Annotated in this window: 42 protein-coding genes, 1 tRNA gene and 1 pseudogene (1 of these 44 running past the window's edge); 10 read left to right on the top strand and 34 right to left on the bottom strand. The window is 60.9% G+C overall.

Features of this window, described 5'->3' with window-relative positions:
* Nucleotides 1-1,069, bottom strand: a pseudogene (locus tag ACW9JC_RS00220) (LuxR C-terminal-related transcriptional regulator) (its annotated part extends 38 nt beyond the left edge of the window); the annotation flags it as partial.
* Between the two features lie 27 nt (nt 1,070-1,096).
* Nucleotides 1,097-2,212 (bottom strand): CaiB/BaiF CoA transferase family protein, encoded by a 1,116-nt coding sequence (locus ACW9JC_RS00215; RefSeq protein ID WP_457452809.1) that lies wholly within the window; start codon nt 2,210-2,212, stop codon nt 1,097-1,099.
* A gap of 193 nt (nt 2,213-2,405) precedes the next feature.
* Between ACW9JC_RS00215 and ACW9JC_RS00210 the strand changes: the two genes are divergently transcribed.
* Complete coding sequence (locus tag ACW9JC_RS00210; protein ID WP_457452807.1) at nt 2,406-4,121, top strand: hypothetical protein; 1,716 nt, start codon at nt 2,406-2,408, stop codon at nt 4,119-4,121.
* 372 nt (nt 4,122-4,493) lie between these two features.
* Nucleotides 4,494-5,234 carry an NYN domain-containing protein gene (locus ACW9JC_RS00205; RefSeq protein WP_338580882.1) on the top strand — a complete coding sequence of 247 codons (741 nt, stop codon included), beginning with the start codon at nt 4,494-4,496 and terminating at the stop codon, nt 5,232-5,234.
* A 185-nt stretch (nt 5,235-5,419) separates the two neighbouring features.
* Here the strand turns inward: ACW9JC_RS00205 and ACW9JC_RS00200 are convergent, their stop codons facing one another.
* The 9 genes from ACW9JC_RS00200 to ACW9JC_RS00160 form a co-directional block, all read right to left on the bottom strand.
* Nucleotides 5,420-6,607 (bottom strand): lipid-transfer protein, encoded by a 1,188-nt coding sequence (locus ACW9JC_RS00200; protein ID WP_457452805.1) that lies wholly within the window; start codon nt 6,605-6,607, stop codon nt 5,420-5,422.
* Between the two features lie 82 nt (nt 6,608-6,689).
* Nucleotides 6,690-8,057 (bottom strand): DUF1329 domain-containing protein, encoded by a 1,368-nt coding sequence (locus ACW9JC_RS00195; RefSeq protein ID WP_457452804.1) that lies wholly within the window; start codon nt 8,055-8,057, stop codon nt 6,690-6,692.
* A gap of 25 nt (nt 8,058-8,082) precedes the next feature.
* The gene (locus tag ACW9JC_RS00190) at nt 8,083-9,903 is read right to left on the bottom strand and encodes a DUF1302 domain-containing protein (protein ID WP_457452803.1); all 1,821 of its coding nucleotides are present in this window, start codon (nt 9,901-9,903) and stop codon (nt 8,083-8,085) included.
* A 109-nt stretch (nt 9,904-10,012) separates the two neighbouring features.
* The gene (locus ACW9JC_RS00185) at nt 10,013-11,575 is read right to left on the bottom strand and encodes a long-chain-fatty-acid--CoA ligase (protein ID WP_457452801.1); all 1,563 of its coding nucleotides are present in this window, start codon (nt 11,573-11,575) and stop codon (nt 10,013-10,015) included.
* A gap of 72 nt (nt 11,576-11,647) precedes the next feature.
* A complete protein-coding gene (locus tag ACW9JC_RS00180; protein ID WP_457452799.1) occupies nt 11,648-12,790 on the bottom strand; it encodes an acyl-CoA dehydrogenase family protein in 1,143 nt (380 codons plus the stop codon).
* A 71-nt stretch (nt 12,791-12,861) separates the two neighbouring features.
* A complete protein-coding gene (locus tag ACW9JC_RS00175; RefSeq protein WP_338580876.1) occupies nt 12,862-13,695 on the bottom strand; it encodes an SDR family NAD(P)-dependent oxidoreductase in 834 nt (277 codons plus the stop codon).
* A 33-nt stretch (nt 13,696-13,728) separates the two neighbouring features.
* Nucleotides 13,729-14,163: a MaoC family dehydratase gene (locus ACW9JC_RS00170; RefSeq protein ID WP_457452797.1), complete on the bottom strand. Its 435-nt coding sequence runs from the start codon at nt 14,161-14,163 to the stop codon at nt 13,729-13,731.
* Nucleotides 14,164-14,173: 10 nt separating this feature from the next.
* The gene (locus ACW9JC_RS00165; RefSeq protein WP_457452795.1) at nt 14,174-14,611 is read right to left on the bottom strand and encodes a MaoC family dehydratase N-terminal domain-containing protein; all 438 of its coding nucleotides are present in this window, start codon (nt 14,609-14,611) and stop codon (nt 14,174-14,176) included.
* A gap of 57 nt (nt 14,612-14,668) precedes the next feature.
* Nucleotides 14,669-15,853, bottom strand: coding sequence for a lipid-transfer protein (locus ACW9JC_RS00160; protein WP_448107875.1), 1,185 nt, complete (start codon nt 15,851-15,853; stop codon nt 14,669-14,671).
* Between the two features lie 605 nt (nt 15,854-16,458).
* Here ACW9JC_RS00160 and ACW9JC_RS00155 point away from each other — a divergent pair.
* Complete coding sequence (locus ACW9JC_RS00155; protein ID WP_457452793.1) at nt 16,459-17,607, top strand: acyl-CoA dehydrogenase family protein; 1,149 nt, start codon at nt 16,459-16,461, stop codon at nt 17,605-17,607.
* Between the two features lie 85 nt (nt 17,608-17,692).
* Nucleotides 17,693-18,484, top strand: a complete 792-nt coding sequence (locus ACW9JC_RS00150) for an enoyl-CoA hydratase/isomerase family protein (RefSeq protein ID WP_457452791.1) — start codon at nt 17,693-17,695, stop codon at nt 18,482-18,484.
* Between the two features lie 12 nt (nt 18,485-18,496).
* Here ACW9JC_RS00150 and ACW9JC_RS00145 read toward each other — a convergent pair whose 3' ends face one another.
* The 5 genes from ACW9JC_RS00145 to ACW9JC_RS00125 all read right to left on the bottom strand — a co-directional run bounded on the left by ACW9JC_RS00145 (nt 18,497) and on the right by ACW9JC_RS00125 (nt 25,315).
* Complete coding sequence (locus tag ACW9JC_RS00145; RefSeq protein ID WP_457452790.1) at nt 18,497-21,250, bottom strand: LuxR C-terminal-related transcriptional regulator; 2,754 nt, start codon at nt 21,248-21,250, stop codon at nt 18,497-18,499.
* A gap of 164 nt (nt 21,251-21,414) precedes the next feature.
* Nucleotides 21,415-21,987, bottom strand: coding sequence for a DUF2889 domain-containing protein (locus ACW9JC_RS00140; RefSeq protein WP_457452788.1), 573 nt, complete (start codon nt 21,985-21,987; stop codon nt 21,415-21,417).
* A gap of 124 nt (nt 21,988-22,111) precedes the next feature.
* Complete coding sequence (locus ACW9JC_RS00135; RefSeq protein ID WP_448107870.1) at nt 22,112-22,942, bottom strand: SDR family NAD(P)-dependent oxidoreductase; 831 nt, start codon at nt 22,940-22,942, stop codon at nt 22,112-22,114.
* 58 nt (nt 22,943-23,000) lie between these two features.
* Nucleotides 23,001-24,188 carry a lipid-transfer protein gene (locus ACW9JC_RS00130; protein ID WP_338580867.1) on the bottom strand — a complete coding sequence of 396 codons (1,188 nt, stop codon included), beginning with the start codon at nt 24,186-24,188 and terminating at the stop codon, nt 23,001-23,003.
* Nucleotides 24,189-24,223: 35 nt separating this feature from the next.
* Complete coding sequence (locus ACW9JC_RS00125; RefSeq protein WP_457452785.1) at nt 24,224-25,315, bottom strand: acyl-CoA dehydrogenase family protein; 1,092 nt, start codon at nt 25,313-25,315, stop codon at nt 24,224-24,226.
* Nucleotides 25,316-25,617: 302 nt separating this feature from the next.
* Here ACW9JC_RS00125 and ACW9JC_RS00120 point away from each other — a divergent pair, with 302 nt between their 5' ends.
* Nucleotides 25,618-28,353: a LuxR C-terminal-related transcriptional regulator gene (locus tag ACW9JC_RS00120; RefSeq protein ID WP_457452783.1), complete on the top strand. Its 2,736-nt coding sequence runs from the start codon at nt 25,618-25,620 to the stop codon at nt 28,351-28,353.
* A 48-nt stretch (nt 28,354-28,401) separates the two neighbouring features.
* Here ACW9JC_RS00120 and ACW9JC_RS00115 read toward each other — a convergent pair whose 3' ends face one another.
* The 7 genes from ACW9JC_RS00115 to ACW9JC_RS00085 all read right to left on the bottom strand — a co-directional run bounded on the left by ACW9JC_RS00115 (nt 28,402) and on the right by ACW9JC_RS00085 (nt 36,736).
* A complete protein-coding gene (locus ACW9JC_RS00115; protein WP_457452781.1) occupies nt 28,402-29,736 on the bottom strand; it encodes an MFS transporter in 1,335 nt (444 codons plus the stop codon).
* 153 nt (nt 29,737-29,889) lie between these two features.
* Entirely contained in the window at nt 29,890-30,819 is a 930-nt protein-coding gene (locus tag ACW9JC_RS00110; protein ID WP_457452780.1) for an electron transfer flavoprotein subunit alpha/FixB family protein, read from the bottom strand.
* Nucleotides 30,819-31,568, bottom strand: coding sequence for an electron transfer flavoprotein subunit beta/FixA family protein (locus ACW9JC_RS00105; protein ID WP_457452779.1), 750 nt, complete (start codon nt 31,566-31,568; stop codon nt 30,819-30,821). The genes ACW9JC_RS00110 and ACW9JC_RS00105 overlap by 1 nt, the downstream gene beginning before the upstream one ends.
* A gap of 157 nt (nt 31,569-31,725) precedes the next feature.
* Entirely contained in the window at nt 31,726-32,868 is a 1,143-nt protein-coding gene (locus ACW9JC_RS00100; protein ID WP_457452778.1) for an acyl-CoA dehydrogenase family protein, read from the bottom strand.
* Between the two features lie 10 nt (nt 32,869-32,878).
* Nucleotides 32,879-34,075: an acyl-CoA dehydrogenase family protein gene (locus tag ACW9JC_RS00095; RefSeq protein WP_457452777.1), complete on the bottom strand. Its 1,197-nt coding sequence runs from the start codon at nt 34,073-34,075 to the stop codon at nt 32,879-32,881.
* Between the two features lie 91 nt (nt 34,076-34,166).
* Nucleotides 34,167-35,252, bottom strand: coding sequence for a Zn-dependent alcohol dehydrogenase (locus ACW9JC_RS00090; RefSeq protein ID WP_457452776.1), 1,086 nt, complete (start codon nt 35,250-35,252; stop codon nt 34,167-34,169).
* 71 nt (nt 35,253-35,323) lie between these two features.
* The gene (locus ACW9JC_RS00085; RefSeq protein ID WP_457452775.1) at nt 35,324-36,736 is read right to left on the bottom strand and encodes a coniferyl aldehyde dehydrogenase; all 1,413 of its coding nucleotides are present in this window, start codon (nt 36,734-36,736) and stop codon (nt 35,324-35,326) included.
* Nucleotides 36,737-36,892: 156 nt separating this feature from the next.
* On the opposite strand from ACW9JC_RS00085, the gene ACW9JC_RS00080 reads away from it, so the two are divergent.
* Nucleotides 36,893-39,583 carry a LuxR C-terminal-related transcriptional regulator gene (locus tag ACW9JC_RS00080; protein WP_457452774.1) on the top strand — a complete coding sequence of 897 codons (2,691 nt, stop codon included), beginning with the start codon at nt 36,893-36,895 and terminating at the stop codon, nt 39,581-39,583.
* 9 nt (nt 39,584-39,592) lie between these two features.
* Here the strand turns inward: ACW9JC_RS00080 and ACW9JC_RS00075 are convergent, their stop codons facing one another.
* Both ACW9JC_RS00075 and ACW9JC_RS00070 read right to left on the bottom strand, forming a co-directional pair.
* On the bottom strand, nt 39,593-40,243 hold the full coding sequence (locus ACW9JC_RS00075) for a TetR/AcrR family transcriptional regulator (RefSeq protein WP_457452773.1): 651 nt from the start codon (nt 40,241-40,243) through the stop codon (nt 39,593-39,595).
* A gap of 10 nt (nt 40,244-40,253) precedes the next feature.
* Nucleotides 40,254-41,039, bottom strand: coding sequence for an enoyl-CoA hydratase/isomerase family protein (locus tag ACW9JC_RS00070; protein ID WP_457452771.1), 786 nt, complete (start codon nt 41,037-41,039; stop codon nt 40,254-40,256).
* Nucleotides 41,040-41,182: 143 nt separating this feature from the next.
* Between ACW9JC_RS00070 and ACW9JC_RS00065 the strand changes: the two genes are divergently transcribed.
* Both ACW9JC_RS00065 and ACW9JC_RS00060 read left to right on the top strand, forming a co-directional pair.
* A complete protein-coding gene (locus tag ACW9JC_RS00065) occupies nt 41,183-42,325 on the top strand; it encodes an acyl-CoA dehydrogenase family protein (protein WP_448107857.1) in 1,143 nt (380 codons plus the stop codon).
* Entirely contained in the window at nt 42,322-43,440 is a 1,119-nt protein-coding gene (locus ACW9JC_RS00060) for an acyl-CoA dehydrogenase family protein (protein ID WP_457452770.1), read from the top strand. The genes ACW9JC_RS00065 and ACW9JC_RS00060 overlap by 4 nt, the downstream gene beginning before the upstream one ends.
* Nucleotides 43,441-43,520: 80 nt before the next feature.
* Here ACW9JC_RS00060 and ACW9JC_RS00055 read toward each other — a convergent pair whose 3' ends face one another.
* Nucleotides 43,521-44,966 carry a mechanosensitive ion channel domain-containing protein gene (locus ACW9JC_RS00055; protein ID WP_448107855.1) on the bottom strand — a complete coding sequence of 482 codons (1,446 nt, stop codon included), beginning with the start codon at nt 44,964-44,966 and terminating at the stop codon, nt 43,521-43,523.
* A gap of 219 nt (nt 44,967-45,185) precedes the next feature.
* On the opposite strand from ACW9JC_RS00055, the gene ACW9JC_RS00050 reads away from it, so the two are divergent.
* The gene (locus ACW9JC_RS00050; protein ID WP_457452769.1) at nt 45,186-45,833 is read left to right on the top strand and encodes an MliC family protein; all 648 of its coding nucleotides are present in this window, start codon (nt 45,186-45,188) and stop codon (nt 45,831-45,833) included.
* Between the two features lie 38 nt (nt 45,834-45,871).
* Here ACW9JC_RS00050 and ACW9JC_RS00045 read toward each other — a convergent pair whose 3' ends face one another.
* The 8 genes from ACW9JC_RS00045 to fdnG form a co-directional block, all read right to left on the bottom strand.
* Entirely contained in the window at nt 45,872-46,951 is a 1,080-nt protein-coding gene (locus tag ACW9JC_RS00045; protein WP_338580849.1) for an AI-2E family transporter, read from the bottom strand.
* Nucleotides 46,952-47,049: 98 nt separating this feature from the next.
* Nucleotides 47,050-47,145: transfer RNA gene (locus ACW9JC_RS00040), tRNA-Sec, on the bottom strand.
* 6 nt (nt 47,146-47,151) lie between these two features.
* Nucleotides 47,152-49,059: a selenocysteine-specific translation elongation factor gene (selB, locus tag ACW9JC_RS00035; RefSeq protein WP_457452767.1), complete on the bottom strand. Its 1,908-nt coding sequence runs from the start codon at nt 49,057-49,059 to the stop codon at nt 47,152-47,154.
* Complete coding sequence (selA, locus tag ACW9JC_RS00030) at nt 49,056-50,486, bottom strand: L-seryl-tRNA(Sec) selenium transferase (RefSeq protein WP_457452765.1); 1,431 nt, start codon at nt 50,484-50,486, stop codon at nt 49,056-49,058. The genes selB and selA overlap by 4 nt, the downstream gene beginning before the upstream one ends.
* A 51-nt stretch (nt 50,487-50,537) precedes the next feature.
* Nucleotides 50,538-51,464: a formate dehydrogenase accessory protein FdhE gene (fdhE, locus tag ACW9JC_RS00025; RefSeq protein WP_457452763.1), complete on the bottom strand. Its 927-nt coding sequence runs from the start codon at nt 51,462-51,464 to the stop codon at nt 50,538-50,540.
* A 3-nt stretch (nt 51,465-51,467) separates the two neighbouring features.
* Nucleotides 51,468-52,130, bottom strand: a complete 663-nt coding sequence (locus ACW9JC_RS00020) for a formate dehydrogenase subunit gamma (RefSeq protein ID WP_457452761.1) — start codon at nt 52,128-52,130, stop codon at nt 51,468-51,470.
* Nucleotides 52,127-53,062: a formate dehydrogenase subunit beta gene (fdxH, locus tag ACW9JC_RS00015; protein ID WP_448107850.1), complete on the bottom strand. Its 936-nt coding sequence runs from the start codon at nt 53,060-53,062 to the stop codon at nt 52,127-52,129. Before fdxH ends, ACW9JC_RS00020 begins: the two co-directional genes overlap by 4 nt.
* Nucleotides 53,063-56,128: a formate dehydrogenase-N subunit alpha gene (gene fdnG, locus ACW9JC_RS00010; RefSeq protein ID WP_457452759.1), complete on the bottom strand. Its 3,066-nt coding sequence runs from the start codon at nt 56,126-56,128 to the stop codon at nt 53,063-53,065.
* 292 nt (nt 56,129-56,420) lie between these two features.
* Here fdnG and ACW9JC_RS00005 point away from each other — a divergent pair, with 292 nt between their 5' ends.
* Nucleotides 56,421-57,575, top strand: coding sequence for a MalY/PatB family protein (locus tag ACW9JC_RS00005; protein WP_457452757.1), 1,155 nt, complete (start codon nt 56,421-56,423; stop codon nt 57,573-57,575).
* Nucleotides 57,576-57,671 lie beyond the last annotated feature (96 nt).

Below are 57,671 nucleotides of genomic sequence, written 5' to 3'. Positions count from 1 at the left end.
TATTGCGCAGGTGCGCTTTGACCGTGTGCCCGGAAAGCCGCAAGGTTTCGGCGATGGCACTTATCTGAAGGCCCAGTGCGACCAGCCTGACAACCTGATGTTCGCGCTCGGTAAGGGCTGCGCCGCCCGTGACCGGAAAACGCTTGAGCAGATCGCCAACAAATCCCGGCACGATTGTCGACTCGCCGCCTCGTAACTGAAGTGTCCAGCGTTGCAACAGCGCGGCAAGGGCGGCGCCCTCTTCGACAAAGGTGCTGCGCCACCCCTCCTCGCTGGCGAATGGCAACACCCCACTCAACTCCGCCATTGCCGCAGCGCGCTGCCCCATGCCATCTAGGGCTAAAGCCAGGAGCAAGCGCAGTTTGAGTTTGCGGCGCAAACGACCGCGCTGTTGTGCTTGCTCAATCGCCGGGTGCAGCGCCCGAGTCGCCTCTTCAAAACGCCCTTGGGCGATGTGCAGGCGTACGCGTGCGACGGTCGGAGTGTCGACATCGTTGGCAAAGTTGAGCGCATTCGCCTGGCCCCAATCAGCGTTTCGGTCCACTTGAGCCAACGCCTGGGCGGCGACATCGATACGACCATGCAACGTCGCGATCCGCGCACGCTCGATCCAGACCGAGCACTGGATGCGTCGGCATGCCCTGTCACGTCCGGTTTGCTCCAGCGCTGCGAGGTGACCATGACAGCGGGAAACTTCACCCTGCGACCAAGCAATACGGGCCAGAAGGATTCGGCTGACGATCAGCGTATCCGCTGAACTGCCGTCAGTGATGTCGCGCAGGTTTTGCTTGAGCAACCGCTGTGCCTGATCCAGCGAACCACTCTCGTACAGCACAAGGGCATGAACCGCTTGTTGCTCGACGCCCACCAGCGCGCCATCCGTGGCGAAACACTCCAGGCGGATACGCGCCGTTGCCAGTGAGCCCTGCGTCAGGTCGATGAGGCTTTCCATGGCCGTCAAGGCAGGGTTGACGCAGTCGTCACCCTGCTGCGCGGCAAGCTCAATGGCCTGCGATAACCAACGCCTTGCGTCGTTGAAACGCCCGAGGGCAAACAGGCTATCGGCCAGGAAAATGGCTTCGGCGATTTCCAGAAACTACGACTGCCAGACGGCGGCGAAGTCGTTGCTATCGAGAGCCGCCAAGACTTGGGCGGTGTGCGCGCCGCGTGTCGGGATCGCCCCCGGCGTCGCGACCTGGCCATCGAAACGCGGCGCCGGGCTGGCTTGCAGCATGCCGTCGCGTTCGAAGTACACGCCTCGTTCCACCATATGCGGATGTTGCGAGGCTTCACGCGGGCTCAGCACCGGAGCAAAGCACACATCGGTGCCTTCGAGCAGATCGCACCAATGCGCGCGCGGCTGGCTGGCAAACGTATCGGCCAGCAGCCCACGCAGCTCTTCCCAACGCTTCACATCCCATTGCTTGGCGAAACGCGGATCGTCCTGCAAACCCAGTTTTTGCAGCAGCAGCGCGTAGAACTGCGGCTCCATCGAGCCCAGTGCCACGTATTGGTCATCGGCGCAGCGATAAGTGGCGTAGAAGTGCGAACCATCGTGGACGCTCTTGCCGCGCTGCTCATTGAGCAGACCACGGCGGGTCAGTGACATCATCAACTGCATCATGTGCGCCGAGCCGTCGACGATGGCGGCATCGACGACGGTGCCCTTGCCGGTTTGCCGTGCGCTGAGGACGCCAGCGAGGATGCCGACAGCCAGGTACAGAGCACCGCCGCCGATATCGCCGATCAGGGTGATCGGCGACGAAGGCGCTTCCCCTGCCGTGCCGCTGTGGTACAGCGCACCCGAGAGTGCGATGTAGTTGTTGTCGTGGCCGGCGGCGCTGGCCATCGGGCCGTTCTGGCCCCAACCGGTCATGCGTCCATAAACCAGTCTTGGATTGCGCGCCTGGCATTCCTGCGGACCGAGGCCAAGTCGCTCCATGACACCGGGGCGCATGCCCTCGATCACGACGTCGGCGCTTTCGATGAGTTTCAAGACCGCTTCGCGCCCTTCAGGGCTTTTCAGGTCGGCCACCACCGAGCGTTTGCCCCGGTTCAGCGGGTTGGCCGGAGCGTTGGCTTCGCCGGTGATCGAGATGGATTCTGCGCGCTCCACGGCGATGACATCTGCGCCCAGATCGGCCAGGTGCATGGCACAGAACGGCCCCGGGCCGATGCCACAGATTTCCACGATTTTGATACCTGACAGCATGTGTTTTTTTCCTTGTTCGTCGTGAGCTGACAAAGGGGCCGCGATCGCCCGCGATGCGCGAAGCATGGCCAGTACGCTAGCAGAGCACCCACCCCGAACATGCCCCCCGGCATGGGGGGCTATAGGTCGAAAAAAGGATCGCTACTCTGGATCTTCCTCCGCAGGCAATAACAACAAAACAAAGGAAGACAATATGTTTGCTCTACGTTCACATTGGGCGCTTCTGGCCACCTGCCTGACTGTCCCGGTATTGGCCACTGCCGGCCAGGGCGCGCCGGTCAACCCTTATCTGGCGCAGTCCTACAACAACCAGACGCACTGGAACGACGGCGCGTCCGACAGCACCGGCATTGCCGTGCCACGCGGTTCCTACAAGATGACGCCGGACGCCTACCGTGTATTGCCCAACGAATCGGGCAGCCTGGTGCAGTACACCGACAAGGTCGGCGATACCGACATGTACTGGTTCTGGGCCGGGTTTTCGCTGCGCAAGGTGAAGGTCGAAGACGACTTCAAATTCACTGAAGTGGCCCGCGTCGACCTGCCGGTGAAATTGCCCAACTACCAGCCGATCACGCCTGAACAACGTCTTCAGCAAGCTGCCGAGACCCGTAAGTTCCTTGAAGCCAAGGACGAGAAAGGCCTGTTGGACTACATGAATGCGCAACCCAACCGCATGCTGACCGGCACCACCGATCAGCTGGTTGGCGGCGCCATCTATTCGCTGTTGACCCGCGATGACGCCTTCATCGGCGCCAGTGCGCGCCGGGTGTTCCGCATTGATCAGAACGACCACAAAGACCCGCAGTCGGGTATGAAACTCACCCAAGAGGTGCAGCTGCCGGAAGAACTGTTCAACAATGAAAAGACCAAGAACGGTATCGGCGTACCGATGGATGCCACCTTCGGCATGGGCATGACGCTCAACGGCTACCTGGTGATCAATACCATGGGCGGCACAGTGGCTACCCTCGATCGCGATACCCTGAAGTTGATCGACAGCTACCGCGTGGAAGGCAGCGACGAACTGTTCCTCAACTCGTTCGCCACCGGACCGGAAGTCAACGGCGGCGCGGTGTACGTCGCTTCCAACCAGAACATGTACCGACTGGTGGTCGACAAACAGGGCAAGATCCACGCCGACGACGCCAGCGGTGCCTGGAAAGCCCCTTACGAGCGCGGGCCGCGCTTCACTTCGATCAAGATCGCCGACGGCACCGGTTCCACCCCAACCTTGATGGGCTACGGCCCCGATGAAGACAAACTGGTGGTGTTCACCGACGGCGCGAAAAAGATGAACCTGGTCGCCATGTGGCGCGACAAGATTCCGGCGGGCTGGAAGCAAAAGCCCGGCACCCTGTCGCCGCGCGTGGCCGACCAGCGTGAAGTCGACATGGGTATGAGCATACCGACCGTGCAGTCGGAACAATCGGTGGCGGTCTATGACGGTCACGCGTTCGTGGTCAACAACATCCCTGCCGTGGAAAAACCTGTGCTGTCCCGGTCCGGCTACTACGTGACCATGCTCAACGGCATGACCCGCCCTGCCCCCAGCGGCGTGGCGATGCTCAAGTGGGACAGCGCCAAGGACCAGTGGAACCCGCTGTGGACCCGTACCGATGTGGGTTCGATCTCGATCGTGCCAATGATCAGCGGTGGTAGCCACATGGCCTTGATCAATGGCTTCTATTCCGACCGATTGGGTGAAGGTTTCCACATCGGCATGGACCTCGACACCGGCAAGACCGTGCTCGAAATCGCGACCGGCAGCGACCCGGTGTTCAACGGCATGTACGCGCCGATGAAGGTCGATAAACAGGGTCGGCTGATGTATGGCATGGCGTTTGGTTTGGTGTTGATGGACACCAACCGCATGCAGAAGGTTGATCAGGTTGCCAAGAGCGAGTAACTCGATGGAGGGATGGTCCTGACGCTCATCACGTCCCTTCATGTAGGAGCGAGCCTGCTCGCTCCTACGGAGTACGCCGGCCCTCATCGAGGGCCGGCGTTTTTTATGGCTTTTGCCTACATCTTTTGCAGAAACTGCCGTCTTGTAGGCAACTCGCCTGGGATCTATTGTCTTTCCACCGCCAGTATCAGCGGCAAGAGGTTTCCGTTAGAGAGCAAACATCCCTGTTCCTGAAACGGAAGCACAAAAAAGGAGCGGTTGACGCTATCGGCAACCTCATCTAGTCTGCCCCCTTCCCGCCCAAGGCAGTACGCCGTCCTAATCATCCAGGACGTGCCGACACCTTGGGCGTTTTGCTATCAGGAAGAAAGCATGTCCACAGCAGTACTGGTTGACGGCGCCTACTTCATCAAGCGCTTTCGAAGGATCGAACCCCAAAACGCATTCAATGCCGAGCGTGCCGCAGACCTTGTTCACCGATGGGCGATGGCCCACTTATCAAGCAAAATTGTCGCTCGCCCCAATGGGCAAAATCAGTCGCTACAACAACGGCATCGCAAAGAGCTTTATCGAATTTTCTTCTACGACTGCCCACCGCTGGAAACCAGGCAGCACAATCCGATCAGCAAGAAAGCCGTGGACTTCTCTAAGTCCAGGGAGGCGATGTTTCGCAAGGACCTCCACGCGCGGCTGCGGAGTAAGCGCAAAGTGGCATTGCGGCTTGGACACCTGTCGAAAGATACGAAATGGACCATCAAGGCGGCAAAAATAGCCGACCTGCTTAAAGGCAAAATCCTGCTCGCAGACCTGACGGAGCAAGACGTCAGCATAGACACGCGACAAAAAGGCGTTGATATGAGAATTGGCGTTGACGTAGCGTCGCTGTCATTCAAAAAACAGGTGGATCAGATCGTGCTGATCGCTGGCGACGCAGACTTTGTACCGGCAGCAAAGTTGGCCCGGCGTGAAGGCATTGATTTTGTGCTAGACCCGATGTGGCAAAGCATCCCTGAAAGCCTGATGGAACACATCGACGGGTTACGTTCGACGTGCCCAAAACCACCATCCCGAGTAAAGGAAGACAAGGCGGAAATCACTGCACGCCTTGTCTGAGGCTTGGGAGCCTGCTCGCGATGGCGGTGTGTCAGCGACGTTAATGTTGATTGACATGACGCCATCGCGAGCAAGCTCGGCTCCTACAGGTTTGTGGTGAACCATAAAAAACCGGGCGCAAGGCCCGGCAAAATAAGGAGCTCGGTTAGGCGGTGCATCCTGTCAGGCATGCCCCGCCGAATGAATCAGGCTCGGCCGTACAGCGTCACCACGCAAGCACCGCCCAGACCCAGGTTGTGTGCCAGCGCCACATTGACGCCTTCCACCTGACGCTTGTCAGCGCTGCCACGCAGTTGATGGGTCAGCTCGTAGCATTGCGCCAAACCGGTCGCGCCCAACGGATGCCCCTTTGACAGCAGGCCACCGGACGGGTTGGTCACCACTTGGCCACCGTAGGTGTTTTTACCGTCGAGGATGAACTGCTCGGCGCCGCCGACATCGCACAGGCCCAGGGATTCGTAGGTCAGCAATTCGTTGTGGGCAAAGCAGTCGTGCATTTCGGCGACGCGGATGTCCAGCGGGTCGACGCCGGCCTTCTCGTACACTTCCCGGGCGGCCCGTTGGGCCATGTCGAAACCGACGATTTCGATCATCGAGCGGGTCTCGAAGCAGACCGGTTTATCCGTGGTCAACGACTGGGCGAGGACCACTACATCGGTGCGCAAGCCGTGCTTCTTGGCGAAAGCTTCGGAGCAGATAATCGCTGCCGCGGCGCCGCAGGTCGGCGGGCACGCCATCAAGCGAGTCATCACCCCGGGCCAGATCAGTTGATCGTTCATCACGTCTTCGGTAGTCACCACTTTGCGGAACAGCGCCAGTGGGTTATTGGCCGCGTGACGGCTGGCCTTGGCGCGGATCGCGGCGAAGGTGCTCATCTGGGTACCGTACTTCTGCATGTGCTCGCGACCGGCGCCGCCGAACATCCGCAGGGCACTCGGGATATCCACGTCGGCGGTCAGTTCGTCGATCACCGACTGGGTCATGTGTGTGGTGGCGCGCGGGCGGTCGTCCCAGTTGCCTTTCAGGGCGCCGGGTTGCATCTGCTCGAAACCGAACGCCAGCGCGCAGTCGACCGCACCGCTTTCCACAGCTTGGCGCGCGAGGAACAGTGCGCTCGAGCCAGTGGCGCAGTTGTTGTTGACGTTGATTACCGGGATGCCGCTCATGCCCACTTCATAAAGGGCCGCCTGACCGCTGGTGGAGTCGCCGTAAACGTAGCCGGCATAGGCTTGCTGAACCAGTTTGTAATCCAGACCCGCATCTTGCAGGGCCAGGCGAATCGCCTCGGAGCCCATTTCGATGTAAGTGCCACTGGTGCCAGGCTTGACGAACGGGATCATGCCGACGCCGGCAACGTAAGGTTTTTGCGACATTGCTGTTCTCCAGATTCAGTTAAAAAACACTACAGAGGCCGTTCGCCCTCGAGCGAGGACGAATGGCAGTGACTCGGATGGCTTAGCGAATACCGGCGTTGCGCAATGCGGCCGGAGTGAAATCGTTCATGGTCGGCTGGTAGGCGTAGTCGGTGCCACGCTTGTTCTCATTGCCCAGGTTCGACACCAGATACCGCCCGGCGATCAGGTCATAGATACCCATGGCCGCGTAGGTGGCGACGCCCTGCTGGTAGTCATTGACCAGGTAACCTTCGCTGACCCGCCACAGCTGGCCGCGACCGTCGTACTGGTCGATTTCCACGGCAGCCCAGGTGTCTTCGTCGATGTACATGTGGCGCTTGGCGTAAATGTGGCGTTGGCCAGGCTTGAGGGTGCCCTCCACTTCCCACACGCGATGCAGTTCATAGCGGGTCAGGTCTTGGTTGATATGGCCCGGTTTGATGATGTCGGCGTACTTCAGCTTCGGCGATTGCAGCAGGTAGTTGTTGTAGGGAACGTAGACTTCCTTCTTGCCGATCAGCTTCCAGTCATAGCGATCCGGTGCGCCGTTGTACATGTCGGCGTTATCGGCGACGCGCATCCCGTCGGCGGCGGTGCCCGGTCCGTCATAGGCCACTTGCGGGGCACGACGCACACGACGTTGGCCCGCATTGTAGGCCCAGGCCATGCGCGGTTCCTTGACCTGATCAAGGGTCTCGTGAATCAACAGCACACTGCCGGCCATGCGTGCCGGCGCGGTCACAGTCTGCTTCGCATAGAACAGAATGTTGGCGCTTTCATCTGGCTTGGCGTCCGACATTTTCCACGGAAACCCGGTCTCGATTTCGATCTGCACCAAGGTGTAATCGCCGTTGACTTGCGGCGTGGCCTGGACCTGGCGATTGATATAGCTGTTGCCGTGGGAGCGAGTCAGGTGATTCCACACCACTTCCAGGCCGTTCTTGGGAATCGGGAACGCGTAGTAGCGCGACTGCTCGAAGTTCTTCAACGAATAGCCGTCATTGGCCGCTTCGGTGGTCACCGCGCTTTTTTTCACCGCGTCGTACACCGCTTGCGGTGCCGAGGCGGTGCGCTGGGTCTTGTACACCGGAATCTTGTAGCTGTCCGGGTAGCGCTGGAACATCGCCAGTTGCCCGGCGGTGAGCTTGTCCTTGTACTGCGCGACGTTGGCGGCCGTGATCACGAACTGTGGTTTTTCGCCTTCGAACGGGTTGCCGAGAAAGTCATTCTGCATCGGCGCGGCACCGGGTTTAAGGCCACCGGTCCAGGCGGGAATGGTGCCGCTGGCATTGCCGGCCTTTTCACCACCAAGGGGCGTCAGCGTGGTGCCCAATTGCGCCGCTTCTTGCGGGGAAACGGCGGCCATCACGCTGGAGGCAATCAGGGTCAGGGTCAATGTGCAGGCTTTGATCAGAGTGCTGGATTTCATTTTTATTTTCTCCGTCTGATGGATGTCAGAAGTTCACGCCGAAGCTGAGGGCGACATAGTCGCGATCAGTGTTGGTATTCCACTTTCCGCCGAAGTAATCGGTGTAACTGAGGCTCGCGGTGTAGGTGTTCATGTAGTCGGCATCCACGCCGAGGCTGATTGCCTTGTTGCCTTCCTCGAAGTTCGGGCCGACGCCATCGACGTCATGGGACCAGGCCACGTTGGGCGACAGGTTGATGCCGGCGAACACGTTGGGGTATTCGAGCTTGCCGCGCAGGCGGTAGCCCCACGAGTCGGTGGTATAGAAGCCGTGGCTGTTGCATTCTTGCTGCGGGTTGCTCGGACGGGTGGCGCCGGGCTGACCGGGAACCGGCGTGTTCTGCCCGACGCAGACTGCCTGATTGACCAGTTGCCCGGCGCCGAACACGGAGTTGCGGCCAAAACGTTCTTCAGTGCCGTCACTGGAGCCCAGGCCGTTGATGCGGTTGTAACCGACCTCGCCCACCAGCGTCAGACGCTCGGCGCCGAGGACCTGATCGAAGAATTGCGTGGCCGTCATCTGCGCCTGCAACACCGGCATGCGCTTGTAGCCGTCGACGGCTGCCCCGGCGACATTGGCGGACTGGCCGCTGACGAACAACGGTGACGCGGCGTTGCCCACGGCGGCCAGGTTGATGTCGGCGCCGTTGAGGTTCAACGGCATGTTCGGCCGAAAACTCAGCTCGCCGCCCAGCGAAGTACCGAGCACGTTGGTGGCGAAACTCAAGCCATACAGGCGCACATCTTCGGGATAGACGACGTTGTAGCTGGCGCTGCGAATCGCGGCCACGGCATTCGCCGTACTGGTCGCACGGGTAAAGTTCAGGCTCGGGTTGCGGCTGTGATAGTTCATTGCATAAACACCGAACTCGGTATCGTTCAGCTCTGCCGCGAACCAACGCAACGCCAGGCCAAACTGGCCGCTGTCACGGGCATCCTTGGTCTTGGTGCGCGGAATGTAGGCATCGTCGAGCAGTCCGGGTGTGCCAGTGTTGTTGGCCACACCGGGCGGCAGGTCAAGGCCCGCCAGTACGGCGCGGTCATTACAGCCTTCGGGCGTCACGTCGTTGCCGAAGAAAGTGCCGCAGTTGTCGATCACCGACGGCGCCCATTCGATCTGATAGAAGGCTTCGGCGGTGATGTTCTCGGACAGGCCCTGCGAGACATACAGCATGTTCACCGGAATCAAGCCTTCCTTGACCTCGGCACCTGGCCGGCGCAGCGCCGCTACGTCGATCGGGTTGATGCTGTTGATCGAGTTGCCGATGAAGGTGCTTTCGCCCCAGCTCACCACCTGCTTGCCCAGGCGTACGTTGCCCTGCAACTCGTCGAGGGTGTAGTTGTGATAGACGAAGCTGTCGAGGAACATCGCCCCGGATGATTTCGCCGCACGCTGGCGGCCATGGTCATCGACGTCGTAGAACGGACGGCTCTCGTCCATCAACTCGAAGTCGTACCAGTATTTGCCGCGCACGAAAGCGCCGCTATCGCCGTACTTCAACTCCAGGTCGTGCACGCCCTTGAAGATCTTCGAGAAGGTTTCGCCCTTCTTGAAATTCAGGCGGTTGTCGTCATTGGTTCGCGACGACGCATTGCCTCGGGTGCCCTGCGAGTTGAAGTTGGAAATGAAGTCCGGGTCGGGGCCGCGAACGGCCCAGCCGGCGCCGACCGACAATGCGGAATCGAAACTGCCTTCGATTTCGCCGATGCTGAAATCCTTGGCAAAAGCCTGTGGGGTTACTGCGGCTGCGACGGCGACTGCCAGCAGATGTGGGTAGCAAGCTCCACGCAATCTCGTAATGCTCATGCGTCCTCCGATGGTTTTGGCGCAAGGAAACCCGACCGATCTCAACGATGCGGCACGGATTCCGTTGTTAAAAAATGGCGCGGCCGAACCGACCGCGCGGCAGTTGGGTTCAGGCGATCGTGCGTTGCTGGTTTTCCCAGAAGGGTTTGCGCAGTTCGGTCTTCAGCACTTTGCCGACGCTGGTCAGCGGCAGTGTTTCGCGGAATTCGACGCTGCGCGGCACCTTGTAGCCGGCGATCAGTTCACGGCAGTGGGCAATGATCTGCTCGTGAGTAGCGCTGGCACCGGGCTTGAGGATGATCACTGCGTGAACGGTCTCGCCCCATTTCTGGCAGGGAATGCCGATCACTGCGCTTTGCGCCACGGCCGGATGGCTGCCGATGGCTGCCTCGACTTCACCGCAGTAAACGTTTTCGCCACCGCTGACCACCATGTCCTTGAGGCGATCACAGATGTAGATGAAGCCGTCATCGTCCATGTAGCCGCCATCACCGGTGTGCATCCAGCCACCGCGTAGAGCCTCGGCGGTAGCTTCCGGCTTCTTCCAGTAACCGAGCATCACGTTGGGGCCGCGCACGATGATTTCGCCCACGGTGCCACGCGGTACTTCATTGTCATTGGCGTCTACGATGCGAATTTCCACGCAGATGGCTGGCATCCCGGCGGAATACATCTTGCCGTTGGCCTGGTACTCGGCGGTGTGATATTCGGCAGGAAGCGTCGCGGCCACCGGGGCCAGTTCGGTCATGCCGTAACCCTGGGAGAAACTGGCGTTGGTGAACACGGCGCGGGCACGATCGAGCAGTGCCGGGGTGATGGTCGAGGCGCCATAACCAATCATGCGCAACGAACTGACGTCGAGCGCCTGCCCGTGGGCTTCGCGCCAGTCCAGCAGCATTTGGATCATGGTCGGGGCCAGCAGGATCTCGTTGACTTTTTCCTGGTCGATGGCCTCCAGCACACCCTGCGGTGTGAAGGTCTGCAAGATCGCGTGGGTGCCACCGGTGATGAACAGCCCGGTGATCGCGGCGAAGTCGGCCAGGTGGAACATCGGCATCGCATGCAGGAACACCGTGCCTAAGCCGAGGCGACCTTGGGACAAGGAATTGAGTGCCGAAAAAGCCACGTTGTTGTGGCTGAGCATCACGCCTTTGGGGTGGCCGGTGGTGCCGCCGGTGTAGAAAATCCCGAGCAGCGAATCACCACCGCGACGCGCGTCTTCCACCGGTTCGCTGATCGCGATCAGCGACTCGTAATTGAGCATGCCGCGTGGGGTTTCGCCGTCGCCGGCATAAATCACCAGACGTACGGTTTTGGCTTCTTCAAGCACCCGGGCGCCGAGTTCCTTATGGTGATCGTCGACGATCAGAATGGTGGTTTCCGAGTCGTCCAGCGAATAGATAATCTCCGCCGCACTCCAGCGGAAATTCACCGGATTGACCACGGCATCGGCCCACGGTACTGCCTGGTAATACTCGAGAAAGCGCGCGCAATTGAACGCCAGCATCGCCACGCGATCACCGCTGGCGACATCCAGGCCCTTGAGTGCGCCGGCCAGGCGAGCAACACGGTCGCCGAACTCGGCATAGGTGATCTCGCGGCCCTGGAAACGGACTGCGATGGCATTGGGACGTTGCTGCAGATGACGGTGCAGCCCTTGAGTGATGTACATGAAAACTCCAAATTGCTTTTTTATTATTCAATCGATTTGGAACTATCGACGCCTCGGACAGCGCTTCGCCGGTTAGAGCGACCGCGCCACGACCTCGCGCTGAATTTCGTTGGAGCCGCCGTAGATGCGTGCAACGCGGGCGTCGGCCCACATCCGTCCGATCGGGTACTCGTTCATGTAGCCGTAGCCGCCAAACAGTTGCAGGCAACGGTCGAGCACTTCGCCCTGGCGTTCGGTCAACCAGAACTTGCCCATCGACGCCAGGGTGGTGTCGAGGGTGCCGTCGATCCAGCGCTGGACGATCAGGTCAATGAAGGTTTTCGCCGCCAGCACGGTTGCTTTCACATCGGCGAGCACGAAGCGGCTGTTCTGGAAATCAATGACCGGTTTGCCGAAGGCCTTGCGGTCCTTGGTGTATTCCACGGTCAGGCGCAGGGCGCGCTCCATCACCGCGACGGCACCGACGCCAATCTGCGCCCGCTCGTACGGCAACTGGCTCATCAGCGTGTAGAAGCCACGACCTTCGACTTCGCCGAGCAGGCAGTCGGCTGGCACTTCAACGTCATCGAAGAACATCTCCGAAGTATCCTGGGCGTGCATGCCGACCTTGCTCAGCAGCTTGCCGCGACGGAAACCCCGAGTGTTGGTGTCGACCATGAACAGCGAGACGCCCTTGGCGCCCTGGCTGATATCGGTCTTGGCGATCACCAGCACCATGTCGCAGGTCTGGCCGTTGCTGATGAAGGTCTTGGCACCGTTGATGACGTACTTGTCGCCCTGCTTCACAGCACGGGTGCGTACCGATTGCAGGTCGGAACCGGCACCCGGCTCGGTCATGGCGATGGCGCAAATGGTTTCGCCGGAGCCGATCTTCGGCAGCCAGTGTTTCTTCTGCGCTTCGGTGCCCGACTCAAGGATGTAGTGCGCGACGATGTGGCTCAGACCAATGCCCAATCCACTGCCATTGCCGTTCATGGCCTGAATCACACAAACGTAGTGACCGATGCTGCCACCGGCACCGCCGTACTCTTCCGGTACGTCCGGCAGGATCAGGCCCAGTTCGCCCGCCTTGAGCCAGGCGGAACGGTCGGCGTAGTGCTGTTCGCGCCACTTCAACTCGTTGGGTTCCATGTATTCCTTGGCGAAGCGCATGACCATGTCGTTGAACGGTTCCAGGTCTTCGGTCATCCAGGGAGAGCGGTAGTTTTCCAACATTGCAAATACCTCGGGTTCTGAGGCCTGTTGACCGTTGGAGATCAACAGGCGCGATACATCGTTGGGCGCAATTAGAAGTTCGAGCCTGGGCCACCGCCGCAGTACAGGACCTGCCCGGAGCAGAAGTCAGCTTCCGGCAGGCAGAGCATCACTACGGCGCCTGCGGCTTCTTCCGGTTTGCCTGGACGACCCAGCGCAATGCTGCGGCTGGCGCCTTCGATCATTGCCTGCTGGACGCCGACCTTGATCTCACGACCTTCGATGTTCACGGTCTTGCTCTCGTCGCCCGCCAGGGCCTGGGTCAGGCGGGTTTCGATCAGGCCGAAAGCCACGGCGTTGACGTTGACCTTCAGGCGGCCCCACTCTTTGGACAAGGTTTTGGTCAGGCCCAAAATGCCCGCCTTGCCCGAGGAATAGTTGGACTGGCCGACGTTGCCGCCCGCCGCGCCGGAGGAGATGTTCACTACCTTGCGCAGCACTTCACGGCCTTCGGCGGCTTCTTTCTTGGCCAGGGCGCTGATCACCGGTTGGGCGGCGCGCAGGATGCGGAACGGCGCGGTCAGGTGGCAGTCGATGATCGCGTACCACTGTTCATCGCTCATCTTCTGGATCACGTTGTCCCAGGTAAAACCGGCGTTGTTGATGATGATGTCGATCGAGCCGTAGCTCTTGACGGCGGTCTGCACAAAACGGTCAGCGAAGTCCGGTGCGGTGACGCTGCCGACGCAAGCCACGGCGTCACCGCCAGCGGCGCGAATCTCGGCGACCACTTCGTCCGCTGGTTCGGCGTCCAGGTCGTTGACCACGACTTTGGCGCCGTAAGCGGCCAGTTGCAGCGCGACTTCACGACCGATGCCACGGCCAGAGCCGGTAACCAGAGCAACTTTGCCTTCAAGCTTTTTCATGTGTCTTTTTCCTGCGAAATAGGGGTAAGGAGTTCAGGCCAGGGCTACGACGGCTTCGCCGGCGAGCTTTTCTTCGCCGTACTGGTTGCCGCAACGAATCGCCAGGCGCACACGCTTCTCGCCGTTCTCTTCGAACTTTTCGGTGATGGTTCCGGTGCAGGTCGGGATGTGCCCCAGATGCGTGATGCCGGTGAAGCGGATCGACAGGCTGCGCACCTGCTGCTGCGGCACCCACTGGGTCAGCAAGCGACCGAGGTAGGCGGCCGACAACATGCCGTGGGCAAACACGTCAGGCATGCGCGACTTGCGCGCGAAATCGATGTCGATGTGGATCGGGTTGTGATCGCCCGAAGCGCCGCAGTACAGCGCCAGCGTGGTGCGGTTGACCGGCTGCAATTTCAGCAACGGGATCACGTCGCCAATCTGGATATCGGAAAACTGCGCGTGGGTGGTGTTAGAGAGGGTCATCGACAATTCCTCAACGCTGGACGAGGGACGAGCGGACATCGGCGATGTGCACGCCGTCCTGGTTGGTCACACGCGACTCCATGACCACGAATTGCAGGGCGCCGCCCTTCTTCTCGTACACATCGGAAATGTGTGCGTCGAAGGTCAGCACGTCACCGGCGTAGGCCAGGGCGTGAAAAACGAAGGACTGTTCGGCGTGCAGGATGCGGCCGAGGTCAAAATTCACCAGTTTCAGGAAAGCGGCCAGGTCACGACCCTCGCCTTCCAGACATTTGAGAAACGTCGGTGGCACAGGCAACGCTTTGTGCCCGGCAGCCTGGGCGGCAGCCTCATTGGTGTAGACCGGATCGGTTTCGCCAATGGCCTTGGCAAAAAAACGCAGGCGACCCTTCTCGACATCGACGCTGAATGTATCGAGCTTGTGCCCGATCAGGCTCTTGTCAGCCATTTGTCTCACTCCTCTTGTTGTTATGCGCGCCCGCTCGAGGGCGCGCCGGGGTTCAGCTCAATTGCGTCCGTACAGGGTGATGACGCAGGCGCCACCCAGGCCGAGGTTGTGCTGCAAGGCGATGTTCAGGTCTTCGACCTGGCGCTTGTCGGCGGTACCGCGCAATTGATGGGTCAGCTCGTAGCACTGGGCCAGGCCGGTGGCGCCCAACGGGTGACCCTTGGAAAGCAGGCCACCGGACGGATTGGTCACCACCTGGCCGCCGTAGGTGTTGTCGCCATCGAGGACGAACTGCTCGCCACCACCGACGGCGCACAGACCGAGGCCTTCGTAGGTGAGCAATTCGTTGTGGGCGAAGCAGTCATGCAGTTCGACGGCACGCACGTCCTGCGGGCCGACGCCTGCCTGCTCGTAGACCATCTGCGCGCCGCGCTGGGTCATGTGGAAACCGGCATAGGCAATCATCGAAGGCGGATCGAAGGACTCCACCGGATCGGTCACCAGCGACTGCGCGAGGATCACCACGTCGCTGCGCAGCCCATGCTTCTTGGCGAATGCCGGCGAACAAATGATCGCCGCCGCCGCGCCGCAGGTCGGAGGACACGCCATCAGACGCGTCATTACGCCCGGCCACATGACCTGATCGTTCATCACGTCTTCAGTACTCAGGACATTCTTGAACAACGCCAGCGGATTGTTCGACGCATGACGGCTGGCCTTGGCGCGGATGGCGGCGAAGGTTTCCATGCGGGTGCCGTACTTCTGCATGTGCTCGCGACCGGCACCGCCGAAGGTTTTCAGGGCACGCGGCAGGTCGACATCGCGGGTCAGGTCTTCCATGACGTGGACGAAATTGGCGCGGGTCTGTGGGCGGTCATCCCAGTGCGACTTGAGCGCACCGGCCTGCATCTGTTCGAAACCGAGTGCCAGCACGCAGTCAGCCTGACCGCTCTGCACGGCGGCACGGGCCAGGTACAAGGCGGTAGAACCGGTGGAGCAATTGTTGTTGACGTTGACGATCGGGATCGCCGTGCGCCCCACTTCATAGAGTGCCGTCTGGCCGCAGGTGGAATCGCCATAGACATAACCGGCAAAGGCCATCTGCACCTTGTCATAGTCGATGCCGGCATCTTTCAGCGCCAGGCGCACCGCCGCGGCTCCCATGTCGGTGTAGCTGGGGCTGGCTCCCGGTTTGGAGAAGGGAATCATGCCGACCCCGGCAACTACGGCTTTTTCACTCATGGATGGATTTCCTTTGGCGTACACGTTCAGTTGTCGTACCCGCCGGCCGGCTGGTTTTCGTTGGCATTCATCCTAGGTTTGCGCACAAGTGCGCTTCGACCGTCGAAGGGATGAAGTTGGGGAGATAGCGAGAGGCGTTCGAAAGGACGGTTGGAGGGAGTAGCGGCACTTGATGCGTGCGCGTTTCCCTGTAGGAGCTGTCGAGTGCAACGAGGCTGCGATCTTTTGATTTTGTTTTTTACAAGCGAGATCAAAAGATCGCAGCCTTCGGCAGCTCCTACATTGGGCGTGATGCAGCACAAAATCAGGTCGACTGTCAGGCTGGCTCCCACAGCCTGGAATGCGTGCGAACCAGACAAACAGGCCGGCAGGTAGGCCGCCTCGCTTACTGGGGCCGTACGTAAGGGCGGAACCCTAAGCTGCCGTTACCGCAGCAACGGATAAGTACTCGTTCAAAAACCGAAGCCCACCAACTACTCCCCCAAAACATCCCTTCGAACGACCCCCCACCTACTCCACAGCATCATCCCTTCGGCGCTCGCTGAAAATTCGGGCTGCGCCCAGCATGGCAAGAGTCCCCGTCCCCTCACCTACCGAGGATTCAAATGAGCGAATACAGACCATCGTGGTTAACCGAAGACCTGGCGATCTTCCAGGCATCGGTCCGCCGTTTTGCCGCCGAAGAACTGGTGCCCCACGAAGAGCGCTGGGCCCATCAAAAGCATGTCGACCGTGAAACCTGGCTGAAGGCCGGCGAGATGGGCATGCTCTGCCCGGCGATTCCGGAAGAGTACGGCGGCAGCGGCGGCAGCCATGCGCACAACGCAATCATCGGCTACGAACTGGCCCGCGCCGTTGCCACCAGCCTGGGCACCAACGTGCACAGTGCGATCTGCGCGCATTACCTGTTGCGCTACGCCAGCGAAGAGCAGAAACAGCGTTGGCTGCCGAAAATGGCCACCGGGGAAATGGTAGCGGCAATCGCCATGACCGAACCGGGCGCCGGCACCGACCTGCAGAACGTCAAGACCAAAGCCATTCGCGATGGTGACCACTACGTCATCAACGGCTCGAAGACGTTCATCACCAACGGCTACCTCGCCGACCTGGTATTGCTGGTGTGCAAGACCGACCCGAGCCTGGGCGCCAAGGGCATGTCGATCATCGTGCTGGAGGTCAAAGACCTGCCGGGTTTCCGCCGTGGACGCATCCTCGACAAGCTCGGCCAGAAAGGCCAGGACACCTCCGAGTTGTTCTTCGATGACGTGCGCGTACCGGTGGCCAATCTGCTCGGCACGGAAGAAGGTAAAGGCTTCGTCCAGTTGATGCAGCAATTGCCCGAGGAGCGCATGTTCATCGCCATGAACGCACTGGGCGCCATGGAGCGTGCGGTCGAGGAAACCATCAAGTACACCAACGACCGCAAACTGTTCGGCAAGCCGCTGCTGGACATGCAGAACACCCGCTTCAAACTGGCGGAAATGCAGACCACCGTGACCATTGCCCGCACCTTTATCCACGATTGCCTGGACAAGATGATCCGGCACGAACTGGACGCAACCACGGCGGCGATGGCCAAGTGGTGGGCCTCGACCCAAGCCTGCAACATCATTGACGAGTGCCTGCAACTGCACGGTGGCTACGGCTATATGCTGGAATACCCGATCGCACGGCTGCACATCAACACCCGGCCGATGCGCATTTATGGCGGCTCCAACGAAGTGATGAAAGAACTGATCGCGCGCACGCTGTAACCGCGCGGATCGAGGCATGGCTTGCCTTCAGTGAGCCATGCCCCGCAGGACAAGACTCCAGAATAAAAACAATCGGAGATTTCCCATGTCAGTGCTCGATGTAACCAGAACCGACGGCGTGGCCACACTGGTCATGTCCCGTCCCGCCTGCAAGAACGCCTTCAATTCGGACATGTGCACAGCCATGCTCGATGCCCTTTCCGACATCCGCCGCGACGCCGACATCCGCGCCGTAGTGCTGACAGGCGCCGGCGACGACTTCTGTGCCGGTGGTGATGTCGACGTCATGTCTCGCAATGACCGCGACGCCAGCCAGATGTGCACGCGCATGAGCGAACTCAATCAGCTGCCCGCCGCATTTGCAGGGCTTGAGCGTCCGCTGATCGCGGCCGTGGATGGCGTGGCCTATGGCGCCGGGTTCAGTCTGGCGCTGATGGCAGACTTCATTGTCGCTTCTGATCGTGCGCGGTTTTGCATGGTGTTCTCGCGCATCGGTGCGGTCCCCGATCTGGGCGCAACCTGGACCCTGCCCCGTGTGGTCGGCGTGCAAAAAGCCAAGGAATTGATCTATTCGGCACGAGAAGTTTCGGCGGTTGAAGCGCTGAAACTCGGCATCGCCCTCGAAGTGCTGCCTGTCGACAGCTACCGGGCTCGGGCATTGGAATTGGCGCAAAGCATGGCGAATCTGTCGGGGACGACCTTCGCCATGACCAGGCGTTTGCTCGACCATTCATTGAGTAACGGTCTGCACAGTCAATTGGGCGAAGAAGCCAATGCCCAAGCGATTGCCGTGACTTCCAGCTATCTCAAGGACGCCACCGGGCGATTCATGCGCAAGCAACCGCTGCTGTACCGCTGGCCGCTGCGAAACGGCTGATTCGCACGAAGATCAAACGGAGGGATTACCCGGCAGCTTCAGCGCCAGGTCGCGCACTTTGGCTATCGCCTCGTCGCGACCGGTAACGCCCAGCTTGTAGAAAATGTTCTTCATGTGCCATTTCACCGTTTCCGGTGACAGGTTCAACACCCGGGCGATCTTCTTGTTCGGCAGCGCCTGGGCCACCAACCCCATCACGTCGAGTTCCCGAGCGCTGAGCAGATTCGCCGCGGCACTCGGGATTTGCTCGTTGCTGACCTGTGCACTGCGGGCGATGTCGAGCAAGCGTTGAGCGTAGAACGTCAGCACTGGATCAAGCGCGTTATCAGCCAGCAATGTTTCAAGCATCGACGGCACGTTCGTCCACGCGTCCAGCACACTGCGCAACAACCCGAGGCGATGGCCTTGGCGTAGCGCTTCGATCAAGTGTTGGCGAGCCTCTAGCGGTTTGTCGCAACCTTGTTCGATGACGGCCAATTGCACGCGCATCGGCACCACGCGGCGCCAGCGTCGGTCACTCTGCGAAACCTCGATCAGTGCCGGCATGCGCTCGGCGGCGGCGCGGAAGTCCCCAGTGTGAAGTTGCCGCTCAATCAGAGACCGACGGGCGATTACCTGAATTTCCGCGGCCGTGCCGGTACCCGACGCGGGGTACTGCTGCGCCGTGTGCTGGATGCGTTGCAGCGCTACGTCGGCCCCAGATTCATCACCGATCTGCTGCAACCAGCGCATGCGCAACAGCAGCGCACACACCAGCAATCGGCCGAGGTCATAGCGGGTTGCATGATGTTCCAGCCGCTCCAGGCAGGTGAAAGCCTCGGCCCGTCGCCCAGCCAGCCAATGGGCCATGGCCAGCGTCTGCATGCATTGCAACACCGTGTCGGGAATCGCCACCCGCTCCACCAGCTTCATGCGACGTTCCAGTAACTGGCAGGCCGCTTCGTAGTCACCTTGCTCGTACAGTGCCGTACCCAACAGGCCCGCGGCCATGGTGCTGACCACCAGATAACCGACGCCATGGGCTTCGGCTTCTTCCAGTACTTCGCGGTAAAGGTGTTCGGCCTGGGTAATTCGGCCTTCGAGGGCCAGGCTCATGCCGCTCATGCAACGGCCGAGCAGGCTGCGTCGTGGCGAGCCTTGCAGTCGCTCTCCGCATTCGAGCACTTCCCGGGCCTTTTCGTAGTCGCCCTGGTACATGTAGAACCAAGCCAGCGTATTGCTGCGTCCGGAGTAGGAGAAATCGTCGGCATCGGTGGGGATCGCCAGCAGCTCGGGCAATGTCGCCAGCATCGCTGCCGAATCGTCTTGCTGCATGGCCAGGCTGCCTTGCAACACGGTGAGTGCATGGCGCTGCTTGCGGTCGAGTTTTTCGTGATGGGTTCGCAGGTGCTGCAACGTCTGCTGCAAGGCCGGGAAATTGCGCGCATAAAGTTGCAGGTGCGCCATGACCACCTGTAAGCCAAAACGCTCGGCGGTCTGTTCCGCCGGCAACCCCTTCAACAACCCTGAAACCTGGCTGAGGTTGCCCTTGGCCAACAGGTCGGTGGCGCACGCCTCGACGATATCGGCAGCCGCCTCGGGATCACCGGCCTGTACTGCATGGCGCACGGCTTCATCAAGGTGTTCATGGTCGCTGAACCAGCCACGTGCAGCGGCGTGCAGGGCTTGTCGCTCTTGCAGCGGGCTGGCCTCAAGACGCGCACGCAATACGCTGCACAGCAACGGGTGCAGGCGATACCAGGTTTCGCGGTCGTGGCTCTTGACCTGAGTAATGAACAGATTGTCGCCGTCGAGCCGTGCCAGTTGGGTCATCATGCCCGCGATGGCGTAGGGTTGACCGAGCAACGTCGCGCACAACGAGGCGCAGAAGCGCTCACAGATCGAAGCGCTGGTCAGCAAACGCAAGTCTTCATGTTCCAGGCGCACCAGCACTTCACGTTCGAAATACTCGGCGAAGGCGTCGGCATCGCGGATCTGCACCCGGTCAAACCGGGTCATTTGCTTGGCCTTGAGATCGACAGCAAACAGTTGCAGGCCGGCGACCCAGCCGTCGGTGAGTTCGTGCAGCACGGCAGCGTCGCGCGGGTCGATGGCACCAAGGTGCTCACGCAGGAAATGCTCCGATTCGGCACGGCTGAAACGCAGATCGCGCAGGTCGAATTCGCTGACCTGGGCGCGGGCACGCAAGCCTGCCAATGGAAACGGCATACCGGCGCGGGAACCGAACACCAGATGCAGATTTTCCGGCCCGTAATTGAGTAGCCATTGCAGCGCCTGGACGATGCGCGGCTCTTGCAAGTGGTGCATGTCGTCGAGCATCAGCACCAGCTCTCGCGGATGCTGGGCGATGCCCTGAACCAGGGTGATCACCCAATGTTCGACAGCCATCTCGTCGTTGTCACGACCCAACAGGAAACCGGCATCGCGCACCCGCTCCGGCACGACTTCAGCCAGACTGGCTTGCAAGCAACGAGAGAAACGTTCCAGATCGTCGTCTTCGGCCGCCAGCGACAGCCAGGCCACATCGAAATTCATGGCCAGCAACTCGCGTCGCCAAGCCAGCAACGCACTGGTCTTGCCACACCCGGCAGGCCCCTGGATCACCACGCAACGTTGCCGGCGAACTTCCTGCAGACGCGCCAGCAAGTCTTCGCGCGGCACCAGGCGCCGGGCCCCGCGCGGCGGCACAACCTTGGTATCGGCGATGGACTGGTCAGCGTCGGCTGACGGGCAAGAAGCAGTGCCAGTTACAGGGGGAAAAGACATAGGTGGACACTTTCCGGAATGACGGGCCAAGCGACGAACAACAGGGAGTAAAGCGCCCTCCGCGCTGTATGAAATGTCGCTACGCATTGTAAGGCCAGACGCGTCGTTTGCCGATACGGCTTTGGTATCGACCGGACAATGCGCACCGTTCATTCGCACGCTCGTCAGGACTTGGGTAATCCCTGCGGCCACAGCAGTTTTACTGCTTCGCCATCCTCACGGTAGGCGTGGCACGTACCGATCACCCACGGCCGCACGGCGATTTCCCGTTGCGCGCTGGCAGCTCTGCGACGGGTGGCTTCAGTGCGGTAGGTGGAAAAGATGGTCTGCATCGCCGTCGACGCCATGCGTTCAAGCAATTCGGTCATGTGCATGCAGCCATTTGCACCGCCGACAATCGCTTTGAGTTTTTGCTTGAAACCGGAGGCTATCGTCAGCCCCACCAGCGCGGAATAGGCCGGGGCTGCACCGGCACAAAAAGGACTGGCGCCCGTGGCCGTCTGTGCGGTGACGTGGCGGATGACCATGTCGGCATCGAATGTCATCACCAGGCGCATGTCATGAATAGTGCCGCCATGGCCCAGGTGGTGAAACGGCAGATCCGTCGGTTCATTGGTCAGGTCTTGCAGACGCCCTTCGATATCGAACAGGCCATCGCTGCGCTGATAGCCCTTGCAAGTGATTTCGCGGGTATGCAGCAGGATACGGTCGGGTGAATCGTCGGCGGTGGTAGTCATCATTGGACTCCTTCTCTTATGGCCAGTGCACAGAGGCAGCGTGCTCAATGAACCGCCGCTGACAGGCCGGGAGCAGCACCCCCCCCCAAGCCCGGTTCGCGGCAGTCATGAGCCCGTCGGTTGCTTAGAATCCGCCGCGACCACCGCCGCAAATGATGGTCTGGCCAGTCACGTAGTCGGATTCCGGAATGCAGAACATGTAGACCGAACCGGCCGCTTCTTCGGCGGTGCCCGGACGACCCAGGGCGATTTCACGGCTGGCGGCGAGGATGCGATCCGGGTGCACGCCGACCTTGATGTCGCGGCCTTCGACCTGCACGGTTTTTTCTTCGGTGGTCGGTTGGGTCAGGCGGGTTTCGATGAAACCGAAAGCCACGCAGTTGACGTTGACCTTCATGCGTCCCCATTCCTTGGCCAAGGTCTTGGTCATGCCCATGATGCCGGCCTTGGCCGAGGAATAGTTGACCTGACCGGCGTTGCCCTGGGTGCCCGACACCGACGAGATGTTCACCACTTTGCGGAACACTTCCTGCCCCGCTTCGGCCTCGGCCTTGCTGGCTTCGCGGAAGTACGGATAAGCCGCGCGCAGGATGCGGAACGGCGCCTTGAGGTGGCAGTCGAGAATGGCGTCCCACTGCTCATCGCCCATCTTCTGGATCACGTTGTCCCAGGTGAAGCCGGCGTTGTTGACGATGATGTCGAGGCGACCGAACGCATCCAGTGCGGTCTTGACGATGCGATCGCCAAAGTCCGGCGCCGAGACGTTGCCGATGCAGGCGACGGCATCGCTGCCCAATGCGCGAACTTCAGCGATCACTTCATTGGCCGGACCTTCGTCCAGGTCGTTGATGATGACCCGCGCGCCTTTTTCGGCGAACTTCAGCGCCACGCAGCGACCGATGCCGCGACCGGAACCGGTGACGATGGCGACTTTACCTTCGAGTGTTTTTTCCATGGTGTTCTTCTTGTTTGAGTGTTGAAAAAAGGCCGCGACGGCGCGCGGCCAAAGGGGTTCAGTTCCTGCCGAACAGCGTCACGACACAGGCGCCACCCAGGCCGAGGTTGTGTTGCAAGGCGTGCTGCACGCCTTCGACCTGCCGCGCACCGGCCGTGCCGCGCAGCTGATGGCTCAACTCGTAGCACTGCGCCAGGCCTGTAGCTCCAAGTGGGTGGCCTTTGCAAAGCAGACCGCCGGACGGGTTGGTCACCACTCGTCCGCCGTAGGTGTTGTCGCCGTCGAGTACGAATTTCTCGGCTCCGCCGACCGGGCACAGACCGAGGGACTCGTAAGTCAGCAATTCGTTATGGGCAAAGCAGTCATGCAACTCGACCACACGGATGTCTTGCGGGCCGACGCCGGCCTTTTCGTAGACTTCGTTGGCGGCGCGCTCGGCCATGTACGACCCGACGAAACCGATCATGGTTTTCGGCTCGAACGACTCCGTCGGGTCAGTCACCAGCGATTGGGCGAGGATCGCCACGTCGGTGCGCAGGCCATGTTTGCGGGCAAAGGCCGGCGAGCAGATGATCGCGGCAGCGGCGCCACAGGTCGGCGGGCAGGCCATCATGCGGGTCATCACGCCTTCCCACATGAGCTGGTCATTCATCACCTCTTCGGTGGTCACGACTTTCTTGAACAGCGCCAGCGGGTTGTTGGCAGCATGGCGACTGGCCTTGGCGCGGATCGCGGCAAAGGTGCTCATCTGCGTGCCGTACTTGCGCATGTGTTCGCGACCGGCGCCGCCGAAGGTGATCAGGTTGCGCGGGATGTCACCGGCATCGCCGCACAATTCGTCCTGGATCGGCAGGTAGTCGCCACGGGGTAACGGACGGTCGTCGAAATTGGAACGGGTCGGCCCCGGACGCATCTGTTCGAAACCGACCGCCAGCGCGCATTCGACCTGACCGCTCTCGACGGCGGCACGCGCCAGGTACAGCGCGCTCGAACCGGTGGCGCAGGCGTTGTTTACGTTGAACACCGGAATCGCCGTACGGCCCACGCGATACAGCACAGCCTGGCCGCAGGTGGTGTCGCCGTAAACGTAACCGGCGAACGCCATTTGTACCTGGTCGTAGCTCAGGCCCGCATCGGCCAGGGCCATGCGCACCGCTTCGGCGCCCATGTCGATATAGCTTGGGCTCGCGCCTGGCTTGGTGAAAGGGATCATGCCGACCCCGGCTACTAACACTTTTTCACTCATGGATAGATCCTGGCTTTTCGGTGGAATGGGGAATGTCACAACGCGTGGGCAATGATTTCGTGCAGGGCTTTGCCGGCTCCGCCGTGTTCGGTCAGAGCATGGGCCGTGGAGTGGGTGCGCAAGGCGCCGCCGGTGCCGCGTAGCCGTGTGAGCTCATCGCTGCATTTGCGCAGGGTTTCGCTGGCATTGAGATTGGCGATCGCCGAATGCTCGGCGGACAACGGGAGACGCAGGCGTGCCCCGAGGTAGTAATCGACCAGGATGCGCAAACCCACGGTACGCGCCTTGATCCCGGCCAGCTTCAGGCGGGTGTATGGCAAATCCCAGCGTGAACCGCCGTTGCCGTCGGGCTGCTGCACCTCGGCAAGGGTCTGCTGGAGCAAGTGTTCCAGGCGCCGGGCGGCGAAAATCGCCAGCAGCAGATGTTCCTGGCCCCACGCCTGATTCAGGTATTCCATGCCCCGGCCCGCCTCGCCGAGCAAATTACCGAGGGGCACGCGCACGTTGTCGAAAAACAGTTCGGCGGCACTGGCTTGTCCGCCACTTTGCAGGCTGCGCGAGCGATGCAACCCTGCCCGGTCGGTTTCGACCATGATCAGACTCAGGCCTTCATCCGCCTCGATGCGACAGGCCAGCACGATCAGGTTGCCCTGCATGCCATTGCCGACACAGACCTTGCTGCCGTTGATCACGTACTGATCACCGTTGCGGATAGCCTGCGTGGGCAAGGTTTTCTTGAATTTGCCCTGAGGCTCGGCAACTGCGAGTGCCAGAATCGCCTCGCCGCTGCAAACGCCGGGCAACCAGCGGCGTTGCTGTTCTTCACTGCCCAGCAGGGCAATGCACGGCGCGATAACGTCCGAATGCAGGGACAACGCCCCGTCGCAGACACCGGCCCGGGCGAACTCCTCACGAACCACCGCCGCATGACCGAAGTCTCCGCCGCCACCGAATTGCGCCGGCAACATCACGCACAGCAATCCCTCGCGCCCAGCCTTCAGCCAGACACTGCGATCGACATCCTCGCCGTGTTCCCGGCCCGGCAGGTATTCACGCTCCAGAAAACGCCGCACGGTGGTGCGGAACATTTCATGGTCTTCGCGGTAGATCTTGCGCTGAACGTCCATCCGGTAACCTTTCACCACAGCCTGATTGCAGGGGAAAACGGGAAAAGCCCGTTCCATCGTGTTGCAGCAATCGTTGCACGGGCCGAGTGGCAGGAGAGCCACCCTCACAGGGGGGGCGGGTTTGCAGAACGGGACGCACGCACAATAATGGGGCGAGGCACATCAATGCGCCGGGCGGATCGCGTTAGACCAAAGTCTCGGACATTGGCCAACCGTGGCACTATGCTCGGACCCAGAATAATAAAATGGTCAGCCTTGCCGCTTCGTTCAAAGGGCAAGCGACTTGTATGGAGATTTGCTCAATGCCTGTTCACTGGGACAACCCTGGGATCATGCCCGTCGCCCCTTCCAGCGCAACTGCCCCGGGCGAGACGTCTGTCACTCGAAGTGTCTCCATCAAATACGCCAGTCCGAAATCCGCTGACAGCCACCTCTCACGTTCGCGCCTGTTGCAGCAAATGGCCGAGGCGGACACCGCCCGTCTGATTCTCATCCGCGCCGCCGCCGGGTTCGGCAAGACCACGCTCATGCAGCAACACCGCGAACGCAGTCTGGCAAACGGCAAACATGTGCTGTGGATCAACCTGGAAGCCGCCGACAATGACTTGCAGCGTTTTGTCGGTTTACTGGACAACGGCCTGCGCGGCTTGCTGCCGGTGACCGCCGAATCGCTGGGCGATGAACAGCAAAGCGCCGACGACCTGCTGGAGCAGATCGCCGCCAGCACAACGCCGTTTGCCGTCCTGCTCGACGAGGTAGAGGTCATCCAGAACTCCGAAGTACTGGATTTTCTCCAGCAGCTGATCGAGCAATTGCCCACGGGCAGCGTCGTGGTGATGGCGTCGCGCTCGACGCCGGGCATTGGCCTGGGTCGCATTCGTGCCCGTGGGCAGTTGCTGGAAATCCGGCCGAGTGACCTGCGCTTCACCCCCGACGAGGCCATGGCCTTCATTCGCGACAAGCGGCAAATCCCGTTGCACGACAATGAACTGGAAACCCTGTACCGCCGCACGGAAGGCTGGATCGCCGGGCTCTATCTGGCCAGCCTGTCGCTCAAGGATCGCGAGGATCATGCCGCGTTCATCTCATCCTTCTCCGGCTCCAACCTTGAGCTGGCCGAGTACCTGACCGAGGACATCCTTGCGCGCCAGAGCGAAGACTGCCGCGTGTTCCTGATGCAAACCAGCGTCCTTGAACAGTTCTGCGTGCCGCTTTGCGAAGCGGTAACCGGCCGCAGCGACAGCCGCGCGATGATTGATCATCTGGACCGGACCAACCTGTTCCTGGTGCCGGTCGACAGTCAGCAACAGTGGTTTCGCTACCATCATCTGTTTGCCAGTTTCTTGCGGCACGCCCTGGACCGCCTGTATCCGGGCATGGCGAGGGAGCTTCATGAAACTGCCGCTCGCTGGTTTTTCCAGGCGAAGCAACCGATTCCCGCCATCGAGCACCTGTTCAGCGCCGGCCTGCTGGACGAAGCCGCCGAGGGCTTGAACACCCACCTGGACACGCTGATCGACAGCGGCCGCACGCGTCTGCTGCTGCGCTGGCTGGATCGCATTCCGCTGGAAACCCGCGACCAGTACCCGCAACTCAATCAGGTCTGTGCCTGGTTGCTGGGGACGACGACTCGTTTGAAAGAAGCCATGCAGGTTGCCGAACGTCTTGAGCGTGAGTCGGGACCGGCCTATGCCTACGTCACCGAAGTCCTGCATTGCCTGCACCTGGGCGTTACCGATCACAGCGAGGAATGCTGCCGCCGAGGCATCGAAGCACTCGCATGCATACCCGACGACGAGGTCCACCTGTACATGGTGCTGGCCAGCTCGGTAGCCATGAACATGGTCGCCAGCGGTCGTTACGATGAAGCGCGCAACCTGTTGTCGAGTGCGCTGCAACGCGACCCACGGATTCATTCGAGCTTTTTGCGCCATACCTTCAGCGTCAACGAGAGCATTCTGGACCTGATTCAGGGTCGCCTGAGCAACGCCATCGTGCGCATGCAGAGCACGCCGGACAGCCCGCAAAACAACGGCCAGCGCAAGCCGCACGAAGCCAAGCTGTCGATGGACATCCTCCACGGCTTGCTGTTGTACGAAAGCGGCGCTTTTGATGGCGCGGAAAAATACCTGTCACGCAGCCTGTTTTTCGCCAAACAGGTCAGCTCTCCAGAGAACCAGATTGTTACCCACGTGCTGACTGCGCGAATCGCTTACAGCCGTGGTGATCGCACCACCTGGATGCGCTGCCTGGTGGAGCTGGAACAGATCGGCCGGCAGGTCGGCTCGCGTCGTGTCGAATGCTCGGCGTGGCTGGAGCGCGCTCGCGTGGCATTGCTCGAACAGCGTCTGGACACGGCCGTGCAAGCGCTGAATTCCGCGGACCTGACCGGCGATTGGGATCGCCCCGAGTTCATCCGCTTCGCAAATGACGTCGATACTCCCAGTATCGCCCGCCAGCGTTTACGCATTGCCCAGGGTGAAGGCGCCGCAGCGGTCAAGGCGCTGCGCGCCGCGATCGAACAGGCGCGACACTGGCAGCATTACCGTCGCGAACTGAAGCTGCACATTCTTCTGGCGATGGCGCTGGACAGCCTGCTTCAACCACAAGAAGCCTTCCAGGCGCTCAACGATGCATTGCGCCTGGCCAGCCATGATGGCTTCCTCGCCACGTTCATCGAGGAAGGTGATCGCCTTGCAGGACTGCTGCAACGCTGGGCGGCAACCGGCAAGGCTCGCTGCAAGGAACTGGGCATCGAACCGGCCTTCGTCGAGAAGCTGTTGCAACAGCTGGGTATCATCGGCGGCAACATGGACGGTGCGCGTAACGATAACGGTGCCCACGAAGTGCTGACGGTGCGTGAATACCAGATCCTGCAATTGCTGGCCGCCGGGCATCGCAACAAGGACATTGCCGAGAAGGTGTTCCTTTCCGAGTTCACGGTGAAATCGCACTTGCAGAAAATCTACGCAAAGCTCGATGCCAAGGGGCGCACCGAAACCCTGGCGATTGCCCGTGCGAAAGGCTGGATCTCCTGAAAGACCACGGCCCATCGCGGGCAAATCCGCGATGGGCCGGACAGTGCCTTACGGCTTCACACGTTCGGTCAATTGTCTGGCAGGAATGCCCACCAGCAACACCACGGCGCCCACCACCAACACGCCGGCGATCACATCGAACGCCAGGTACAAATCCCCCGTCGCCGATTTGATCGCGCCCACCACGATCTGACTGACGACACCGGCCATGCCGCCGATGCAACTGATCACCGCAATGCCCACCGCCGCCGCCGAAGGCGACAGCAAGGCCGGTGGAATACTCCAGAACAACGACAGTGCGGACAACGCGGCAGCCGCGCCGACACTCATGAACACCAGCGAAAACAACAAGTGGTTCTGAAACGGGCCGAGCAGAAAGAAGCAGGTTGCGCTCAGCAGCAGGGTCAAACTCACGTGCCAGCGCCGCTCCAGGCGTTTGTCGGAACTGCGGGCCAGCAGGTACATGCCAACCAACGCGCACATGTAAGGCACGCTGGCCAACAGGCCGATGGTCTTCAGGTCCTGAACGCCAAAGCCGCGAATCAACGTCGGCATCCAATAGGACACCGTGTTCGAACCGCTGTAGATGCAAAAAAATACCAACCCGGCGATGTACACCCGGGGATTACGCAGCACCTGGGCCAGGCTGGCGTTGGGCGTGTCCGCCGGTCGTCCCTGAGCGAGGGCTGAAGCGAGTACGTGTTTTTCCTGTGCGGTGAGCCAGCGCGCCTCTTCTGGTTTATCGACCAGCCAGAACCAGCCGAACACCCCCAGCAACATCGCCGGAATCCCCTCGACAACGAACAGCACCTGCCAGTCCCGCAGTCCCAGCCAGCCATCGAAATGGCTCATGATGGTGCCGGCCAGCGGTCCGCTGACGATGCCTGCGATCATCGCCGCCATGAGGAACACAGCGGTGATTCGCGCACGCAGCGCGGCCGGAAACCAGTAAGTCAGGTACAGGATGACGCCGGGAAAAAAACCGGCTTCCGCCACACCGAGCAAAAACCGCGCGAAGATCAGTTGATTCGCCGTGGTCACGAAAGCCGTGGCCACCGTCACCATGCCCCACAGCAGCATGATCCGCGTGAGCGTGGCGCGGGCGCCGATGCGCTGCAGATAGACGTTGCTCGGCACCTCGAAGAGGATGTAACCCAGATAGAAAATGCCCGCGCCGATGCCGTAGGCCGCGTCAGTAAGGGCGATGTCTTCAGCCATGCGCAGCTTGGCGAAGGACACGTTCAAGCGGTCGATGGTGTTGATGGCATAGGCCAGGAACAGGTAAGGCAACAACCGCAAAATCACCTTGCGGTAAACCAGACGGGTTTGCTGTTCTGAATAGTCGGACGTTATCGGCAGGTACTGCTCCGCTGCTTGACTCATGCTGCGTTCCTTGTGCGTGGGAGAACCGCTCTTGTAGGAGCGAGCCTGCTCGCGATGGTCGTTAACGAAAACGCGTGCTTTCTGGTTAAACGCAGCGTCCTCAAGACCATCGCGAGCAAGCTCGCTCCTACAGTGGGTCAGCTTCGAATTGATTCAGAGGGCTTGTTCCAGCTCCGGTACTGCTTCGAACAGATCTGCCACCAGACCGTAATCGGCGACCTGGAAAATCGGTGCCTCTTCGTCCTTGTTGATCGCGACGATGATCTTCGAGTCTTTCATCCCCGCCAGATGCTGGATGGCGCCGCTGATACCGACGGCGATGTACAACTGTGGCGCAACGATCTTGCCGGTCTGGCCGACCTGCATGTCGTTGGGCACGAAACCGGCATCGACCGCCGCCCGCGAGGCGCCAACACCGGCACCGAGCTTGTCGGCCAACGAGTACAGGTACTGGAAGTTGTCACCGTTCTGCATACCACGGCCACCGGACACCACGATTTTCGCAGCGGTCAGTTCAGGGCGATCGGACTTGGCCAATTCTTCGGCGACGAATGACGACAAACCGGCATCATGGCTGGCGTTGACGTGCACGACATCCGCCGCGCCCCCTTCGGCGGCAACGGCGTCGAAGCCAGTGGCACGCACGCTGATCACCTTCACCGATGCCGAAGACTGCACGGTCGCGATGGCGTTGCCGGCATAGATTGGGCGCTTGAAGGTGTCCGCCGATACAACGGCAATGATCTCGGAGATCTGGTCAACGTCCAGTTGCGCGGCAACACGCGGCAGGATGTTTTTACCATTGGAGGTGGCGGGCGCCAGAATGTGGCTGTAAGCCCCGGCCAGCTCCACGATCAGCGGCGCGACGTTTTCCGGCAATTGGTGGGCGTAGGCAGCGTTATCGGCCACCAGCACCTTGCTCACGCCGACGATTTTGGCGGCTGCCTCGGCTGCGCCGCTGACATTGGCACCCGCTACCAGCAGATGAATGTCACCGCCGATCTGCTGCGCCGCCGCAACCGTGTTCAGGGTCGCCGAGGCGATTGCGCCGGTTTCGTGCTCTGCAATAACCAGGATAGTCATCAGATTACCTTCGCCTCGTTCTTGAGTTTCTCGACCAGTTCCGCCACCGACTTGACCTTGATCCCGGCGCTGCGGGTTGGCGGTGTTTCGACTTTCAGGGTGGTGACGGTGGACGCCGTGTTCACCCCGAGCGATGCGGGCGTGACAGTTTCCAGCGGCTTTTTCTTGGCCTTCATGATGTTCGGCAACGACGCATAGCGCGGCTCGTTGAGGCGCAAGTCGGTGGTGACAATCGCCGGCAGGCTCAGGGCGACGGTCTGCAAGCCGCTGTCGATTTCACGGGTCACGCTCACGGTGTCTCCGGTAATCGCAACTTTGGAGGCGAAGGTGCCTTGGGCAAAACCGGTGAGCGCGGCAAGCATCTGACCGGTCTGGTTGTTGTCGCTGTCGATGGCTTGTTTGCCGAGGATCACCAGTTGCGGTTGTTCCTGGTCGACAACGGCCTTGAGCAGCTTGGCCACGGCCAGCGAGTTCGAGTCATCGTTGCTTTCGATGAGGATGGCGCGGTCGGCTCCCAATGCCAGGGCGGTACGCAATTGCTCTTGAGCCGTGGTCGGCCCTACGGAAGCCACGACGATCTCAGTGGCTACGCCCTGCTCTTTCAGGCGCACGGCCTCTTCCACGGCAATTTCGCAGAACGGGTTCAGGGCCATTTTTACGTTGGCGAGGTCGATGCCGGAATGGTCCGCCTTGACGCGAACCTTGACGTTGAAATCGACCACGCGCTTGACGGCTACGAGGACTTTCATTTGATGACTCCAAAAAATGCCGGGAGCTGGCCCGGACAATGACAAACCAGTGCGATGACTGAGCATCCGGTGGTGTAGAAAGATTGTGCATGCGCATCCTTGCCCTCAACACCGCCCGGCTCGGGTGGTAGGCCCACCCTCCCCCCTGGCTCCGGACTCAGACCGCCTGCATCAGCGCGCTGTATTCCTGAAGGTGATGGTCGTCATCGCCGAACTGGCGCGCGACCATCAGCAGGTGCTTGGCGTGGTGAGAGAGGACGTATTCCCAGGTCAGGCCGATCCCGCCATGCAACTGGATGCCCTGATCGGCGACATAACGCGCGGCACGGCAAACGATGTACTTGGCAGCGGCCAGCGTGCGGCTGCGTTCCGGACTGTCCGGCTCGTCGGCTACACAGGCCGCGAGCATGGCCATGGAAGTCGCCTGATCCAGTTCGATGTGCATGTCGACCATGCGGTGTTGCAGGACCTGGAACTTGCCGATGACCTGACCGAATTGCTTGCGGGTCTTGAGGTAATCAAGGGTCAGCGCACACGTGGCCTCCATGCTGCCGACGGCTTCGGCGCACTGTGCAGCGATGGCGCGGCCTTGCTGGTAACGCAATGCGTCCAGTGCCTGGCCGTCCATACCCAACACAGCGGCGCAACTGACAAACACGTTGTCGAGGAACAGGTCACAGGCTCGGCGGCCATCCATGGTCGGGTACTCGCGGATGCTGATACCCGCGCTCGCCGGATCGACCAGGAACAGGCTGATGCCAGCTTCGTCGCGTTCATCGCCGGCGACGCGTGCCGATACCAGAATCAGACCGGCGCTCTGCCCGCCCACCACCAGCGACTTGTGCCCCGAGAGGGACCAGCCACCGTTCACCGCCACGGCGCGGGTCTGCACGTCGTGCAACTGGTAATGGCTCTGCGGCTCGTCGATAGCCACCGCCAATTGCAGCTGCGCATTGGCGACCTGCGGCAGCAGTTCGCTTTTCTGCGCCGCACTGCCGAGCTGCTCGACCAGCCCGCCGGCGAAAATCACCGAGTGCAACCAAGGCTCAAGACACAGGCCGCGCCCCAGTTCCTGGGCAACCAGCATCACATCGACGCCATTGCCGCCAAAGCCACCGTAGGCTTCGGCAAATGGCACCGTGGTCAGGCCCAGTTCGCCCAGCTGTTGCCAGAACTCGCCACTGAAGCCTTGTGCGCTTTCGCGGAATTGCTCGCGGTGCTCGAAACCATAGGTGTCGCGAACCAGTCGGGCAGCGGTGTCTTGCAGCATTTGCTGCTCTTCTGAAAGTTTGAAGTCCATGGTCTGCCCCTTACAGTTCGAGAATCATCTTGGCGATGATGTTCTTCTGGATTTCCGTGGAACCGCCGTAGACCGAGGCTTTGCGCATTTCCAGGTACTGACAGGTCGACGTGGTGCTGTAGTCGTTGTGCAGCAGCTCGCCATCGAAGTCGTAACCCAACTCGTCCTTGAGCAACGGCACGGCATAAGGCCCCGCTGCCTTGGTCAACAGGTAAGTGATGGCCTGGCGGATCTCGGTGCCCTTGATTTTCAGGATCGAGCTTTCCGAACCTGGGACGCCGCCATCGCGGGCCGCAGCGAGGATGCGCAAGTTGCTCATGCCGATGGCCATCAACTGGATTTCAACGTCGGCGATTTGTGCGCGAAAGCCCGGGTCCTCGATCAGCGGTTTACCGTTGCGCTTCTCGACACTCGCGATCTTTTTCAGGCGCGCGAGCATGGCATTGGCAATGCCGATACCGGCGATGGTCGTGCGCTCATGGGTGAGCAGGTACTTGGCGCAGGTCCAGCCTTCGTTCTCACGGCCGACCAGGTTCTGCACCGGCGCGCGCACGTTATCGAGGAACACTTCGTTGACGTAATGACCACCTTCGAGGGTGATGATCGGCCGCACGGTGATGCCGGGAGTCTTCATGTCGATCAGCAGGAAGGAAATTCCGCGTTGCTGCTGCGCCTCGACATCGGTACGCACCAGACAGAACATCCAGTCGGCCATGTGGCCGGTGGAGGTCCAGGTTTTCTGGCCGTTGACCACATAATGGTCGCCATCGCGCACGGCACGGGTTTTCAGGCTGGCCAGGTCGGAACCCGCGCCCGGCTCGGAATAGCCCTGACACCACCAGTCATCGCAATTGAGAATGCGCGGCAGGTAATGCGCCTTTTGCTCGGGCGTGCCGAACTTGATGATCACCGGCCCGACCATGTTCACGCCGAACGGCACGATTCTCGGTGCGCCCGCCACTGAACATTCTTCGTCAAAAATGTGCTTTTGCACTGCGCCCCAACCGGTGCCGCCCTGCTCCACCGGCCAGCTTGCAGCCAGCCAGCCCTTGTCGTTGAGAATGCGCATCCAGCGCACCTGGTCGTCTTTGCAGACGCTCTTGCCTTGATTGATTCGGGCGGCGATATCCGCCGGTAACTGGTCCCGTAGAAAGGCGCGGACTTCTTCGCGAAATTCGACTTCCTCTGGGCTGAACTGGATATCCATCGACTACCTCAATAATCATGCGCCGGCTTATGGCCGGTCTTGGTGGGCGTGAGGGTCCGTCACGGGCTGTACCCGCGACGGCAGTGGCCAATCACTGGTCGAAGACGATGACCGAGCGTGCGAGTTCGCCGTGGCGCAGTTCATCGAAGGCCTCGTTGATCTGCTCAAGCTTGATGCGCTGCGAGATCATTTCGTCGAGTTTGAGTCGGCCTTGCATGTAGAAGTCGGTCAGACGCGGCAGGTCGACCGGGAAACGGTTGGAGCCCATGAACGAACCCTGGATGCGCCGCTCGTGGAGCAACGCAAGCGGATCGATTTCCAGCTTAAGGCCAGGCTTGATCATGCCGATGATCGTGGCCGTGCCGCCGCGAGCCAGCATCGCGAAAGCCTGCTCGGCGGTTTGCTTCAAGCCGATGCATTCGAAGGAGTGATGCACACCGCCACGGGTCAATTCCTGCACCATTTTCACGGCATCGCCGTCCTTGGCGTTGACCACGTCGGTGGCGCCGAATTGCCGGGCCAGTTCCAGTTTTGAGTCGAGCATGTCGATGGCGATGATCCGCCCGGCACCGGCCAGTGCCGCACCGTTGATGGTGGCCAGGCCGATACCGCCGCAACCGATCACGGCCACGGTTTCGCCCGGACGGACCTTGGCAGTGTTGAACACCGCGCCGGTGCCGGTGGTGACTGCACAACCGAGCAGTGCTGCGCGGTCCAGCGGCATGTCGCGGCGGATCGCGACCAGTGCGTGCTCATGCACCAACATCTGTTCGGCGTAGGCCGACAGGTTGATGAACTGGGTCATCGGTTTTTGCACGTAAGTCAGGCGTGGTTCTTCGTCCGCGCCGCGCTTGGTGTCGGGCGAAACACACAGCGACAGGTGGCCGGTGACGCAATGTTCGCAGTGCCCGCAATAGGCGGAAAGGCACGTCACCACGTGATCGCCCGGCTTCACCGTGCGCACATCGCAACCGACCTGTTCGACGATACCGGAGGCCTCGTGACCGAGCACAACGGGGGTCGGATGCGGGTAGGCGCCATCGACGAAATGCAGATCGGAATGGCAAACGCCAACGGCAACGGTACGCACCAGCACTTCCCGTGGGCCGGGTTTGCTGATGCTGACGTTTTCGATGGTCAGTGGCGTACCGGGTTTGTGAAATACGGCAGCTTTCATATTCTTATTCTCTTATTGGAAGCAGGAATCGGTTGGTGATGGCGGGTGCTCCCGTCATCACTGGGAACGCCTTAGCGCTTGATCAGCGAACCGACGATCTGACGCATCTGTTCGCCATAGGGCGGGCGCATCAGGTCCGGACCGTCGGCGGCGCGCAGTACCGATTTGCCGTGGCTGAAAGTGCGGAAACCATCAAAACCGTGGTAGCAACCCATGCCGCTGTGGCCGACACCGCCGAACGGTAGCGTCTCGACCCCGCCGTGGCGCAGGACGTCGTTGAGCGTCACTCCGCCGGAGGTGGTGCGATTGAGGACGAAAGATTCTTCAGTGGCATCGTTGCCGAAGTAGTACAGGCCCAGCGGACGCGGGCGCGAGTTGATGTAGGCCACCACTTCGGCGAAATCCTTGTAGGGCTTGAACGGCAGCAACGGGCCGAAGATTTCGTCTTGCATGACCAGCAGTTCGTCGCCCGGATCACGCAGCAAAGTCGGGACGATCTTGTGATGCGGCTGGCCGCTGAAATCTTCGTTGGCCGGGTTCAGTTCGATCAACTCGACATCAGCATTGCGCGCCTGGTCGAGGTAGCCGTTCAGGCGCTGGAAATGACGGGCATTAATGACCGAGGTGTAGTCCGGATTTTCCAGCAGCGTCGGGTATAGCTTGGATACCACTTCCTTGACGGTGGCGACGAACGCGTCCTGCAGTTCTTCAGGCACGAACACGTAGTCCGGTGCCAGGCAGATCTGGCCGGCGTTGTGCAGTTTGCCGGTGATGATTTTGCTGACGGCGGTTTTCAAATCAGCGCTGCGGGAAATGATGGTCGGCGACTTGCCGCCCAGTTCCAGCGTCACCGGCACCAGGTTCTCGGCGGCGGCGCGCATGACGTGCTTGCCGATGCTGCTGGCACCGGTAAACAGCAGGTGGTCGAACGGCTGGCTGCTGAACGCCTGGCCAACTTCGGGCCCACCGGTAATGATCGCAACTTCATCTTCGGCGTACACCGAGCGGAAAATCCGCGCAAGCAATTCGGAGGTTTTCGGGTTGTATTCCGAGACCTTGATCATCACCCGGTTGCCGGCAGCCAATGCGCCTGCCAGACCGTTGAAGACCATATTCCCCGGAAAATTCCAGGCCGTGAGAATGCCCACCACGCCCAGCGGCTGAAACTGCACCCACGCCTCGCCACGGTCGGTGGCTCGTTGGTCAGGCTTCATCCATTCGGCGATTTTTGCCTTGGTATACTTCAGCGATGCCAGCGGCCCCAGCACATCGAACAGACGCGAGAAATCGGGGCTGCGGTGACCGAAGTCCGCGGCCAGGGCTTCGATGATTTCGCCTTGGTAGTCGACCAACAGGCCGATGGCGCGGTCGATCAGTTCACAGCGTTGTTCCGCCGTCCAAGGCTCGTTGGCCAGACAGGCGGCGCGTTGTTTGTCGAGAATGACGCGGATATCGGCAGCACACAGGTTTTCATTGGCACTCATGGTGTTTCGACTTCCATGCAATGGTCGGTTCGGGGAGCTGTCAATCAGGTATCGGGCCGCTACACTGGTGGGCTCGCACCATGGATCGGATCTGGCTCATGACGAGCGATACTAGAAAGCGCCACCCCGACACGACGACAACCAAAGGTAGGATGCATGGAAGGTTTTGAACGTAGTTCCAACGAACCAGCCCAGGGAGCAAAGCTGCATATCCGTGCCAGCAAATTCCTGGTGCCGGCGACCCTGCCCGGGCAATTGGAACGTTCGGCCCTGCTTGCACAATTGGCGCAACGGGAAAGCGCACGCCTGATCCTCATCAACGCCGGTGCCGGATACGGCAAAACCGCATTGCTGCAGCAGTACCGCGAACGCTGCCTCGCTGAAGGGCGGCAGGTGTTGTGGTGCAATCTCGACGCGACGGACAATGATTTGGCACGCCTGGTCAGCGTGCTGCACACGGGGCTGCGCGATCTTGGCCTGATCGCTGACAGCTCGGGCGCGCCGAGTAGCGACGATGCCGCGCAAGCACAGCAATGGCTGCTTGAGCACATCGCTCCGGTAAACGAGTCATTCGCTGTGCTGCTGGATGAGTTCGAGGCCATCAACAGTCCAGCGGTCCTGGATTTTTTCCAGCACCTGCTCAAGGCGTTGCCCGCCCGCGCCACAGTGGCCATCGCGACGCGCACCACACCGCCGATCAATCTGGGCCGTCTACGCGCCCGCGGCGAGTTGCTGGAAATCGGCACCGAAGCATTGCGCTTGAGCCTCGATGAGACGACCCGCTACCTGCGGGAAAAGCGTCAACTGTCCCTCGCCGCACCAGAAATCGCCAGTTTGCATGAGCGCACCGAAGGCTGGATTTCCGGTATTTATCTGGCCACGTTGTCCTTGCAATGGCATGGCGATCCGGCCGCATTCATTTCCACGTTCAGCGGCGCCAACGTTGCGTTGGCGGAATACTTCGCCGAAGACGTGTTCGCGCGGCAGAGCGAGCCATGCCGCCAGTTCCTGTTGCAAACCAGCGTGCTGGAACAGTTCTGTCCGGCCCTGTGCGATGCCGTCGGCGATCGCAGCGACAGCAAGTCGATGATCGAAGATCTGGAGCGCAGCAACCTGTTCATCGTCGCCACGGACAATGAGCGCCAATGGTTCCGCTATCACACGCTTTTCGCCGATTTCCTTCGGCAAACGCTTGAGGAACAACAGCCGGGCCTGTCCGAACAGCTACGTCGCCATGCAGCGCGCTGGTGTTTCGCCGACGGCCAGCCTGTCGAGGCCCTTGAGCATTTGTTCTCCGCCGATTTGCTGGATGAAGCCGCCGCGCAACTGGTGCTGCATATCGACGAACTGGTGGAGAACGGTCACGCCAGCCTGTTGATGCGTTGGCTCTCGAGAATTCCGAACGAGATTCGCGAGCTGCATCCGGGGCTGGGCATTGCCTACGCGTGGGCGTTGCTCCATGCCCGTCGTCACAAAGATGCCCTGCAAGTATTGGAAAGCCCGGCGCTCGCGGGGGAACACCACTACGTGCATCCGTTACTGCTGTTGATCGGCGACCGCGCTCCCGAAGCCCTGGCAGCCAGCACTGAGCTGCTGGAACAACTGGAGCCAGAGCACAAGTTGCAATTTCGGGTCACTGCTTTTGTGCAGGTCTGTGGTCTGTTTTACACCGGTCGTTACGATGAGGCCCGGCAAAAACTCGGCAGCGCCGGGCTGCGTGAAGCACAACGTGAAACGACTTACCTGCGCGACACCACCGATGCACTGCAAGCCATGCTCGATCTGACCCAAGGTCAGCTGGACAGCGCGCTAACCCGTGTAACCACCGCAGTGCAGCGCAGTCGCGAGTCTTTTGCCGGTACACCGCCAGTGGGTTTTCCGGTGCTGCAAACCATCCATTGTGTCGTGCTTTATGAAACCGACGCACTGGAAGAGGCGCAGCAATGTCTCGACGTTTTGCTGCCTTACGCCAGGGAACATGCCGCGCCGGATTCCTTGATCACCACCCACGTGTTGCAGGCTCGCATTGCCTACCTCAATGGGGATCGTGCGGCATGGATGCGCTATCTGGCCGATCTCGACCAGTTCGGCCAAGTGGCCGGCTCGACGCGCATCCTCTGCTCTGCCTGGCTGGAGCGGGCGCGTATCGCGACCCTGGAAAACCGTCTGGAAACCGCTGATCACGCCATGCGCGCCGCCGAACAACTGAGCGACTGGGAACAACCGGGCGTGGTGTTGAGCGCCAACGATGTCGACGCGCCTTTCATCACGCGCCAGCGGCTGTGCATTGCCCAGGGTGACGAAAGCACCATCGAACGCCTGCGTCAGGCCATGGACATCGCCCTGCAACGTCACCAATACCGCCGCGCTCTGAAGTTGCGCCTGTTGCTGGCGACGGCGCTCGATGGCGCGAAACTGCACAAGGAAGCACTCGAACAACTGACCCTGGCCCTGCGTTTCGCCAGCCATGTCGGCTTCGTCCGCACGTTCCTCGATGAGGGCGCGCCGTTGGCGGCACTGCTGGAACGCTGGTCGGTGACCTTTCACGGCCAGGAAGAGGCTTTGGGCATCCGCTCTGGATTCGTCAGCCAGTTGCTGCAGCGCAACAGTGGCGTCAAGGAAATCGAATCGAAGAGCGAGGAAGACTCGCCAACCAGCCTGTCCACCCGCGAATTGCAGGTGCTGCGCATGTTGGCGTTGGGTTATCGCAATCGTGAGATTGCCGAGAAGATGTTCCTTTCCGAGCTGACGGTTAAATCGCACTTGCGCAAGATCAACAGCAAACTCGGCGCCAGCAGTCGCACGGAAGCGGTTTCGATCGCACGGACCCAGGGCCTGCTGGAGTAAGCCCCGAACTCAGGTCGTTGGCACGGACGCCAGCGCGTTTTCAATGAAAGCGAGCAATTGCTCGTGCAAGGCCCCAAGGTCGACACCTGTTGGGTCGAGCAAGACTTGCAGCATCGTGCCGCGCAAAGTCCCTAGGATCAGCAGCGCGCCGGCCAGCGGGTCGACATTGGCCCGAATCTCGCCGTTGTCGATACCGGCGCGAATGTAGCCGGCCAGATGCTGCTGCACCGAGCGGTTGTACTCGGCGAGTATTTGCGCGGTTTCCGAATCTTGCGTCACGGCTTCGGACATCAACGCCAACAGCGCGCGGGTGTTGACCCAGTCACCGTCGGTGCGCACCAGGTAAACTCCGACAAAACCCTTGAGCGCATCCATTCCCGGTTGCCACTGCGAGGCCTTGTCCGCCACCAGCGCCATAAAGCTGGTATTGACGAAACCCGCCAGGGCGCGCAACAGCCCGGCCTTGTTGCCGAAATGGTGGGTTGCCAGACCGCGGCTGTAACCGGCCTCCTCCCCGACTTCTGACAACGTCATGCCGACCCAGCCGTTGCGCGCAACGATCTGTCTCGCGGCGATCAGCAATCGCTGCTCGGCTTCGGCGCGGCGTTCGAGCTGGGTACGACGCGAAGCAGGCTGGGCGGTTTTTTCAACGGGTTCCATCGGGTATTCCTTACTGTCCTGTAAACACTGGAGTGCGGCGCTCGGTCATGGCGCGCGTGCCCTCGGCGAAGTCGGCACTGACAATCTGCCATTCCTGCTCGCTGGCTTCGCGATCGATGATCCGGTCGACGGCATCGGCCAATCCCATACGCAGGGTTTCGCGACTCGAGATCACCGCCGCCGGTGCGGACGCGGCGATCTCTTCGGCCAGTTCGCGGGCTTTTTGCCGTTCCTGGCCTGGTTCTGCCAGCACATCCGCGAGGCCGATGCGCACGGCTTCGCGGCCATCAATGCGACGCCCCGTGGCGATCAGCAACGAGGCCATCTGCACGCCGACCACGCGCGGCATGGTAACCGAAATCCCGAAGCCCTGATGAATGCCCAATCGGTTGAAGTTCGCCGAAAACCGCGCTTTCTCGCTGGTCACCCGGAAGTCTGCCACCAGCGCCAGACCCAACCCGCCACCAATCGCCGCGCCTTCGACCACACAGATCATCGGCTTGCGGTTGCGAAACAGGCGCACGGCGGATTTGTAGACGCGGCGTGGGTATTGCGGATCGCACTGCTCTGGCCCGGAGAAGTCAGCACCGGCGCAAAACACCTTGCCTTCAGCCTGAAGAATAACCACCCGACACTCGGGCAAATCGTCGAGAAATTGCAGGGTGTTGGCCAGATCCTGGATCAGTTCGGCATCGAAGAAATTCAGCGGCGGTCGATTGAAACTGACTGTGGCGACATGATCTTGCAGGTCCAGGGTTAGGCCGCGGCCGGGGTTAAAAGCGCTGTGCGTCGACATGGAGACTCCAGAAGCAAAGGATTTATTTCGGATTGACGGCGGCTTGCTCGCTACCGGGGTTGCTGGTAGCTTATTTACTTGCTGGGCGTTCAGCAAGTTAGAAAACCTCAACCCCTTTTCCTTTTTCACACGAGCATTAAGCCATGCAGGCACTCGATATTCGGCCCTGTCATCTTGGCGTGCAGGTGCAAGCCTTGCGCACCGAAGTGCGTGAGTTTCTCGCCGAAACGCTGAAAGACTTCCCACCCCACGAACGCGCCAAAAACTGGAACGGCGCCGATCTCGAGTTCAGCCGCAAGCTGGGTGAGCGCGGTTGGCTGGGCATGACGTGGCCCAAGCGTTACGGAGGACACGAACGCAGCGCCCTGGAGCGTTATGTGGTGCTGGAAGAGTTGCTGGCGGCCGGCGCGCCGGTGAATGCGCACTGGATCGCCGAGCGCCAGTCTGGCCCGCTGTTGATGAAGTTCTCGCCTGAGGTGTTGGCCCCGCGCTTTCTGCCGGCCATTGCTCGCGGTGAGTTGATGATCTGCATCGGCATGAGTGAGCCGGATGTCGGCTCTGACCTCGCCTCGGTGCGTACCCGTGCGGCCAAGGTCGATGGCGGCTGGGTAGTCAACGGCAGCAAGGTCTGGACCACCGGCGCCCACCGCAGCCAGTACATGGTCACCCTGCTGCGCACCGGGCCGAAGGATGAAAGCAACCGTCACGCGGGGCTGTCGCAACTGCTGGTCGACTTGCAGGCTCCCGGCGTCACGGTTCGCCCGATCTACAACATGATCGGCGAGCACGACTTCAATGAAGTGTTCCTGGAAAACGTCTTTGTGCCCGATGACTTCCTCATCGGCCAGCCCGGCGACGGCTGGAAACAGGTGGGCGCCGAACTGGCGCTGGAGCGCAGTGGTCCGGAGCGTTATCTGAGCTGTACCCAGTTGTATCTGGAAATGCTCGATGCGGCCGATCCGCAGAACCTGCGCCACGCCGTCAGCCTTGGCCGCGTCGCCGCGCGTTACGCGGCTTTGCGGCAAATGTCGCTGGGCGTCGCCGGCATGCTCGCTCGCGGTGAGAACCCGGCCACACCGGCGGCACTGGTCAAGGATCAGGGCGCCCTGCTTGAGCAATCACTGCCCGACCTTGCCCACGACCTGTTTGGCGGCGTGCGCCAACCCGACTCCCGACTCGACCAGGTGATGCGTTACCTGACCCAGACCGCCCCGTCGTTTTCCCTGCGTGGCGGCACCCGCGAAATTCTTCGCGGCATTATTGCCAGAGGCTTAGGACTGCGATGAACCAGGCTTTGAATTTTCAACACGCCGACGACGGCGCCCCGTCCGAACTGCAATCGATGATCGCCGACAGCGTAGAAGGCTTGTTCGCCGAACAGATCACGCCCCAATTGCTTGCCCGTTTCGAAGCCGGTCACGCGGCCAGCGACCTGTGGCAACAGGTGGTGGCCCAAGGTTTGCCCGGCGCCCTGGTGCCTGAAGAGTCGGGCGGCAGCGGTGCGAGTTGGCTGGAAGTGAGCCCGGTGTTGCGGGCCATTGGCTACTGGAGTGCGCCACTGGCGTTGAGCGAAACCATGGTGGCCTCGCTGCTGCTGGCCCGCGCGGGACTGCAAGTGCCGGAGGGCCCCATCACGCTGATCCAGGCCGGACGTCTTGGCGACCTCACGCTGAGCGATGACGGCCATCTCGAAGGTCGCGCCTTCAATGTGCCTTGGGCGCGCAGTTGTCGCTGGGCTGTGGTAGCCGATCCCGGTCGCATTGCCTTGGTCGATCTTCATCTGACGGCGGTCGCTGTGGAAACCGGCAGCAACTTCGCCGGAGAAGAGCGCGATACCGTACATTTTTCCAATGCTGCCGTGCATGCCGTCGGCCATCTGCAACTGGCGGATGTGGCGGAACCGGTCTGGGTGTTCGGTGCGCTGATGCGTGCCTGCATGTTGGTCGGTGCCCTCGAATCGAGCCTGGACAAGGCTGTGAGCTATGCCAACGAGCGCTCGCAGTTCGGCAAGGCGATCGGCAAGTTCCAGGCCATCCAGCAGCAACTGGCTGCAATGGCCGGGAGTATCGCCGCCGCGCGCATGGCGACTCAGGTGGCGTTGCGCAGCGCGTGCGAGGCCCTGCAAACCGAATCCGGCAACGGCAGTTGCCTCGCGTTTGATGTTGCAGTGGCCAAGGTTTGCGCTGGAGAGGCAGCGACGCTCGCCACTTCAGTGGCGCATCAGGTTCACGGTGCGATCGGCTTCACCCACGAACACACCTTGCACTTCAACACCCGCCGCTTGTGGTCCTGGCGGGATGAGTTCGGCAGTGATGCGCAGTGGGCAGAAGTCCTTGGCCAGGCGGCGATTGCGGCCGGCAGCACAGGGTTCTGGTCCGGGTTGACTCAACGTGCGCTCTGAAAACTGACAAAAAACGCCGCGTCAAACGCGGCGTTTTTACAGGGTTCACAATACCTCAACCGCGCCAAGCCCTTTACCGATCACATCCGGCTGCGCAGCCACTGCAGAAACCCCTTTTTCTCAATGATCTTCGCTTCTTCCTGCGTCATCGTCCTGGCAATTTGCAGACGGAATTCCAACAACGCCTTCATCGCTACGCCGATATCATGGCGAGCTTCCACGCACGGTCTGAAGAACTCCTTCTCGATTCGGTACAGATGGCAGAACGTCAGGGCGGCGAACTCCGCCGGCAGCGCCGTACCCGAGACAATCCCGCCTTCGCCAATCACCTCGCCCGGCCCCATGCGCCCGGCTTCGAACTTGACGCCTGCACGGCTCAAAGCCACCGTCACCACCCCCGATTCGATAATGTACAGGTGTTCGCTGACCTGTCCGGCCGGCAAAATGACTTCGCCCGGCTCAAAGATTTGCCGGGTCATGTTCTGGCTGACGTCATCCTTCTCTTCCTCACTCAACGTGGTCGCAAAAATACTCGTGTTGTCCAGCAGCGAGCGTTGTTTTGACTGCGCCGGGGGTAGGCTCGATTCAACCGTCGACAACCAGTTGATCCCGGCCGCCTGCAAATGCCGGTACGCCAGATCGTACAGCTGATTGCGTACGGTGCGTTTCTGATCCATCGACACCACGAAACCGCTGACTTCGTACTCCACGCCATTGCCACCGGTGCTTTTGATCGTCACTTTGGGGGCTGGTTTGGTCAGCAGAATGCGGCAGCCCTGGGATGCCCTTTCAAGCGCATCGAACACCCGGTTCGGGCGCACGAGCGGGCTGATGAGCAAACTGATCGAGACCCCGAACATATCGCTGGGCCGGCTGAAATTGGTGATCTTGGCCTTGGCCGCCATCGAGTTGGGAATCACGATCATGCTGCCCTGGGACGTTTGCAGGAACGTGGCGCGCCAATCGATATCGGTCACCCGCCCTTCCGTGCCGTCGATGGCGATCCAGTCATCGATTTGATAGGGCTTGGTGGTGTTCAGGACGATTCCGGAAAACACATCGCTAAGCGTGCTTTGCAAGGCCAGACCGACAATGATCGCCAAGGCACCGGACGTCGCCAGAACCCCCTTGACCGGCAGATTGAGCACATAGGCCAGGGCGGCGATGACCGCGACCAGGAAAATCACCGCGCCGAGCAAGTCCTGGAGTAGCCGCCCGGTGTGCCCTACCCGATACATCATCACGGCGCCGATCATCACCGTGAGGGTTCGCGCGCCGAACAACCACCACATGATCTGCAGCACCGTGTGCGCGAATTGCAGCGGTGCGTCATCGATCGGGGGCGCCGGCTCCCATGGACTCAAGCCTTCATGGAACAACAGCGCGCTGTACAACGAAAAAATGACCAGCCGCGCGAGCACTTTCCAGGTGTACCGGTGGGAACCGACGACACGCCACATCACCATATCGATCAGGATCAAGCCCAGACCGAAGATCAATGGACGTTCAGAGAACAAGGACAGCATCTGGAATCTCCAGTTCAGGCCAATGATCACCGCTCTGCCGCGGACCCGCTCCGTAAAAGCTAGCATGGTGTTTGCGCCAGCGCCTTCTGCCACCCAGCCGTCAGCCGATGTGGCAAGTTTTGAACACTGACTTACACTGCGATACACCCAACGCGAACGAATGACTACTCAAAGGATCGATAGGTCCCACAGCATTACGGTGATCCGGGTGACACCTACATGAAAACGGTCACAGCCTTTTTCACCACTGTGTTCGCTGCCAGCATCGGCATGGCGACGAGCACCTGTGCCATCGCTGCATCCTTCACCACCAGCTACGACTGCGCCACGGCAACGGCTTCCGTCGAAAAGCTGATCTGTCGCGATTCGCAACTGGCGCAGATGGATATAGAACTGATGCGTCTCTATCGCCTGGCGCTCACGGATCAACACTCGGTACCGCTCCCGGATAAAGTGCTGATCGACCAGCAATTCTGGGTCGAGGAGCGCAATCAGTGCGCTTCGGAGTCAGACATCAAGGCGTGCACAATCCGAAGTTATGCCAAGCGCGCGCACCAGTTGCGCCAAGGCTCGGCCATCGTCAGGACCAAAGACCCCAACAGACTCACCGAAGGCCCCCTGGCGTTTCGCTGTGCCGGGCTGAACGCGCTGCTGGCCGCTACGTTCTTTACCACGCAACCGGGCGTCGTTTACCTGACGTGGGCGAAAAGTGCGATCACGCTGAACCAGGTGCCGAGTGATTTCGGCACCCAATACATCGGCAAGGATTTCCAGGGCAGCTATAGCTTCCGGCAGGACGGCAATACAGCGTTGTTCCAGAAGCCAGGCTCAGCGGGTATGAATTGTACGGCTGAGCCGACTGGCTGATGTTCATGCCGTCCGGTTCCGGCACCGGACTGGATCCCTCATTGCACCGATGGTCGGTCCAGCACCCACTGCCAGAACAATTGGTAACCCACTGCCAGCACCACCGGGCCGATGAACAAACCGATGATGCCGCTGGTGACCATCCCGCCGAGGGCGCCGATCAGTACCACCGGCATCGGCACGTCGACGCCGCGGCCCAGCAGCAACGGCTTGAGCACGTTGTCCACAAGACCGGCCACGAAGACGTAAATGGCGAACACAATGGTGATGGTGTTGGGACCTTCCGTTGCGAAGACATAGGCAATCACCGGTACGGTAATCAGGGTCGCGGGCAATTGCATGATGCCCAGCAGCAGGATCGCCAGTGCCAGCAGGCCGGCGCCGGGAACGCCCTTCAACACAAAACCGAGCCCCACCAGCAACATTTGTATGAAAGCGATACCGACCACGCCGAGCGCCACGGCGCGGATGGTCGCGGTGCACAAGGCGGCGACACTTGCGCCTTTCTCCGGCCCGCTTACCCGCGAAGCGATCTGCACCGAGGCGCGACTGCCCGCTTCGCCATAAGCCATGAAAATCCCGGCGATGATCAGCGCGAAAATGAAAGTCAGGAAACCCATGCCGACACCGGCCAGTTTGCCCAGCAAGCCGAGGCTGACACCCTTGATTTGCGGTATGTATTTGGCCGTGAGCCCGGGAAGATCGGTGGCCGCTTGCTGCCAAAGTGCAAACACCTGATTGCCCACCAGCGGCCATTCAGCCACGGACGGCGCCGGTGCCGGAATTTGCACGCCCTCGTCCCTGACCACGCTCATGGCGTTTTCCACGGAGTCGGCGATCGATGTGCCCAGCAGGTAAATCGGCACCATCAGAATGATGATCGCAACCAGCACTATCACCGTCGCAATGCGTCCATCCTTTTGCCCCAACGGGCCTTTCAGTTTTTGTTGCAGCGGGTACAAGGTGATCGCCAGGATCACCGACCACAGCATCAAGTCACGGAACGGACGGAATATTTCAAAACAGAACAGCACCAGAACGACGATCAGTCCGGCGCGGATCAGCACGTCGAGCAACCCGCGGGACAAGGCCTTCTCTGACAGCGGCATGGGCTCCATGGAGTTCTCCTGGCAGTTCACTGTGAAGGTAGGAAGCTGGTAAGCCCAGCATAGACGTTAAGTCTGTTTTCGCTTGTCATCGCGAGGGGTAACGGAAGTGGCGGAAGGTAGCCGGAGTCGAACCTGCCCGGGAACGGATGCCGTCCCCAACCGGGTTTGAAGCCCGGCCGCGCCACCGGGCGCGATTACCTTCCTTGAAATCAGTGCTCTGTTCGCAGCGCCAGGGCGTTGTCGTGGCGAATTTGCCGGCGATCACCCACTCGCCGTGTCAGGCCGAGGCGGTCGAAGTATTCGAGAATCTGGATGCTGCGCTTGCGCCCCAGACCCACCGCATCGCGAAACGCCGCCACCTCGATCACCGGATTGTCATCGGCCAGTTGCAACAGCATAGCCGCCAAACGCTGGATCGTTGAGGCCGTGTAAAACAGGTCGCGGACCACTTGATGCAGCAAACCCACCCGGGCCATTTTGCGCAGTAATGCACGCACAGTGGCTTCGTCGTGACCCAGTTCACGCACCCACGGCGGATTGAACCCCGCCGCCTCGAATGAGGGCTGCAATGCTTGCCACAGGGTTTCGTCCGCTTCACTCAGGCGCACTTGGTGATCGGGCAAATGCAGCCACGGGCCGCTGGCGGCGATGGCGCCACTGGCGAGTAAATCGTCGAGCAAACTCAGAAACGTTGAGCGATCGAGCGTGCTTGCAGAGAATCGTCGCAAACGATCGCGATCCGGCCCCATTTGATCCGGTTCCAGTTCATGAAAACGCGCCAGGTGTTGCACCACTTCGGCCTGCAACGCCTGCCAACGGCCAGTGCCGAACAAGACCGGTGCCTGCCGGGTTTCGATCAGTTGCACGTCTTCAGGCAGTACCCAGTTCGCCCGCGGGTAATTGAACTGGCGCTCCAGACGTTGTGGGTCGAGCCCGATTTCGCTATTGGCCAGCAATATCGGCAGGACATCTTCCAGACGATTGCTGACAGCCAATGCCTTTAATTGCGCCAAACGCTCAGCGCTGCGTCGATGTCGGCTGGGAGCAAACGGATCAAGCACCCGTCCGCCGCCCAGCGTGCGCTGTGCGCTTTGGTCGCGCAGGATCAACGGATCGCCCTTCACCGCCTGTACCGGCGCGTTCAACAGGATTTGCGCAAACATCCGCTCGCCCGGCGCCAGGCTCGAGCCTTCCAGCAAAGCCACGCGTCCCGTCACATCCTGAGTGCCGATATGCACGTGCACGGGATGAAAATGCTCAAAGGCGCGCGGTTCGCTCGGCAGTAACCGCAAGTCGATATCCAGGCGCTGAGTCGGCGCGTACAGCCACTCGGCCGAGAGCCATTGCCCGCGATGAATCTGCTCCAGCGCCAACCGTTCGCCACTCAGGTTCAACGCCACGCGCTGACCGGCCAGCGCGACTTCAGCGGCCTGATTCTGTGCGTGCAAACCACGCACGCGCACGGTTTTGCCGAGCGGACCGAGCATCAGCGTATCGCCCACTGCAACCTGCCCGGACACTGCCGTGCCGGTGACAACGATACCCGCGCCGGCCACGCTGAACGCCCGATCGATCGCCAGCCGAAAACTACCCTCAAGACTGCGTTGCGCGACTTCGTGTTGAGCTTGCAACAGAGTCTGACGCAAGGTGTCGACGCCCTGCCCGGTCACGCTCGACAGTTCAATCTGCGGCGCATCGGCGTAGGGCCCGGGCGCCAACAATGCGCTGACCTGCTCGCGCACCTCTGCCACCCGTGACGGTTCGACCCGGTCGCACTTGGTGATCGCCACCACGGCACGTGGAATGCCCAGCAGTTCGACGATGGCCAGATGTTCCCGGGTTTGCGGCATCACGCCGTCATCGGCGGCCACCACCAGCAATACCAGATCGATGCCCTGCGCCCCGGCGAGCATGTTGTGGGTGAAACGTTCATGGCCGGGTACGTCGATGAAACCGGTCAGAGGCGCGCCCGGTTCCAGCGCGGCGTAGAGATAACCGAGGTCAATGGTCATCCCCCGCTCACGTTCTTCCCGGCGTCGATCACCGGCCTGCCCGGTCAGCGCCTGGAGCAGTGCAGTCTTGCCGTGGTCGATGTGCCCAGCCGTGCCGACAATCACCCTGCTCGGCCCTCCACATGCAATTGATCAAGTTGCGCCAGCCACGCCGGTTCGTCATCCAGTTGCCGCAGATCCAGCCATAAGGCGTCGTCATCGATACGCCCGAGCACCGGAATAGGCAGCGCACGAAACCCAGCTTCCAGATCCAGCAATGATCGCCCGCGCAGGCGCTTGCTGGTATTCGGGCGCAGGCACAACGCGGCACTCGGCAAACGCGCCACCGGTTGGCTGCCGCTGCCGATCATCCCTTGTGCCGGCAACGCGCTGACGCTCCAGTTTTCGCCCAACAGCGTGGCCAGCGACGGTTGCAGGCGTTCGGCCTGAGCAAGGATATCGACCTGTGGCCGGGTCAGCAGACGCAGACTCGGCAAACGTTCGGCCAGTCGATCCGGATTGCGGTACAAACCCAGCACCGCTTCAAGCGCAGCGAGGGTCAGTTTGTCGACCCGCAATGCGCGTTTGAGCGGGTTCTTCTTGATTTTGCCGATCAAGTCTTTGCGCCCGACAATCAACCCGGCCTGCGGGCCGCCGAGCAATTTGTCGCCGCTGAAGGTGACGATGTCCGCGCCATCGAGCAATGCCTGACGCACCGTCGGCTCGGCCGGCAAACCCCAGCGCGTCAAGTCCAGCAGGCTGCCGCTGCCCAGGTCTTCGAGCAGCGGCAGGCCATGTTGGTGGGCCAGTTGCGCCAGTTCAGCGGTAGGTACCCTCGTGGTGAAACCTTGAATGCTGTAGTTGCTCGCATGAACGCGCATGATCAAGCCGCTGCGCGGGCCGATGGCAGCTTCGTAGTCGCGGGCATGGGTGCGATTGGTGGTGCCGACCTCATGCAGTTTTACCCCGGCGCGGGCCATGATGTCGGGAATGCGAAAGGCGCCGCCGATTTCGATCAGCTCGCCTCGGGAGATGATCCCTTCCTTGCGTGCGCCAAGGCTGTTGAGAGTCAGCAGCACTGCGGCGGCATTGTTGTTGACCACCGTCACCGCTTCGGCGCCGGTGAGTTCGCGGATCAAGCCTTCGATCAAATCGTCGCGGTCGCCACGTTTGCCGCTGTGCAGGTCGAATTCCAGATTCAGCGGATAGCGTGCGGCCATTTGCACCGCGTCTATGGCTTCATCCGGCAATAACGCTCGCCCGAGGTTGGTATGCAACACGGTGCCGGTGAGGTTGAACACCCGGCGTACATGGCTGCGGTGTTGAACCTGAAGTCGTTCGCCTACCCGCCCCGCCAGCACTTCAGGGCTGACCTCAATCGCCTGGACCAATCCCTGTTGTACAGCTTCGCGCAACTCATCGAGCAATTGTCGCAACGTCGCCAGAAGCGCATCGCGCCCGTAGCGCTCGGCCAAAGGCTGGCACGCCGGGTGCCGCAACAAACTGTCGATGGAAGGCAAACGCAGGTTAGGGCTGGCACCGCTGGCAGACATCTGGCGCTCCTGAATTCGAAAGACCGTCGCGCCAGAGTGTAGACGCTGTGGTCACTCGTCTCCCGGAGCCAGCAATAGATTCGGCGCCAAACGCTGATAGCCGTCCTGGGCCAGGCGCATGTCGAGCATCAGGCTGCTCAAGTCCGCCGATAGTGCTTCGGCGTGGGCGTCGTTCTCCAGATAGAGCAATTTCAGATAGCTGTTGCAGCTCGGGCACATTTCGGCCCGCAGCGGTGCCTGATTTGCCGCATGGCGATCATCTTCAAGGCTGAGGTATTGCAGGCCTTTGCTTTGCTCGCAGTACACGCACTTGACCCGCACCACATGCCATTCACAGGCACACAACGAACAGACCAGATAACGCAAACCGTTGTGCTTGCCGCGATTTCGAATCACCCCGGCCATGGCTGGCGAACCACAACACGGGCATTGGCTGAGGCTGTCGCCGGGCTTGAGTTGCAGATTCGGCGTGCTCAGCAGCCAATGGCTCCAGGCTGCCTGCAAGGCTGCGCCGAGGAACGGCACCAGCGCCGCCGGTACCAGCGAATATTGGCCGCTGACCAGCGCCACGGCCCAGACACGACGTTGACCCGCACTGGCGCCGCGCAACGTTGCCAATGCTTCGGTGACAGCAGGCTGAGACGGCATCGCATAGCGTTGCAGCAAGGCGTCGAGATAGCGCTGCCAGTCGTCCTCGCGGGTCAGGCTGTCCGCCGCAAACGGTGGCAAGCCGTGTTGCTGGCACAGTTCGATGCGTTGCGAGTCGAGCGGTTCGCTCCGCGGCGGATCGTCCAGGATCTGCTGCTGCACCCGGCACAATCCGGCGATCAACAGCAGGTAGTCAGCCAGCGGGTGATCGACGGCCAGTTCTTCAAGCCGTAGCGCGCGCAAGGTGAAAAGGTTGTGCGGCGGCAGGTGCAGAAACGGCGGCGAACTGGCCGCCGCTTCGATTTGTCCGGGTTCGAGAATGGTTGGCAAGGGTCAGCCCTTTTTGGTGATCGGTCGCTCGGGAATATCGTCCCGCGTCTCATCTTGAGTAACTTGGCGATACCAGAGTTCGTGGTGTTTCTTCGCCCAGGGGCGGCTGACCCAGCCATGCATCATGGCGCTGACCGAACCCTTGATCCAGATGCCGGCGTAGATGTGCACGATGATGCTCAGGATCAGCACGAAACCCGCCAGCGCATGCAGCAGCATCGCCCAGCGAATGCTGGTGATGCCGAAATACGCACTGAAATAGGCGCGCCAGATCACCAGTCCGCTGAACAGCAACACCAGCATGCACAGCAGTAAAGTCCAGAACAGCAACTTCTGCCCGGCGTTGTATTTGCCCACCGGTGGGACTTCTTCCTCATTGTTGGCCATCACCCGATCAATGCGCTTTAGCCATAGCCGATCATTGGCGATGAAGAAGTTGGCGCGCCAGAAGCTAAACACCAGACCGAGGAAAAACACGAACATCAGCACGCCCATGAACGGATGCAGGATGCGTGTCCACGGCCCGCCGCCGAACAGATTGGTCAGCCAGAACATTGCCGGATGGAACAGTGCCAGCCCGGACAGACCCGCCATCAAGAACAGAATCGCCACCAGCCAGTGATTGGTGCGCTGGTTGCTGGTGTAGCGCAGGATCGTCTTGTTCATGGCCTGCCCTCCCCGCGTGGATCAAAGGTGTGCACCGCCGGATCGACCTGATGCACCGACGTATCCGGCGGATCCGGGTGCTCATCCTCCTCGACCCGATTCGGTCCGATGCGCACATAGTGGAAGAACCCGGCCAGCACCGCCGCGCCCATGGCGAGCAGCGCCAAGGGTTTGCTGATGCCTTTCCATAGACCCACCAACGGGCTGATCACCGGATCGGCGGGCAGACCTGCATAGATTTTCGGTGTGTCGGCGTGGTGCAGCACGTACATCACGTGGGTACCTCCGACGCCTGCCGGATCGTACAGGCCGGCGTTGTCGAAGCCGCGGCTCTTGAGGTCGACGATGCGCTCGGCGGCGTGTTCCTTCATGTCCTCCTTGGTGCCGAACACGATGGCGCCGGTCGGACAGGTTTTCACGCAGGCCGGCTCCAGCCCCACCGCCACCCGGTCCGAACACAGCGTGCATTTGTAGGCTTTGTGGTCCTTTTGCGAAATGCGCGGGATGTTGAATGGGCACCCGGTGATGCAGTAACCGCAACCGATGCAATGGTCCTGATCGAAATCGACGATGCCATTGGCGTGCTTGATGATCGCGCCGGGGCTGGGGCATGCCGCCAGGCAACCGGGCTCGGCGCAATGCATGCAGCCGTCCTTGCGGATGAGCCATTCGAGGTTGCCGGCGTCGGTTTCGTGCTCGGTGAAGCGCATCAGCGTCCAGGTGTCGGCGGTCAGGTCGTGCGGATTGTCGTAGGTGCCGAGGTTGTGGCCGACCTCGTCGCGCAACTCGTTCCATTCCGAGCACGCGACCTGGCAGGCCTTGCAGCCAATGCATTTGGTGGTGTCGATCAGCTTGGCGACTTCCTCCACGCCGCGCACCGACGGCGCGGCAGTGGTGGTGGCCGAGCGGGCAATGATGTCTTGGCTGGCCATTTAGACTTTCTCCACGTTGACCAGGAATGACTTGGATTCCGGGGTCTGTGTGTTGCCATCGCCGAGGAACGGCACCAGGGTGTTAGTCAGGTAACCGTGACGCGTGAGCCCGGTAAAACCCCAGTGCAGCGGAATGCCGATCTGGTGCACCACCTGATTGTTGACCTGCAGCGGACGAATCCGCTTGGTCACCACCGCGACCGCTTCGATGAAGCCGCGCTTGCTGCTGACCCGCACCCGATCACCGGCAACGATGCCTTTTTCCTTGGCCAGCACCTCGCCGATTTCGACGAATTGTTCCGGCTGGATAATCGCGTTGAGCTTGCAGTGCTTGCTCCAGAAGTGGAAATGCTCGGTCAGCCGGTAGCTGGTCGCCGCGTACGGGTAATCCTTGGCCACGCCGAGGGTGTCCCACACCGAATCGAAAATCCGCGCCGCCGGGTTGCTGGTGGCTTGCTTGTTGTTCGGGTGCAGCGGGTTGATGCCGATGGGCGTCTCGAACGGCTCGTAGTGTTCGGGGAAAGGCCCTTCGTTCATCTTGTCGACGGCAAAGAATCGCGCCACGCCTTCGGGGTTCATGATGAATGGGTTCATCCCCGCTTCCGGCGGCACATCAGCCTTGTAGTCCGGCACATCGGTGCCGGCCCAGGCTTTGCCGTTCCACCACACCAGGCGTTTTTTCGGATCCCACGGTTTCCCTTGCAGGTCCGACGATGCACGGTTGTAGAGAATCCGCCGGTTGGCCGGCCAGGCCCAGGCCCAACCCTGATGCTGATGCATGCCGAACGGATCGTTGTTGTCGCGGCGCGCCATCTGGTTGCCCAGTTCGGTCCAGCTGCCACAGAAAATCCAGCAGCCCGAGGCGGTGCTGCCGTCGTCCTTGAGTTGGCCGAAACCGGCCAGTTGCGCATTGGCCTTGATCGCCGCGCCCGTGGCGTCGGTGAAGTCGGTGGTGGCAGAACCGTTGATTTCCTTGGCCAGTTCTTCTGGCGAAGGCTCGTCGGGGATCTTGTACGGCCACGACAGTTTGAGCAGCGGATCCGCAAACTTGCCGCCTTTGGCCTGATAACGCTCGCGCAGACGCAGGAACAACTCGGCCATGATCCGCACGTCGGTGCGCGCTTCGCCAGGGCCGTCGGCACCCTTCCAGTGCCATTGCAGCCAGCGGCTGCTGTTGACCAGCGAACCGTCCTCTTCGGCGAAACAGGTAGTGGGCAGGCGAATCACTTCGGTCTGGATGCCGGCGCTATCCACGTCGTTATACGGACCGACCTTTTGCCAGAACTCCGAAGTCTCGGTGGCCAAAGGATCCATCACCACCAGCCATTTCAGCTTGGCCAGTGCCGCCATCACCCGGTTCTTGTCAGGCAGTGCGGCAATCGGGTTGAAGCCTTGGCACATGTAGCCGTTGACCTTGCCCTGGCCCATCAAGTCGAACACCTTGAGAATGTCGTATTGGGGGATGTCCAGTTTCGGCAGATAGTCGTAGGCCCAATTGTTCTCGACCGTAGCGTTGGCGCCATACCAGGATTTCATCAGGCTGACGTGGAACTTGCTGTAGTTCTGCCAGTAGGACAGCTGCCCCGGCCGCAACGGTTTTTGCGTGCGTTTGTTGATGTAGGCGGCGTAATCCTGTTCGGCATCGCCTGGGAGTGTCAGGTAACCCGGCAACGAGTTGGATAACAGGCCCAGATCCGTCAGCCCCTGGATATTGGAGTGGCCGCGCAAGGCGTTCACACCGCCGCCGGGCATGCCGACGTTGCCCAGCAACAGTTGCACCATCGCCGCGCTGCGAATGATCTGCGCGCCGATCGAGTGCTGGGTCCAGCCCAACGCATACAGAATGGTCATGGTCTTGCCCGGTTGCGAGCAAGTGGCGATCTCCTCCCAGATTTTCTGCATGGCATCGACCGGCATGCCGCAAATCTGGCTCGCCAGTTCGATGTTGTAACGGCTGTAGTGCTGCTTCATCAATTGATAGACGCAGCGCGGGTCTTGCAGGGTCGGGTCGACCTTGACGAAGCCGTCTTCACCGAGTTCATAGCCCCAGCCGGATTTATCGGTATAGAGACGCTTGGCCGTGTCGTAGCCACTGAAAATGCCGTCCTCAAAGCCATAGCCGGCTTTGACGATGAACGACACGTCGGTGTAGTTGCGCACGTATTCGTGCTGGATCTTGTCTTCGGTCAGCAGGTAGTTGATCAGCCCGCCCATGAAGGCAATGTCGGTGCCGGTACGAATCGGCGCGTAATAGTCGGCCACCGAAGCGGTCCGGGTAAAACGCGGATCGACCACGATCAAGCGCGCCTTGTTGTGCGCCTTGGCTTCGGTCACCCATTTGAAGCCGCACGGGTGCGCTTCTGCTGCGTTGCCGCCCATCACCAGAACCAGATTCGCGTTGGCGATATCGGTCCAGTGGTTGGTCATGGCACCACGGCCGTACGTCGGGGCAAGACTTGCCACCGTCGGGCCGTGTCAGACACGCGCCTGGTTATCAAACCCCAGCATGCCGAGACTGCGAATGACCTTGTGGGTGATGTAGCCCGCTTCGTTGGACGCCGCCGATGCCGCGAGAAAACCGGTGGTCAGCCAGCGGTTCACCGTTTGGCCTTGTTCATTCTTTTCGATGAAGTTGGCGTCGCGGTCGGCCTTCATCAGGTCGGCGACACGATCAAGCGCTTCATCCCAGGAGATTCGCGTCCATTCCGTACTGCCGGGCTTGCGCACCTGCGGGTATTGCAGGCGGCCGGGACTGTGAATGAAGTCCAGCAAGCCTGCGCCTTTGGGGCAAAGGGTGCCGCGGTTGACCGGGTGGTCGGCGTCGCCTTCGATGTGGATGATGTTTTGCGCGACATTCTTCGCGTCATCGCCCTGGCTGTACATGATCAACCCACAGCCGACCGAGCAATACGGGCAGGTGTTGCGGGTTTCATGGGTGTGGGCAAGCTTGAAGTGGCGCACCTGCTCGGCGAAGGCTGGCGTGGGGGCCATGCCCAACGCGCCCAGGCTCGAGCCCGCAAGGCCGATACCAGCGACCTTGAAGAACTGACGACGGCTGAGGTCCATCGTGCACTCCTGATCAGGTGGAAATCCGGTGCTTTGCCGGATTCTTCTGGACAATCACGGTTGCGGCAGACGGGCTGCCGACATTTGAATTCTAGACAAGGCTGTCGAATTCACCATGACAACCGACCGTCGGCCTTGGCCTACCTCTGTAGGAGCGAGCCTGCTCGCGATGGCGCCAGCACATCCAACATAAAAGCCGACTGACACTCCGCTTCGCGAGCAGGCTCGCTCCTACAGGGGATTGGCGATTATCATGGTCGGCATTCCAACCCAGCCTTTTATGAGACTGCGCATGACTTTCGATTTTGATCAGGTGTTCGACCGACATAACACTGGCAGCACCAAATGGAGCCGCTACCCGGCGGACGTGTTGCCGATGTGGGTCGCCGACATGGATTTCGCCGCACCGCCAATGATCATCCAGGCCCTGCAAAAGCGGCTGGAACACCCGATGGTCGGCTACAGCGCGGCCCCGGACAACCTGCGCGAAGCCATCGTTGCCGATCTGTGGAACAAGTTCGCCTGGCGCGTCGAGCCGCAGGAGCTGATTTTCCTGCCGGGGGTCGAGTCGGGCTTCAACATGGCGCTCAAGGCGCTGGTCCAGCCGCAACAGAATGTCGTGGTGCAGGTGCCGAACTACCCGCCGCTGCGTCATGCGCCGGGCCATTGGGGCCTGAACAAGGTCGAGCTGAATTTTGATCCGCAAGCCGACGGCACCTACACCACACCATTGGATACCTTGAGCCAATCGCTGCAAGGTGGCGGCGCCCTCTTGCTGAGCAACCCGCATAACCCGCTGGGCAAGGCGTTTCCACGGGCCGAACTGCAAGCCATCGCCGACATCTGCCTGGAACACGGCGCCTGGATCATCTCCGACGAGATCCATGCCGAACTGTGCTTTGACGGTCGCCAGCACATTCCGATGGCAACCCTGAGCCCGCAGGTCGCCCAGCGCACCATCACGCTGATGTCTGCGAGCAAGGCCTACAACATCGCCGGGCTGAAAACCTCGTTCATGATCATTCAGGATCGCCACCTGCGCGAGAAGGTCAACCACGCCCGTTGCGGCATGGTCGACAGCGTCAACCCGCTGGGCCTGGAAGCCACCCGTGTCGCCTACAGCGAAGCCGGGCCATGGCTGGTCGAGTTGAAGGATTATTTGCAGAGCAACCGCGATTATCTGGTCGACGCCGTGCGCACCCGCCTGCCGGGCGTTACCATGAACGTGCCGCAAAGCACTTACCTGGCCTGGCTCGACTGCACGGCGCTGGGGCTGGATAACCCGCAACAATTCTTCCTCGAACAGGCCAAGGTCGGTCTGAGCCCGGGCCTGGACTTTGGCGACGACTGCAAACAGTTCGTACGCCTGAACTTCGGCTGCCCACGGTCGTTGCTGGAAGAAGGGATTGCGCGGATGGAGGGTAGTTTGCGTAACCTGAAGGCCTGAAGACCCTACAAATCCCCTGTGGGAGCGAGCTTGCTCGCGATGGCGTCAGTAGCTTCGACCCTTCTTTTCACCTCCACTCCCCCATCCCAAACACAC

It is taken from the genome of Pseudomonas sp. SDO5591_S426 (assembly GCF_054070755.1).
This window is presented reverse-complemented; position numbering and strand designations above follow the sequence as displayed.

Bases quoted from the DNA above. Each gene is read 5' to 3' on its own strand.
- ACW9JC_RS00215 (WP_457452809.1), bottom strand. From the start codon at position 2,212: ATGCTGTCAGGTATCAAAATCGTGGAAATCTGTGGCATCGGCCCGGGG.
- ACW9JC_RS00210 (WP_457452807.1), top strand. From the start codon at position 2,406: ATGTTTGCTCTACGTTCACATTGGGCGCTTCTGGCCACCTGCCTGACT.
- ACW9JC_RS00205 (WP_338580882.1), top strand. From the start codon at position 4,494: ATGTCCACAGCAGTACTGGTTGACGGCGCCTACTTCATCAAGCGCTTT.
- ACW9JC_RS00200 (WP_457452805.1), bottom strand. From the start codon at position 6,607: ATGTCGCAAAAACCTTACGTTGCCGGCGTCGGCATGATCCCGTTCGTC.
- ACW9JC_RS00195 (WP_457452804.1), bottom strand. From the start codon at position 8,057: ATGAAATCCAGCACTCTGATCAAAGCCTGCACATTGACCCTGACCCTG.
- ACW9JC_RS00190 (WP_457452803.1), bottom strand. From the start codon at position 9,903: ATGAGCATTACGAGATTGCGTGGAGCTTGCTACCCACATCTGCTGGCA.
- ACW9JC_RS00185 (WP_457452801.1), bottom strand. From the start codon at position 11,575: ATGTACATCACTCAAGGGCTGCACCGTCATCTGCAGCAACGTCCCAAT.
- ACW9JC_RS00180 (WP_457452799.1), bottom strand. From the start codon at position 12,790: ATGTTGGAAAACTACCGCTCTCCCTGGATGACCGAAGACCTGGAACCG.
- ACW9JC_RS00175 (WP_338580876.1), bottom strand. From the start codon at position 13,695: ATGAAAAAGCTTGAAGGCAAAGTTGCTCTGGTTACCGGCTCTGGCCGT.
- ACW9JC_RS00170 (WP_457452797.1), bottom strand. From the start codon at position 14,163: ATGACCCTCTCTAACACCACCCACGCGCAGTTTTCCGATATCCAGATT.
- ACW9JC_RS00165 (WP_457452795.1), bottom strand. From the start codon at position 14,611: ATGGCTGACAAGAGCCTGATCGGGCACAAGCTCGATACATTCAGCGTC.
- ACW9JC_RS00160 (WP_448107875.1), bottom strand. From the start codon at position 15,853: ATGAGTGAAAAAGCCGTAGTTGCCGGGGTCGGCATGATTCCCTTCTCC.
- ACW9JC_RS00155 (WP_457452793.1), top strand. From the start codon at position 16,459: ATGAGCGAATACAGACCATCGTGGTTAACCGAAGACCTGGCGATCTTC.
- ACW9JC_RS00150 (WP_457452791.1), top strand. From the start codon at position 17,693: ATGTCAGTGCTCGATGTAACCAGAACCGACGGCGTGGCCACACTGGTC.
- ACW9JC_RS00145 (WP_457452790.1), bottom strand. From the start codon at position 21,250: ATGTCTTTTCCCCCTGTAACTGGCACTGCTTCTTGCCCGTCAGCCGAC.
- ACW9JC_RS00140 (WP_457452788.1), bottom strand. From the start codon at position 21,987: ATGACTACCACCGCCGACGATTCACCCGACCGTATCCTGCTGCATACC.
- ACW9JC_RS00135 (WP_448107870.1), bottom strand. From the start codon at position 22,942: ATGGAAAAAACACTCGAAGGTAAAGTCGCCATCGTCACCGGTTCCGGT.
- ACW9JC_RS00130 (WP_338580867.1), bottom strand. From the start codon at position 24,188: ATGAGTGAAAAAGTGTTAGTAGCCGGGGTCGGCATGATCCCTTTCACC.
- ACW9JC_RS00125 (WP_457452785.1), bottom strand. From the start codon at position 25,315: ATGGACGTTCAGCGCAAGATCTACCGCGAAGACCATGAAATGTTCCGC.
- ACW9JC_RS00120 (WP_457452783.1), top strand. From the start codon at position 25,618: ATGCCTGTTCACTGGGACAACCCTGGGATCATGCCCGTCGCCCCTTCC.
- ACW9JC_RS00115 (WP_457452781.1), bottom strand. From the start codon at position 29,736: ATGAGTCAAGCAGCGGAGCAGTACCTGCCGATAACGTCCGACTATTCA.
- ACW9JC_RS00110 (WP_457452780.1), bottom strand. From the start codon at position 30,819: ATGACTATCCTGGTTATTGCAGAGCACGAAACCGGCGCAATCGCCTCG.
- ACW9JC_RS00105 (WP_457452779.1), bottom strand. From the start codon at position 31,568: ATGAAAGTCCTCGTAGCCGTCAAGCGCGTGGTCGATTTCAACGTCAAG.
- ACW9JC_RS00100 (WP_457452778.1), bottom strand. From the start codon at position 32,868: ATGGACTTCAAACTTTCAGAAGAGCAGCAAATGCTGCAAGACACCGCT.
- ACW9JC_RS00095 (WP_457452777.1), bottom strand. From the start codon at position 34,075: ATGGATATCCAGTTCAGCCCAGAGGAAGTCGAATTTCGCGAAGAAGTC.
- ACW9JC_RS00090 (WP_457452776.1), bottom strand. From the start codon at position 35,252: ATGAAAGCTGCCGTATTTCACAAACCCGGTACGCCACTGACCATCGAA.
- ACW9JC_RS00085 (WP_457452775.1), bottom strand. From the start codon at position 36,736: ATGAGTGCCAATGAAAACCTGTGTGCTGCCGATATCCGCGTCATTCTC.
- ACW9JC_RS00080 (WP_457452774.1), top strand. From the start codon at position 36,893: ATGGAAGGTTTTGAACGTAGTTCCAACGAACCAGCCCAGGGAGCAAAG.
- ACW9JC_RS00075 (WP_457452773.1), bottom strand. From the start codon at position 40,243: ATGGAACCCGTTGAAAAAACCGCCCAGCCTGCTTCGCGTCGTACCCAG.
- ACW9JC_RS00070 (WP_457452771.1), bottom strand. From the start codon at position 41,039: ATGTCGACGCACAGCGCTTTTAACCCCGGCCGCGGCCTAACCCTGGAC.
- ACW9JC_RS00065 (WP_448107857.1), top strand. From the start codon at position 41,183: ATGCAGGCACTCGATATTCGGCCCTGTCATCTTGGCGTGCAGGTGCAA.
- ACW9JC_RS00060 (WP_457452770.1), top strand. From the start codon at position 42,322: ATGAACCAGGCTTTGAATTTTCAACACGCCGACGACGGCGCCCCGTCC.
- ACW9JC_RS00055 (WP_448107855.1), bottom strand. From the start codon at position 44,966: ATGCTGTCCTTGTTCTCTGAACGTCCATTGATCTTCGGTCTGGGCTTG.
- ACW9JC_RS00050 (WP_457452769.1), top strand. From the start codon at position 45,186: ATGAAAACGGTCACAGCCTTTTTCACCACTGTGTTCGCTGCCAGCATC.
- ACW9JC_RS00045 (WP_338580849.1), bottom strand. From the start codon at position 46,951: ATGGAGCCCATGCCGCTGTCAGAGAAGGCCTTGTCCCGCGGGTTGCTC.
- selA (WP_457452765.1), bottom strand. From the start codon at position 50,486: ATGTCTGCCAGCGGTGCCAGCCCTAACCTGCGTTTGCCTTCCATCGAC.
- ACW9JC_RS00020 (WP_457452761.1), bottom strand. From the start codon at position 52,130: ATGAACAAGACGATCCTGCGCTACACCAGCAACCAGCGCACCAATCAC.
- fdxH (WP_448107850.1), bottom strand. From the start codon at position 53,062: ATGGCCAGCCAAGACATCATTGCCCGCTCGGCCACCACCACTGCCGCG.
- ACW9JC_RS00005 (WP_457452757.1), top strand. From the start codon at position 56,421: ATGACTTTCGATTTTGATCAGGTGTTCGACCGACATAACACTGGCAGC.